Genomic DNA, 57,671 nt, shown 5'->3' on the forward strand with positions numbered 1-57,671 from the left:
GCCAGGACCGCCATTGAAAGAAATTACCAATGGGCGCGAAGCACGATCCTTCACATCTGAGCGTTCATAATAGGTGTAAAATAGTCCGGCAATTGCTTTTCCATCTTCATCCCAAACAGGCATGGTGCCCGTCGTAGCTTGATAGGAAAATTTCTGTCCTTTAATTGTAGTTGTGTGCTCTGTAACCACATTTTGATCGGGATTGAATACCAGATTAGCGGGAGAAGGTTTTTCGTCTTTGGCAACCGCTTTTGTGGCTGCAGTTTCGGAACTGCTTTGTTGGGCATACGAATGACTTATAAACCCAGTTAAGAGTAGTAAAAATAATGTTTTTTTCATGAGATGGTTTATCTGGTTTTAACGGCAATTTTGGAGGTACTAATGTATTGTTTTTTAAAGTAATAACAAATAGTGTTAAAAACAGGTCTGTAAGAAATAATGGCTATTTTAAATTTATCGTAAAATGACTTAAAGTTACACTGGGGATAGCAAATTAAGGCAACAAAAAAAATTTAATTTCATTAAAATAATGATTTTTTGCCAATCAGGAATGCAAACGAACTCAGTTTCAGTTTTCTCTCCGGTCATTGTGAGTTCCGATCGATATCGGAACGAAGTAATATGGATTTTTTGAGTAAAAAAAATTGTCATATAAAAAGCGTAATTTTAAACAAACAAATCCTACGATGAATCCGATATACGTTGACCAAAAAGAAATTTTAAAACGCTATAGACCTATTGATGCCCAAACGCACAAAGGCATCCAAGGGCATGCGCTAATCATTGCGGGAAGTTATGGCAAAATAGGGGCGGCGGTTTTGGCTTCAAAAGGCTGTTTAAAAACCGGCTGTGGCTTGGTAACTGCTTTTGTTCCTAAATGTGGATATCAAATTTTGCAAATGACGATCCCTGAAGTCATGGTTTTGACGGATATGGAGAAAAAACACCTCTCTACGATTGCATTCGACATCAAACCGCAGGCAGTAGGAATCGGTCCGGGAATCGGGCAGAAGGAAGTAACGCAAAAAGCACTGCAGGAGTTCTTGATAACCAATAGTATTCCACTAGTGATCGATGCCGATGCACTGAATATTTTATCGAAAAACAAATCCTGGCTTACGTTGTTGCCATCCAAAACGATTCTGACCCCGCATCCCAAAGAACTGGAACGACTGATAGGAGAATGGGATTCAGAGGAAGAAAAATTCGAAAAAACGATCGCCTTTTCGCTTCATTATGATGTGATTGTCGTTATGAAGGGAGCGCCAACGCATATCATTGATGCCGAAAAAGTGTACAGGAATACTACAGGAAATGCGGCTTTGGCCACAGCCGGAAGCGGGGATGTTTTAACTGGAATAATTACGAGTTTACTGGCACAGTCCTATGAACCTATTAATGCTGCTGTTCTTGGTGCGTACCTTCATGGACTTACGGCTGATATCGCTTTGCCAGAAACGGGCCATCAGTCTTTCATCGCTTCGGATATTATTAAGTATTTGGGAAAAGCGTTTTTGAGTATTACAGAGTCGAAACTATGAAAACAAAATTAGATTTTCAATTCGTTGAATAAATTAATAAGTACGGTTTCTGAAGGTCTCGTCGCTTGAGAATTCTATAATAAAATCAGTGTTTTTGCTCAAAATAATAAATGTTTTTTTGCTTTTTTCCTTTGTAATAAGTGTCAGAAAACTTTGTTTTAAAAGATAAAGTGGTCTTCGATTTTTTGATTTCAGGGCGTTTGTTTAGGAACTCCGTTTCATCTAATTTGTATGGTTTTAATCTGAGATTTGAGAAATTATAATTGCTGTGCGGGCAAGATATTGATTTTCGACACTATCTTTTATCGTGGAAACAAAGACTTCGTCATCAGCACTAAAGGATAGTTTTTTTTCTTTTGACAAATATATCGGCATGCTGTTGTTATCAGTTTCAAGACTATAAATCCCGTCGTAGGCAATTGTTATGTTTTCTGAAAAAGTCCCGTCAACATTTAGCTTGATTTCTTTCTTAAAAGATTCTCCTTTGATGGTGATTTTATCTGAAAGAGTTATTAGCTCGTTAGAAGTTGTAAAGGAAGCATAACTAAAATTAACAAGAGGAAGATACTTTTTTTGTCGGTTATTTTTTTTAAGGTTATACCAAACGAATTTACGTTTTAATCCAAAGTGCTCTAGTATAATACCGATATAATAGGAAAGTAGTACATTGCAATTGGACTAAATTAAATATAGAGTCGGCATTGCTCAAATATCGCTTATTTCTTATAATTAAATCGTTTTAATAGGGTGATAAATACTAACAAGTTTCTTTTTAGGGGTATCATTAAATTAGTTGTTCCAGTAAAATCGAAAGAACTAATTTGTAAGTTTGTACCCTAGTAAATTATGAATATGAAAAGCAACTTCAATCTTCGAACCGTAAATGTTACGCGCTACATTAGCCCTTTGCGAGAAGGCGGCTCACTGCCAGCTTTGGCGGAAGCCGACGATGATTTTAAATACGTCCTAAAATTCAAGGGAGCCGGTCATGGCGTAAAAGCCTTAATCGCCGAATTGATAGGAGGTGAGGTTGCGCGTGTTTTAAAGTTACAGATCCCGGAGTTGGTGTATGCAAATCTTGATGAAGCTTTTGGTCGTACCGAAGCAGATGAAGAAATCCAAGATTTATTGCAAGGGAGTCAAGGTCTCAATTTAGCCTTGCATTTCCTTTCCGGAGCTATTAATTTTGATCCTGTAGTCACCGTAGTGGACGCTAAAAAGGCCTCTCAAATCTTATGGCTGGACGCTTTTATCACGAATGTAGACCGAACGTTCAGAAACACTAATATGTTGATCTGGCACAAAGAGTTATGGCTTATAGATCATGGGGCAAGTCTTTACTTTCATCATTCTTGGACAAATTGGGAGAAGCACGCCCAAAGCCCGTTTGCACTTATTAAAGACCATGTATTGTTGCCGCAAGCTTCTATGTTGCAAGAAGCAGATGCTTTATTCAAGACGATTTTAACGCCAGAAACGTTGCGGTCTATAGTAAATCTTATTCCTGAGGAATGGCTGGACTGGCAAGATACGGACGAAAGTCCTGATACAATTCGTGAAGTCTATCTTCAGTTTTTATCGATGCGCCTGAACCATTCTCAAATTTTCATTAAAGAAGCCCAAAATGCAAGAGAAACACTTATATGAGTACTCGGTAATCCGTGTTGTGCCGAGGGTAGAGCGTGAAGAGTTCCTCAATGTGGGGATTATTGTTTTTTGCAAAAAAGCGAAGTTTATAAAGATGCTGTATACCATTGATGGGGCGAAGATGCAACTGTTTTCCGGTGATTTAGATTTGGAACAACTGCAGTTAAATCTGGAGTCTTTCCAGAAAATTGCACACGGAACGAACCAGGGCGGACCCATAGCACAATTTGATATTCCGTCTCGTTTCCGTTGGTTGACAGCTTTGCGCAGTTCTGCCATACAAACTTCTAGGCCACATCCGGGCTTGTGTGCCGATTTAGATAAAACTACTCAAAGGCTGTTTGAAGATATGGTATTGTAATGGTTGAACACAAACTATATAAGCACCTGAACAAATAGCACGTAGTACGCGGCTAAAAATTTAAATTAATTTTAATTACTTATCCGGTCAAGAACCGATAATTTTACTAGCTCTTTTGCCTCCTACAAGGATTATTTAGGATAAGGAAACTTATCCTATTTTTTTTTCTAAAACAATAAATTCCAAAGGTTCTTTTACGATGGAAATATGAATATCGCTTATTGGGAATGGTTCTCTTTCTCCGTTATCTACATACCCGTGGCGTTTGTACCAGGCAATTAGTTCTTCCCGGAGAGAGATAACCGTCATTACAATTTTGGGCAGGCCCAATGCCTGTGCATGAACTTCTGCCTGTTGCAATAATTTTTTTCCAAGGCCGCTATTTTGTAATTCAGGTGAAACTGTCAGCATTCCTAAATACAATTCCTGCTCCTTTTCTACCAGTAAAACACAGCCTATAATCTGATTGTTCTCTGTGAATTTTAGCATCGTGTTTTTGGTGTCTGCAATGATTTCTGTCAGTTCGGCTTCGTTGGTTCGGCTACCTTCTAATATGTTAGCTTCTGTGGTCCATCCCTTTTTAGAATACTCGCCACGATACCCCGAGTTGATTAATTTATTTAAGCCTGAAACGTCTTCTGCTGTTGCTTTTGTGATCATGGGTGGATATGCTGAATTATGATTTTACAGTTACAAATATAAAGAAAAAGGACACAGAAAAATAGTGCTTTTACAGTAGAGTCTAACTAGTAATTCACAATACTATTCCACGCAAGTCAGATCGTATATGGTAAGTTTTACTTTCAAAGTCCTTTTAGTTTAGCATACGTCTTAACGTGAGTGCTTTCTTTCTCCTTGATACTTTCTATTCTCTGGAAAATGGGTTGGCGAGCACAATTGGGACACTTCTCTGACGGCTATTTTTAATTTTTATTTAATAAAATATCAGCATGCGCAGCTACTTCAGTCCATGTTTTACTGATACTGCCTTTGCTGCTAAAGCGTCCCCGTTTTTTAAATTCATTACTCCATCAAAAGATAAACTTATATCACTATTCTTACTGAATTGTAAAAGAATAGTTGCTGTTTTTCCGTTTTAATAACACATTTATTAAACAGGTATTATTAACAGTAACTTTAAACTAACTAGAAATAAGTTCCGTGTCTTTAAGGACTCTAGAAAAGAATTTTAAAATCTTAGGGTCTCAACTTCTGGTAGCATCATTAGTACATAAACTATTTACTAGAATACTAAATTAGGTACTATTTAAAGTCTCTAAAGTTGTTTCTTCTTGTACAGTATTACGTAATGATATCTTTTTTAAATACATCTCTAACAGCTGATTTATCAGTTGTTTTATAAGTAGTAAAACTCACTTTTGCAGAATCATTCACTATAGTGTACGTTCCTTTTGTCGTCTGATAGTTAGTTTTTTTGTGGAGTATTTACATCCAATGGTAGTAAATAGAATCATTCCTAGTGCAATTAGTTTTAATTTTCCCACGGTACTATTATTTTTTGTATTGCAAAACTAGATTTAATTTGTAGACAGTATAATTATATTGATTTATAGTTTTTTAAAGATAAATTAAACGGAATAGAATGTTAAGAGGGGTTTAGCTTAATACTATTTTATGCACGAAATAGCCCCGTTATTGTAAACCAATAGCGGGGCTAAAATTGTATTAAAAACTTATTTTAGGATTAGCTGTAAATTTGTAAGTTTTTTTTTATGAAATAATATGCTGTATGCCGTATTTTATAGTTCCATATTTATAATAGTTCTTCCTTTTAACTTTCCATTGAGCATTAAATCAATTTTTTCAGACAATTCGTTTAAAGTTATTTCAGTAGCTATGTCGACTAAATTGTCTGGCTTCCAATCTTTAGATAATTTATTCCACACTTGCTCTCTGTAGAGCATAGGATAATTCTGAGAATCAATACCAATTAAACTTATACCTCTCAAGATAAAAGGAAATACTGTTAAATCAAGTTTTGGTGAGGCGACATTACCACAGCAAGTTATCACTCCCATTGGATTAGTTGATTTTATTATATTTTCAAGAATAACACCGCCTACAGTATCTATACCACCGGCAAAAGCGGGTTTTAAAAGTGGTTTATTATCCATAGATTCAAAATCTTCTCGCATGATAATAGTTTCAGCTCCAAGATTCATTAAATAAGCACGAGCTGTTTCTTTTCCTGTTATTGAAGCAACTCTGTATCCTAACTTCTTTAAAATGGAAACGCTTAAAGCGCCCACACCTCCGGTGGCCCCTGAAACCACTATTATACCGTCCTCTGGTTTTACCTTTTCAGTGAGCATTTGTACGGACATTCCTGCTGTTAGTCCCGCTGTTCCTAATGTCATAGCCTCTTTCATGCTAAGATTTTCGGGTAACTTAACAGCCCAATTCTCAGGGATGCTAATAAATTGCCCAAATCCTCCGTCTGTATTCATACCTAGATCATAACTGGTAACAATCACTTTATCATCAACTTTGAATTTATTAGTTTTCGATGATACAATTGTTCCAACGGCATCAATTCCTGGTGTATGTGGATATTTTCGAGTAACTCCTTTATTTCCAATTGATGAAAGGGCATCCTTATAATTAAGAGAGGAGTAATGAACTTTAATCAATAAATCACCTTCGGGTAAATCACTTACTAATTTTGATTTTACTTCTCTGATATAAGTCCCTTCTTTTTCTTCTACTACAAATGCTTTAAACGCTATTTGGTTCATAATTTATTTGTTATTTTTAATTTACAGTTTGTGTTTTTTTTTTCGGTAGGCCGTATAACCCTTGATATTCGAATTATAGCGGATTGTATCTTTAATGGATCCAAGTTACAAAAAAAAATGAACCGGTTACAAGCGTAAATAGAAGTATCGGTTTTCTATAAAAAATAAAACTTAACAATTTCACCTACAGTAAACTAACCTAATTTTAAAATAAAATGGAAAGTCAGGCCATATAAAAAAACCGACTGAAAATCACTTTTCAGTCGGTTTGTATGTTAATAGGAACTTTAAGCATTACCCCAAAAAAGATTTGAATTCCTCGTAGGTTTTTATTTTTGTGCTCACTTTCTTTTTCCTCATCACGCTTTCTATTTGAGAGTGGATAGGCCGTTTTACGTTTAAAACTATATGGCGCGGATTTGCAATCCGTGCCCACTTCAATTGTCCATTCCAACAGAAATTGAAATAATTTATGTTTTAATTAGTTTTTTCTCCTTTAATTTACTCTGCTGTTTGCGTGCACGTATTGCAAATCCATGCCACCGGGTTCAATCGAAAATGATAAAGCCGATATTATAAAGTAATACTTATGGTTTTATTGGCAATGTTATTGGCAAGAGCACAGCATCCACTACATGAATAATTCCGTTTGAAGCAGAGATGTTAGGGGATGTTATATTTGCTGTATTGCCTACCGCAGTAATCATTTTATTATTATCTACTGAGAAAGTAGAGCCTAGCAGGGTTGTTATTGTTCGTGAACGATTTTTAGGAACTACGCTATTGGCGGCTCGGCGTCCTTCGACAACATGATATTTTAATACATCCAATACCAATGTTGCAGGTAGATCGGTAATCTCAGTAACGTCAAAAGCATCATATAGGTCATAAAATGCATCATTTGTCGGAGCAAACACCGTATATTGGTCTTTTCCTTCTGAGAAAAGGGGTACCAGACCAACATAGTCCAGAGCGGCTACAAGCTCAGTGAATCCTGCATCCTTAGCAATTGTTGCAATCGAAGCGTCACCTTTTTTAGGGGCACTATTTTCCGATTTAGAGGTTAATCCAGCCGCAGTTGCAGTGGAATTAGCAGCATCCATTCCTTGAATTTCCTGATTATCACAAGAAATGATGACCATTGACATAGCAGCAATCAAAATGAATGCTTTTAAGGTTCCGAATAATTTAAAAGTGTTAGTTTTCATGGTTTTTTTTTAAAATTAATAAAATCGAATATTTTTTTAAACGTTTATAGCATAAAGTTAAACCAATGAAACTCACTATAAAATTGTTTAACTATAATTTAACAAACAGCTGATTGTTAGGTTGTTACAAAAAATTAGTAATGTTTTATTAAAAAAATTACTGATTTTTTGTAACTCTGTACAAGCTCATTTTATGAAAAATATGGTTTTACAGTCTAAGTAGTTATTCTTAAACTCTACAAATAAATCGATGTACCCATAGAGGCATTGAAGGTCATGCGCTTTTCAGGGAAACCGTTTGTTTCAGTACCGAGCGTGCATCTCCTAAAACGTGTCTATGCTACCATAAAGTAGCCGCTTCCTGGTCATTTAAATAATGGTAAACCTTTTGAGGCCAGTGATCCCTTTTGCGTATAGTTACGGGTGAACCAAGTATCAGGGTTTCCGTTGCTTGCAGATTCGGTATGTCCTCTATACAAGTGTGTCACTAGTGGTATTCCGATACAGGGTCAATTTTCTGGCATTGCCTGATGAACCGGCGCGTAAACGGGCAACAAGTGGGGAAGAGGGGCGTTGTCGCCCATTAATTTATTTTACATTTTACCGTGACGAGGATATTGCGTCTTGCTCTAAAGCAAGGGCCGGGATGACTGCCGTTATCTCCCCATACCCTTGTTAACATTGGATTGCCAAAATTATCTTTTAAACCCACATCCTGCGTAAACTGGGTCATGCTTATCTCGTAATGGGTTCCATTAGGAGTCGTGGGCTGAATTACCGATGGAATAGGCAAGGGATTAACGAACTTTTGTCGTGTGGAAGGATAGAGTAACGACTGACTTTGGGTGTCTGTGGTTGCAACCGCCAAAATTCCTATGATTAGCACAAGCAATGTTCCTTTTTTGTAATTTTTTGCGATGATGCTTCGTATTTTAAATTTATATTTTACAACTGGAAGTAGGTCTAAAAAGAAACTGGTAAGATCTTACGGGGGGGTGTCGGTTGTCTAAATAAAGTTAAATACAATTCAAAACTAAATCAAAGGTTTAAATATTTTATTTTTGACCTAATTTACTCTTTTACAGCGTTTTATGATTTTTATTATAATCGTCGGGAGTTACCCAGATAGCACGAATGATTAATTCCCATGTTATCAATCGATTGTCCATAAAAAAAACGACTGAGAATCGCTTCCCAGTCGTTTGTTTATTGGTGGGTATTTTAAGAATTATCCCAAAAACGCTTTGAATTGCTCGTAGGTTTTAATTTTTGTGCTCACTTTCTCTTTCCCAAGTACGCTTTCTATTTGCGCAGGGATAGGCAGTTTCACGTTTAAAGCCGGTTCCACCGTATCCAGAAACTTGATTGGATGGGCAGTTTCCAAGAAAACACCAATAGACTCGGGGTGGTTTTGCAGTTCTTTTTTCAGTCCCAGATAGCCGATTGCACCGTGTGGTTCGGCAATGTAACCGTTCTTGTTGTAAATGGTTTTCATGGCAGCTAAGGTCTCAACGTCAGAAAATGTAAAGGAGGAAAAATCCTTTTTGAATTTCTCTAAATCATTGTCATATATTTCCTGAATACGAATGAAATTGCTAGGGTTTCCCACATCCATGGCATTCGAAATCGTCTCTCTGGAAGGTTGTGCGTCATAAACTCCGTTCTCTAGGAAACGGGGAACTGTGTCATTCACATTAGTAGATGCTACGAAATGTTCCACTGGCAATCCCATTTTTTTGGCTATGATTCCCGCACACACATTTCCAAAGTTTCCACTTGGACAAGAGAAAACCAAATTTTTGTTTTGTTTTTTTAGAACTTTATAAGTAAAGAAAAAATAGAACATCTGTGGTAACCAGCGCGCAATATTGATAGAATTTGCGGAAGTTAGATTGTGATGTTTTAGACTTTCGTCTAGGAATGCTTTTTTGACCATGTCCTGACAATCATCAAAAAAACCATCTACTTCAAGCGCTCTAATGTTTTGTCCTAGAGTCGTCAATTGTCGCTCTTGAATATCACTCACTTTTCCTGACGGATAAAGTATAATCACTTCAACACCTTTTACACCAAGGAATCCGCTGGCAACTGCACCACCCGTGTCTCCGGAAGTTGCTACCAAAACTGTATTTTTACTGTCTTTTTTGTCTTTGTTAAAGTAGCCCAAACAACGGGACATAAAACGCGCTCCTACGTCCTTGAAAGCCATTGTGGGGCCATGGAATAATTCAAGGGAATAAATGCCTTTTTCTACTTCGACAACTGGGAAATCAAAGCACAGCGTATCGGCAATAATTTCCTTTAGTATGACAGCGGGAATTTCATCTCCAATAAATTGTTTGATAGCTTCAAAAGCGATTTCTTCATTGCTCAAACTTTCTATAGCATCAAAAAAATCAGAAGACAAAGGGGTTATAGTTTCTGGAAAATACAATCCTTTATCAGGTGCTAATCCTTGTATGAGCGCTTCCTTAAAGGAAACTTTTGGAGCGTTATGGTTTAAACTGTAGTATTTCATTGTAACTTTTATTTTCTTAAATCTTTTACCACTGATTTACTGATTTAAAATGATTTTAAAAATCTGTGAATTAGTGGCTATTGTTTCACTATTTTATTTTGGACTTTGACTAGGAACTATAAAATTCTCATGCCATTAGCATTTACTTTAGAAACGTGAATTTCATAAGGTAAGTTCATTTCCTCATAGACTACACTCATGGCTTTTGCGATTTTGTCGGCGGTGTCTTTTCCTTTACTTAAAGCAAAAATAGAAGGCCCTGATCCTGATATTCCCGAACCTAAGGCGCCGTTTTCCATAGCCGTTTTTTTGATTAGATCAAAACCGGGTATTAGCACAGAGCGCAAAGGCTCCACGATTTCATCATGAAGGGAACGCCCTATTAAGTCGTAATCTTGGGTATATAATCCCGCTATTAGACCGCCCACATTTCCCCATTGCATAATCGCGCTTTTGAGAGAAACCGTTTGCTTCAATACGGAACGCGCATCTGATGTTTTTAATTCAATCTGTGGATGAACGACCGTGGCGTATAATTCTGAAGGACTTTCTATTTTTATAATATCTAATGGGCTGTAGCTTCTCACCAAAGTAAATCCACCCAAAAGGGCAGGGGCTACATTGTCAGCATGGGCGTTGCCACAAGCCAGTTTTTCGCCTTGCATGGCAAACTGTACCAAATCTTTAGTTTCAAAAGGGCTTCCTAATAAGGCATTGATCCCATAAACAGCTCCTGCTGCACTGGCTGCACTACTCCCGATTCCGCTGCCTGCTTTTATTTTTTTGTAAATTTCGATATCAAAACCAAAATCGGTTTCAACCGCATTAAGCAAAGCTAGTCCGGCAACACCCGCAACGTTTCGTTCTGTTTCCAATGGTAAATCGGCACCCACAATTTTAGTGATGCGGATCCCTTTTTGATTGGATTTTCTTATGATCATTTCGTCCCCTACATTGTCCAAGCAAAGTCCGAGCACATCAAACCCACAGGATAGATTAGCAATGGTAGCAGGGCAAAATATTTTTATTTCATTCATTTTTGATAGTCTTAAAGTCTAAAATCGTTAAAGTTCAAAGTTAGCATGCCTTTGGATATTACGACTAATTTATACGTTTCCAATTCGAATCACATCGGCAAAAATTCCGGAGGCGGTAACCTCAGCTCCTGCACCAGCCCCTTTTATCAATAGTGGTTGATCGACATAACGGTCCGTAAAGAACAATACGATATTATCTTTTCCTTCCAGGTTGTAAAAAGGGTGGTCTTTTGCGATGAATTGTAAACCAACGCTTGCTTTCCCATTTTCAAATTGAGCAACAAATTTCAATCTGCTTTCTTTTTCATTGGCCGCAGCCAAAATTCCTTCAAAATGAGCAGCATGTTCTACAAGAGATTTGAAAAAATCGGTATTATTTGTTGTTTCCATGCATGCAGCAGGAAGAAAAGATTCGTTTTCAATGTCTTCAATTTCCATTTCATAACCACTTTCTCTAATCAAGATCAATATCTTTCTTGCAACATCGATTCCGCTCAAATCTATTTTCGGGTCCGGTTCAGTAAATCCTTGAACACCGGCTTCTTTTACGACTTTTTCAAAAGAATTATTTTTATCGAAATTATTAAAAATAAAGTTTAAACTACCGGATAAAACCGCTTGGATTTTGTTGACCTTATCTCCTGAAACCACTAAATTTTTAACGGTATCAATGATGGGTAATCCTGCTCCAACATTCGTTTCAAACAAGAAAGGAGCATTGTATCTTCGGGATAATCTTTTAAGATTTTTATAGTTTTCAAAAGCAGAGGAACAGGCAATTTTGTTACAAGTAACTACGGCAACACTTTGTCTTAAGAAATGCTCGTATGTTTTAGAAACACTTTCGTTTGCAGTGATATCCACAAAAATACTGTTACGTAAATTCAGGTCTTTTACTTTTTTAATAAATAATTCTTGATCAGCGGCTTCTCCTTTGTCTATAGCCGATTGCCATGCCTTTAAATCAATTCCGTCTTCGTCAAAAATCATTTTTCGGGAATTAGACAAAGCGATTACACGCAGGTTCATTTTTAGGTTTTCCTTTAGGAATTTCTTTTGTTGGTTAATCTGCGCGATGAATTTCTCTCCAACATTACCAACTCCCATTACAAACAAGTTCAATTGTTTAGTATTGTCTTCGAAGAAACGTTCGTGAAGTGTGTTCAATGCTTTTTTCACATCTTTTTGATTGATTACCGCTGATATGTTTCTTTCGGAAGCACCTTGGGCAATCGCTCGGATATTGACATTATTTTTTCCTAATGTGCTAAACATTTTACCGCTCAACCCTTGGTGATTTTTCATGTTTTCACCCACTAATGCAATAATGCATAGGTTTTTTTCCACGATACAAGGTTCTATTTTGTGCTGCAAAATCTCGATTTCAAAGGCTTTGTTAATTGCGGCTTCAGCGGCTTCGGCATCCTCATTCAGAATTCCAATACAGATGGAGTGCTCAGAGGAGGCTTGGGTAATAAAGATTACATTGATCTCTTCTAGAGACAATACTTCAAAAAGTCGTTTTGATGAACCAGTTACACCTATCATACCGGGGCCTTCAAGGGTAATCAAAGTGATATTCTCGATATGGCTGATTCCTTTTACGGGCTGACCGTTAGAAATGGAGGTATTTGAAATATAAGTGCCTTCCGCTTTCGGTTCGAAAGTATTCTTGATATGAATAGGAATGTTCTTTCTTAGGACAGGCTGAATAGTGGGTGGGAACAACACTTTGGCACCAAAATGAGATAACTCCATCGCTTCCTGATAGGATATGGAAGCGATAGGTTGCGCTTGTTTCACGATTTTCGGGTTAGCAGTATACATTCCGTTGACATCAGTCCAAATTTCTAAATCTGTGGCGTCTAATGCTCCTGCCATTATTGCAGCGGTAAAGTCTGATCCACCACGTCCTAGTGTTGTATTGATTCCGTCATTGGACGAGGAAATAAAACCGGGCATTACGACAACCTGACTTTCATTCGAAGCAAAAAAATCGGCAATTAATTGATTTGTCACTTTGAAATTTACGGCAGCTTTTCCGAAATTACTGTTGGTTTTAATTAACTCGCGGCTGTCTTTGTAACTACTGTTTTTAAAATCTTGTTTGAGCGCCTCAGCAATTATATAAGAAGAAAGCAATTCACCAAAGCTTAAAATAGTATCTGATGTTCTATTGGATAGTTCTCCCAGAAGGAAACAACCGTCCAGTAAGGTTTCCAGGTGATTAATGATTCGTTTGATATGACTTAATAAACTGCTTTGCTCGCTTACGGCAATCAATTCTTTTACAGCAGTCAAATGTTTTTTCTCGATATCGGCAACAATTTCCTTATAACTTTCATCATTTGAAGCGGCTCTTAATGAAGCCAACTGAAGTAAATCAGTTACCTTACTGAGCGCAGATACGACTACAATTAATTGGTTTTGTTTTGCTTGGTTTTGAACTATGTCAAGGACTAGTTTTATATTTTGTGCATTGGCTACCGAAGTTCCGCCAAATTTTAATACTTTCATCTTGTTTGTTTTATTTAGAAAAATGGCAATGCTATTTACCCACCTAAAATCTTTCCTTCTAAAAAAAAAGAAAAATATAAATTAGGATTATATGTAAAATTTATACCCCTAAGGGGTAGTAGTTGTTGTTGCTGTAAATGTAGAAGTAACAGGGAGTGCAACCCAAATTTGAGTTGTTATCGAAGATTGATATGTTGTTCTGTTATTTGTCATTATAGTTTTTCAAAAATACAGCTTTTTATAAAAAGCTAAAGCCTTTTATCTGTTTTTTGCGAATATTTTAATAATTAGAAGAGATTTTGCCTTCTATTGAATATTTCTTATTTTAAAACGATGTTATGAAGGGTATTGTCATTTAACGTATGAATAAAAAGACATAAATAGGGATTTTTGAGGTTTTTTTTTAATTGTAGTTGCTAATTTCTTCAATTTAACTGGTGCGGGTGCCGGTTTTGTTTAATGGTCGCAGGAGTGACTTTTTAAAATATTGCTGCTTGTTAAGCGTGTCAAAGCAATAAAAGTGCTTTTTATCAAAGCAGGATTATTCTGCAATAAACTGCATCAATTTTAGTAAAGTCGTGCTTTTTGTTATAAATTTTAAATTATATGTTGCTTTTTAATATTGATTTCTCGAATTTTGGCTTTTTAAATTAAAGCTTAAATGGACAATACACATTATATAAGTACTGCAGTACTTTCCTTGGAGACGTTAAACGAAATTATTTCACAACACATGTCATTGGAGTTATCTGATGAAGCTAAAATTAATATTCAGAAATGTAGGGATTTTTTGGACACAAAAATGGCAACTCATTCTGAACCGATCTACGGAATAAATACGGGTTTTGGATCACTTTGTAATGTTAAGATTTCTAATGAAAACTTATCAAAACTTCAGGAAAACCTCGTAAAGTCCCATGCTTGCGGTACAGGGGAAGAAGTGCCTAATGAAATCGTAAAACTGATGTTGTTGCTGAAGATACAGTCCTTGGGCTACGGACATTCAGGAATACAGTTACAGACAGTAGACCGTTTAGTTGCTTTTTATAACAATGATATTCTACCAATTATTTATACACAGGGTTCATTAGGTGCCTCTGGAGATTTAGCCCCTTTAGCGCATTTATCTTTGCCTTTATTAGGAGAAGGAGAAGTCTATTTTGAAGGTCAAAAAGTGCATTCAAGTGTAATAATGGAGCGCTTTAATTGGCAACCTATCGTATTGCAGTCTAAGGAAGGATTAGCTTTGCTAAATGGAACGCAATTCATGAGTGCTTACGGAGCGCATATATTAATGAAAGCGAATAAATTTTCTTATTTAGCGGATTTAATCGGTACGATATCTTTGGAAGGATTCGATGGTAGAATCGAATCTTTTAATGAGTTGATACACTTTATTCGTCCTCATAAAGGTCAAATTAAAACGGCTAGTCGTGTAAAAGAATTTCTAGAAGGAAGTGAAATTATCGAGCAGGAGAAAGTACATGTACAAGACCCGTATTCATTCCGTTGTATCCCGCAAGTTCATGGAGCTTCAAAAGATGCTATTGACTACGTTAAGAAAGTATTTAAAACTGAAATTAATTCGGTTACAGATAATCCAAATATATTTATCGAAAGTGACCAAATTATTTCTGGAGGTAATTTTCACGGACAACCATTGGCGTTAGCATTGGATTTTATGGCAATTGCATTAGCCGAATTGGGTAGTATATCAGAAAGAAGAACCTATCAATTGGTTTCAGGATTGCGAAACCTTCCTGCATTTTTAGTGGATAATCCCGGGTTGAATTCCGGTTTCATGATTCCGCAATATACTGCTGCTAGTATTGTCAGCCAGAACAAGCAATTAGCAACACCTTCAAGCGTAGATAGTATTGTTTCCAGTAATGGACAAGAAGATCATGTGAGTATGGGGGCCAACGGTGCTACAAAAGCGTTGCGAGTTATGGATAATCTGGAACGTATATTGGCAATCGAATTGATGAATGCTTCTCAAGCGATTCAATTTAGAAGACCGCTTCAGTCAAGTGAATTTATCGAAATGTTTTTGAGCTCGTACAGAGAAGAAGTTCCGTTTGTAAAAGAAGATCGTATTTTACATTATGACATAGAGAAAACTGTTTCTTTTTTAAACAGTTTTCAAATTGAAGATGATTTGTTAGACTAGTTTCTGGTGACTATTATAACGAGTTAAATTATTCGAAATAAATAAAAAAAAACCATCCTACTTATGAAGTTAGAATGGTTTTTTTATGCCAATTATTTTGACAAAAACTTAGCGAATTGAATAAACTAAGTTCTAAAAGTATTAAATTAATTATTTTATTTTAAAATTCTTTTCAATTGCTTTGATCATTTCGCCTGCGATATCTTTATTGGTAGCGCCTTCTATTCCTTCTAATCCAGGAGAGGAGTTTACTTCCAGCAATAAAGGACCTTTCGCTGAACGAATAATATCAACCCCGGCCACTTTTAAATCCATGGCTTTTGCTGCTTTTATCGCAATTCGTTTTTCTTCCATGGTTGCTTTTATGACAGTTGCTGTTCCACCAAGATGGATATTGGCTCTGAATTCGCCTGGCATCGCTTCTCTTTGAATGGAAGCCACAACCTTTCCGTCAATCACAAAACAACGAATGTCTTTACCGTTCGCTTCTTTTATGAATTCTTGAACTAATATGTTTGCATTAACACTCTTGAAGGCATTAATAACGCTTTCTGCCGCTTTTTTTGTTTCGGCGAGGACAACTCCTTTTCCTTGTGTTCCTTCGAGTAATTTCACGATTAGTGGCGAACCACCTACCATTTTGATCAAATCATTGGTATCTAAAGGGGAATTGGCAAATCCGGTTGTCGGGATCCCGATACCACTGTTTAAAAGCAGTTGTAACGAATATAATTTGTCACGGGATTGTGTGATTGCTGCCGCTGAGTTCAGACAATATACTTTTAACGCTTCAAACTGTCTTGTTAAGGCACAGCCATAAAAGGTGATGCTTGGTCTTATCCTTGGAATGATAGCGTCAAATTGATCTAAAATAATTCCGCCTCGATAATGTATTTCGGGGGTTTGTGCGTCCAAACGCATGTAGCACTCTTTTATATTCAAGAAATGCATTTCGTGACCGCGCATTTCGCCCGCTTCCATAATACGTTTGTTGCTGTACAATTCGGGATTAGAGGCTAAAACTCCAATTCGCAAACCGGTGCTTGCTTTTATTGAATTTTTATATAAATCTTTAAGGTTGTCAGTTGTTGGTTGACCCAAAAGGTACTGTTGCTCAGGGTCAACAAGAACTCTTCCGCTCATAGCTTCTCTTCCTAATAGCATTCTGAATCCCATGGAGTCTCTATTAGTCAATGTCATTTCAATAGGCCATCTAGAATTACCGATTTCTAAATTGGTTTGAATCACATATCTCTGTTCTCTAAATCCGCTAGAGCTTTTTACGATACGTTTGTCAATTAGAGGAGCCTCACAATGGATGACTGTTTTTAAATTATTCTGAATAGGATTGATGTCAAATCGGACCCAGTTTGTTTCGTTTTTAATAAAAGGAGCTATGTTAATAGCATGTAAAGCAGATGTTTTTGCACCAGAGTCTACGCGGGCTTTTATCGTGGGAATTCCCAGTTCAGGAAAGGAGCACCATTCTTCACTACCTAGAATAACTTTTTCTTGAGGCATATTATTTATTTTTGTTAAGGTCAAATTATAGAAGTCAAATATAAATATTTGTTTTTATAAAATATGTAGAATTTATATAAAGAATAAACCCGTTATGTTATAAAAACGTAACGGGTTTATTTTGTTATCAGAAATGGGCCTTCTATTGATTAGTTGGCTCTTCTGCTTTAGTAACTTTTACATTTAGTTCCTGAGCTCCCTCTTCAATATCCATGAAAATCTCATCTCCTGAAGAAATTTTAGAAGTGATAATTTCTTCGGCAAGTGAATCTTCAACGTATTTTTGGATGGCTCTTTTTAGTGGTCTTGCACCAAATTGCTTATCAAAACCTTTTTCCGCAATAAAAGCTTTTGCCTTGTCAGAAAGGGTTAATTTATATCCTAGTTCCGTAAGGCGAGCATATAATTTCTTCAATTCGATTTCGATAATTAAATCGATATCATGTTTCTCTAATGTGTTGAATACAATTACATCATCAATTCTGTTTAAGAATTCAGGTGCGAAAGTTTTTTTCAAAGCATTTTCAATAATGCTTTTAGAGTTATCATCTGCACTTGCAGTTCTCGCAGCTGTACCGAAACCAACACCTTGACCAAAATCTTTTAATTGTCTTGCTCCAACATTTGAAGTCATGATAATTATAGTATTTTTGAAATCAATTTTTCGACCTAAACTATCAGTTAAATAACCGTCATCCAAGACTTGTAATAACATGTTAAAAACGTCTGGATGCGCTTTTTCAATTTCGTCCAATAACACAACACAATACGGTTTTCTGCGTACTTTTTCTGTTAATTGTCCGCCTTCTTCGTAACCTACGTATCCTGGAGGCGCTCCCACTAAACGAGAGATTGCAAATTTCTCCATATATTCACTCATGTCTACTCGTACCAATGCGTCTTCAGAATCAAATAATTCGTTAGCAAGCACTTTGGCTAATTGCGTTTTTCCAACACCTGTTTGGCCCAGAAAAATAAAGGAACCAATTGGTCGGTTTGGATCTTTCAATCCTGCACGGTTTCTTTGAATAGATCTCGCTATTTTTAAAACGGCTTCTTTTTGTCCAATAACTTTACTTTCGATAAGTTCCGGTAATATAGCCAGTTTGTTACTTTCTGTTTGTGCAATACGGTTTACAGGGATTCCGGTCATCATTGAAACTACGTCGGCAACATTATCCTCTGTAACTTCAATTCTATTGTTTTTTGCATCCTCTTCCCATTGTTCCTGAGCGATTGCTAATTCTTTTTCAATGCGTTTCTCATCATCTCTAAGTTTTGCAGCCTCTTCGTATTTTTGCTTTTTAACAACTACATTTTTTAGCTCGCGAATTTCTTCCAATTGACGTTCCAAATCAAGTACCTTTTTAGGAACTTCAATGTTGGTGATGTGAACTCGTGAACCCGCTTCGTCTAAAGCATCAATAGCCTTGTCCGGTAAAAAGCGTTCTGACATGTATCTATCCGTTAGTTTGACACAAGCCTCAATGGCGTCTTGTGAATAAATAACATTATGATGGTCTTCGTATTTGTTCTTGATGTTGTTTAAAATGGTAATTGTTTCTTCTACAGATGTAGGTTCTACAATTATCTTTTGAAAACGTCTCTCTAAAGCACCATCTTTTTCAATGTATTGTCTGTACTCATCCAGTGTTGTTGCTCCGATACATTGGATTTCTCCTCTTGCTAAAGCAGGCTTAAACATGTTGGAGGCATCCAAAGATCCGGTTGCTCCACCTGCACCTACAATAGTATGAATTTCATCAATGAAAAGAATGATATCATCATTTTTTTCCAATTCATTCATTACGGCTTTCATACGTTCTTCAAATTGTCCTCTATATTTAGTTCCAGCAACAAGGCTTGCAAGGTCTAATGTAACAACGCGCTTATTGAATAGGATTCGAGAAACTTTCTTTTGTATGATTCGCAAAGCTAAACCTTCGGCAATAGCCGATTTTCCAACTCCGGGCTCACCGATAAGGAGTGGGTTGTTCTTTTTACGTCTGCTCAAAATTTGGCAAACACGTTCGATTTCTTTCTCACGTCCTACAACGGGGTCTAATTTTCCTTCTTCGGCCATTTCTGTTAAATCCCGTCCAAAATTGTCTAATACAGGTGTTTTGGATTTTTTATTGGATTTATTGGCCGGATTATTAAAATTACCTTCTTTAAGACTGTCATCTTGTCCTGAATCGTCATTATAAGAGTCTGCAGCCCTTGGTAAATTTTCCAAGAATTCTTCTTCGTTTGGTGTCATATTGATATATTGTTCTTTAGCTACATCGTAATCAATTTTAAGTTTATTCAGTAGCTTGGTTGTTGGATCGTTTTCGTTTCGTAGAATACAGAGCAATAAATGCGCTGTACTTACAGAAGAACTTTGGAACACTTTTGCTTCTAAAAAAGTCGTCTTCAAAGCACGTTCTGCCTGTCGTGTCAAATGAAGATTTTTCTTTTCTAAATTTGTTTCTACGCCAGGGGTTGCGGGGCTTAGTATCTCTACTTTTTTACGCAAATGTTCTAAGTCTACCGAAAGGTTGTTTAATATTTGAATTGCTTTACCATTACCATCTCGAAGGATACCTAGCATCAAGTGTTCAGTTCCTATGAAATCATGACCCAATCGCAAAGCTTCCTCTTTGCTGTAGGTAATAACGTCTTTTACTCTTGGTGAAAAATTATCATCCATATTGTATATTTTGTATATGTAAATTTAGTGAATTAGTATCTTAAAAACAAGAATCATACCTTAAGATGTCGTGTCAGCTAATTGACAAAAAAAATAGGGGAATATTGTAAAATAGCACTTAATTTATTAAACAAAAGAGAGATTTAATTTGTTAATAAATCTTTGAAATAAGAATGTTAAAATACTTTATAAAATTTCAAAAAGCCGTATATTGGCACGTTTTGAAACTAATATAATATTTTAATATAACAACTTATGTCTGAAGGAGAAAAGTTAATTCCTATTAACATAGAAGATGAAATGAAATCAGCTTACATTGATTATTCGATGTCAGTAATTGTATCAAGAGCGCTTCCAGATGTTAGAGATGGTTTGAAACCAGTACATCGAAGAGTTCTTTACGGAATGTATGATTTAGGAGTTTTTTCAAATAAAGCCCATAAAAAATCCGCTAGAATTGTCGGAGAAGTTTTAGGTAAGTATCACCCTCATGGAGATACGTCTGTTTACGATGCCATGGTTCGTATGGCTCAGGAATGGAGTATGCGTTATTTACTGGTTGACGGTCAAGGTAACTTTGGTTCGGTTGATGGCGATAGCCCCGCAGCAATGCGTTATACTGAGGCTAGAATGCGGAAGATTTCGGAAGAGATAATGGCAGATATAGAAAAAGAAACTGTTGATTTTCAATTGAATTTTGATGATACTTTATATGAGCCAAAAGTAATGCCAACGCGTGTTCCTACTTTATTAATAAATGGAGCAACAGGAATTGCTGTAGGTATGGCAACCAATATGCCACCGCACAATCTTACCGAAGTAATAGATGGTACTTTGGCTTACATGGATAATAACGATATTGAGATAGACGAATTAATAAACTATATCAAAGCGCCTGATTTTCCAACCGGAGGTATTATTTACGGTTATGAAGGAGTTCGTGAGGCATTCAAAACCGGGAGAGGTAGAGTAGTAATGCGAGCTAAAGTTGGCTTTGAAGAAGTAGACGGCAGAGAGTGTATTATTGTTTCCGAAATTCCTTACCAAGTCAATAAGGCAGATATGATTAAGCGTACCGCTGATCTGGTAAATGATAAAAAAATTGAAGGAATAGCAAATATTCGCGATGAATCGGATAGAAACGGTATGCGTATTGTTTATATTTTGAAACGTGATGCTACGCCAAATGTGGTTTTAAACACATTGTACAAGTACACCCAATTACAGTCTTCTTTCAGTGTCAATAATATTGCATTGGTAAAAGGCCGTCCACAGATGTTGAATCTTAAAGACATGATTCACTATTTTGTGGAACACCGTCATGATGTGGTGACCCGTAGAACGCAATTTGAGTTGCGTAAGGCAGAAGAAAGAGCGCATATTCTTGAAGGTATGATAATTGCATCAGATAATATTGATGAGGTTATCGCATTGATTAAGGCGTCAAAAAGTACGGAAGAAGCGAGAGGAAAATTGATTGAAAGATTTAAATTATCCGACATTCAGGCAAGAGCAATTGTTGAAATGCGTTTGCGTCAATTGACAGGACTTGAGCAAGATAAGTTAAGAACTGAGTATGAAGAAATCATGAAGGTAATTGAGCGTTTAAGAGCTTTGTTGGCAGATGTGAATTTAAGAATTGCTTTGATAAAAGAAGAACTTATTGAAATTCGTGAAAAATACGGAGATGAGCGTCGTTCATTAATTGAATATTCAGGTGGTGATGTAAGTATTGAGGATTTAATTGCTGATGAAAATGTGGTAATTACAATCTCTCATGCAGGATATATTAAACGTACAAACCTAACAGAATACAAAACACAGAATAGAGGAGGAGTTGGTCAAAAAAGCGCAGGTACTAGAGATCAAGATTTCTTAGAGCATATGTTCGTGGCGACAAACCATCAATATATGATGTTCTTTACCCAAAAAGGAAAATGTTTCTGGATGCGTGTTTATGAAATACCGGAAGGAAGTAAAACTGCCAAGGGTAGAGCGATTCAAAATCTTATCAGTATAGAAAGCGACGATAAGGTAAAAGCATTTATTTGTACACAAGATTTAAAAGACCAAGACTATATTAAGAGCCATAATTTGATTATGGTGACTAAAAAAGGTCAGGTTAAGAAAACGTCTTTAGAGAAATATTCTAAACCTAGGATAAATGGTGTTGCGGCAATTACCATCAAAGAAGGGGATGAGTTGTTAGAAGCGAAATTAACCAACGGTACAAGCCAGATCATACTTGCTGTTAAATCAGGTAAGTTAGTTCGTTTTGAAGAATCTAAAACCCGTCCAATGGGAAGAACGGCTTCTGGAGTTCGTGGAATTTCACTTAAAGATGAGTCGGATGAAGTAATTGGCATGGTTGCTGTAGATAGGGATGCTATAAACGATTCACAAGTTTTAGTGGTAACTGAAAATGGATACGGAAAACGTACCAAATTGGTTGATGAAGATGGAGAAGATGTTTACCGTATTACCAATCGTGGAGGTAAAGGAGTCAAAACGTTGAATATCACCGAAAAAACAGGTAGTCTTATATCGATAAACGCGGTTACTGATGCTGATGACTTAATGATAATCAATAAGTCAGGATTGACCATTAGAATGGCTGTTGAAGACTTAAGAGTGATGGGACGTGCTACTCAAGGCGTAAAATTAATTAACTTAAAAGGTAAAGATTCTATTGCTGCTGTTACCAAAGTTATGAAAGACGATCCTGAAGAAGTTATTGTTGATGAAGACGGTAATGTTGTTGAAGTTGAAGCAATCGAAAGAGTAAAACCGGTTTTGGAGGTGTTAGAAGATGAAGGCGCTACTGAAGACGAAGACGAAGACGATTTAGATGAGGAAGAGGAGACTGAAGATGAATCAGACGAAGACGATGCTGATGATGAATAAATAAATACAATATATAAAAACGAGAATAATTAATAATAAATAGAATTTTATGAAAAGTAAATATGTGGTGCTAGCATCAGCTTTATTGATATCAGTAGCGTCTTTTGCTCAAAAAGACGAAATTAAAGCTGCTGAAAAAGCATTAAGAAAAGGAAACTCCCAAGAGGCAGCTACTATTTTACAGGGTGCGGAATCTTTATTGTCTAACGCAGATGATGATGAAAAAGCCCAGTTTTTCTTTGTAAAGGGAAACGCTTACCTTGATTTAGCAAATAAAAAGGTAGATATAGATAAAAATTTAGCTGCAGCTGCAACTGCTTATTTAAGTTTAGTAGACGCGGAAAAAACGTCTGGGAAAAGTAAGTATACATCTGAAGCTGCTAAATCAATTATTGAAATAAAATATAAATTGATAAATAGTGCCATTGCGGACTCTAAAGTTGACAAACATTCTGATAGCGCAAAGAAGTTGTATGACGCTTACTTACTAGATAAAAAAGACACTTTAAATCTATATTATGCTGCTTCGACTTATGTTAACGCAAAAGAATATGATGTAGCGTTAAAACTTTATCAAGATTTAAAACAAATGAATTATTCCGGAAAAGGAGCTAATTATTTGGCGGTAAATAAATTAACAGGAGAGGAAGATCTTTTTGCAACAGTTGCAGAAAGAGATAGAATGGTAAAAATGGGTACTCATGAAAAGCCAAGTACAGAAGTTATTCCTTCAAAAAGAGGGGAGATATACAAAAATATGGCTTTGATCTTGGTTGATGCGGGAAAAACAGAAGAAGCTAAAAAAGCGATTGAAGAAGCTAGAGCTACAAACCCTGATGATACTTCCTTGATATTGACGCAAGCGAATTTATATTTGCAAACGAAGGATTATGAGACTTACAAAAAACTGATAAATGAAGTTTTAGAGAAAAGTCCTAACGACGCTGATTTGGTGTTTAATCTAGGGGTGCTTAGTGCTAACGCTAAAGACGTTGTTAATGCTGAAAAATATTATGCAAGAACGATGGAAATCAACCCTCAATACGTTAATGCTTATATTAATATGGCGGCATTAAAGTTAGAGGCTGAAAATGCTTTGATTGCTCAAATGAATAAATTAGGGAATTCAGACAAAGATATGAAGCGTTATGCAGTTTTGAAAATTGAAAGGCAAAACATATTTAAAAGTGTTATTCCTTATCTTGAAAAAGCAATGGAAGTAGATCCGAAAAATGCAGATGTAGCTAATACACTTTTAAACGTGTACAGCGCATTGGAGATGACTGCTCAGAAAAAAGCTTTAGAAGCGAAAATGAAATAATATATATTATTTTAAAACTAATAAAAAAACCTATCTGATTCAGATAGGTTTTTTTTTATATAATCTTTTTTATAACTCTGAGTTTGTGGGTATGTTTATTTATTTCGGCATTATAAATACCTAAATGATCTAATCTGTCAATTCGTACTTTGCCACTGGCATGGATAATATAATTGTTTTCCATGATGATGCCTACGTGAATGATGCGGCCTTCTTCATTATCAAAAAAAGCTAAATCACCGGGTTCGCTCTCTTCAATAAAACTCAAAGCTTCCCCTTGGGTAGCCTGTTGTGACGCATCTCTTAATAATTTGTAGCCATTAAGTTTGTAAACCATTTGGGTAAAACCAGAACAATCAATACCAAAAGGCGTTTTTCCACCCCAAAGATAAGGAGCGTTTAAATAGAGAAACGCAGTGTTTATAAGGTGTCTTTTGTCTTTGATACCATCGACTTTAGTTCCTTCAAAATCGAAACCATTTGTGTTTATGGTATCGTTAGTGATGAACGAAATAGTAGCCCCTAAAGGGATTGGCATTAACAAATTAGAAGGACCGGTAATGTATTCTATTAAATCAGAATTTAAAATGATTGGCTCGTCAGAAAGCTGATTGAAGTTTGCTTCAGAAATAACTTGATATTGTTTTGAATCTAACCAACCTTCGTATCCATCAAAATGCATTTTAATTCGAGACCATTGTTTCTGTTGTTCTAAAATTTCAAAATGTTCACCAAATAAAACTTGAGAAACGATTTCGCTCCTATCATTAGGTTCAAACCGAAGCGGGATTATAGCCAAATTACAAATTCCGAACATTTATGTAATATTATGAGTTAAGAGTTATGAGTCATAAGTATTAAAACTTATAACTCATAATCCAGAATTATTTATATTCTTTCTATAACAACTGCTGAAGCACCACCTCCGCCATTACATATGGCAGCGGCTCCAATTTTAGCATTGTTTTGTTCCAAAACATTTAATAATGTAATAATGATTCGGGCCCCAGAACAACCTAACGGATGCCCTAATGAAACGGCTCCACCATTTACATTTACTTTATCGTTGTCTAACCCTAAAATTTTAGAATTTGCCAGTCCTACCACTGCGAATGCCTCATTAAATTCAAAATAATCAACATCACTGAGAGAGATACCTGCTTTGTCTAAAGCTTTGGGAACTGCTTTTGATGGGCTTGTTGTGAACCATTTTGGTTCTTGTGCAGCATCAGCGTAACTTTTGATAAATGCAAGAGGTTTTAAACCTAAAGACATTGCTTTTTCTTCACTCATTAGTATCATAGCTGCTGCCCCATCATTTATTGTTGATGCATTTGCCGCAGTCACGGTTCCCTCTTTTGAAAAAACAGCGTTTAAAGTAGGGATTCTGTCCATTTTGACATTTGTGAATTCTTCATCTTTGGATACTATAATTGGATCTCCTTTTCGCTGCGGAACGGCAACGGGAACTACTTCATTATTAAATTTACCATCTTCCCAAGCTTTTGCTGAACGCTGATACGATTGAATTGCGTACTTATCTTGGTCTTCTCTAGAGAATTTATATTCAGAAGCACATAAGTCCGCACACACGCCCATAGCATTGTTGTCGTAGGCGTCAACGAGTCCATCCTTTTGCATTCCATCAACCATGGTAGCGGGACCAAATTTGGTTGCATTTCTCAAATTCATATAATGAGGAATTAAACTCATGTTTTCCATACCACCGGCAACAACGATTTCGGCATCACCACATTGGATGGCCTGTGCTGCAAGCATTACTGATTTCATGCCTGACGCGCATACTTTATTTATAGTTGTGCATGTAACAGTATTGGGTAAACCTGCAAAAAGCGCAGCTTGACGGGCAGGCGCTTGTCCTGTTCCGGCCTGAACTACATTACCCATATAAACTTCATCAATTAAATTTGGATCTAATTTAATTCTATCTAATGCTCCTTTAATTGCTATTGCACCTAATCTTGGAGCGGGTACTGTAGATAATCCCCCCATAAAACTTCCGATAGGTGTTCTAACTGCAGAAACGATAACAACTCTTTTGCTCATGATATTGATTATGTTGGTTTATCTAGCAAATTTAATCATTTTAAAACAAATTTTGATTTTGATTTGAGTATTATATTTTTTTCAAAATAAATATGGTTTTTATTTTAAGCTATATGTTTGATTGTGAACTGTTTTTATAAAAATGTGTAAAAACATTTAAAAAAAGCCCTGAAATAGTTGTGAGTAATGCAATGAAGTGTTACATTTGCAACCGCAAAAAGAACATGTTTTCTTTGAGCTTGGAGGGGTGCCAGAGTGGTAATGGAGCAGTTTGCTAAACTGTCACCGAGCAATCGGTGCCAGGGTTCGAGTCCCTGTCCCTCCGCTTAATATTTTTTGTTTCGAGATGTTACAGTTTTGACTTGATATGCTTGTTTTTTTAGGCAAATTTGACAAAGAATTTTATATTGATATTATGTTTTTTCGGGGTGTAGCGTAGCTCGGTTATCGCGCCTGCTTTGGGAGCAGGAGGCCGCAGGTTCGAATCCTGCCACCCCGACTAGATTTTTTTTACATGAGCAATGGAGGCATAGCTCAGCTGGATAGAGCACCTGCCTTCTAAGCAGGCGGTCGAAGGTTCGAATCCTTCTGCCTTCACAAAAACCCCTATAGACTTTGTGTTTATAGGGGTTTTTAAATTTAGTTGATAATCTAGTTGACAGCATCCAAAAAAAACTTTTCTTTATCCTAATTTACTTTATGTGAATCAAGCGTTTTTTATTTTGCGCATCCTTTTACTTATTTCTCAACATTTGAATTGTTATAACTACTACTGATAAAAGTAAAATATCTTCTTTAGTTAATTCTGAGAACGTACAAGAGTTTATACCTGTAAGTCTGCCAGTAAGTATTCTAAAATAAGCTAAAGTTATATTGAGCTATTGTTGTCAATAAGTCAGACTTGACAACGAAGGAAAAGCAAAACAATGGTTTATCTTATACTAGCAGTAAAAACAGTTACTCACGATATACTATTAACTCTATTTATAGAATAGTTATTTCTTTAGTAAATCAAAATCTATAAAAAGTTGTAGTTGGTTATTTTATAAAATAACCATGTATTAGGCTGTCTAAGGTGAGGAACAAGAACTGTGAAAAGATTTGAAATCAAATTCTTAAAATCATACCCATCATCATAAATAAAAGTAATTCGCTTTGGGATAATAAGGCCGCGTAATGTATATGCAACCAAGTGGGGTTAATTAAATCTAGCTAAGAATTTATTGCTGTAAGACTTGTTTGTTTTCTCTTGCTGCTTATTTAGCTCGGTAATCAAGCCTGTGTCTTTTCAGATAGTTCTAGTTTGTTTAATTTCTATGGTTTAACATTTGCAGGAATAACAATTGAAGAATTCTGGATACAGAAAAATATTTTTAAAAATGTTACACAATTAATACTACAGGTTGTACTTGTAAATCCACTAAAGGCAATTACTTATTCTCATTTTTACTTTATTAAAATCGTAACAGTAACAATTGAAAGCTTAGGTAAAAGAACAGTAACATTGAACAAAACAACTGTATTATGAATATTGTAGAAACTGCCGTAAATTACGGCTCATTTAAAACTTTAGTAGCAGCCGTAACAGCTGCCGATCTTGTTGGTACTTTAAGTTCTGAAGGTCCTTTCACTGTGTTTGCACCATTAGACGATACATTCGGTGAATTGCCTGAAGGAACTGTAGACATACTTGTAAAGCCAGAGAACAAGGAACAATTGTCCTCTATTTTGACTTACCATGTTCTTGCGGGTAAAGTTTTGTCAACTGACCTATCCGATGGTATGAAAGTCACAACGGTAAACGGACAAGAAGTAACGGTTCATTTAAAAGAAGGAAAGGTCTTTATTAATGACGCGGAAGTAGTTCTTACTGATGTATTAACCGATAATGGAGTTATACATGCCGAAAACAAGGTTATAATGGCAGCCTAATATATTGGTAAAGAATTTGAACGAAAAACTTGTTTTTTGCAGGTTTTTTTTTCCAAATATTAGCCTCTGTGCAAATTAAGTTGACCTTTGTCGACCTGTACTTAAACGAAATTCATAACGGTATAGGTACTCCAATCTTTACCATTACAAGCTAATTTTTCAGCGCGCATTCACAATTTGAAAATTGATTAGGAAATTTTTAATGAAACAGTTTGTGATAAAGGAATAAATTTTCAAAATAAACTTGAATCAATTTAATTGACTTTTAGAAATCAACTGACTATAAATTAAATCAATACTTGTTCAAATGAAAGTCACAGGTCATAAGGTTCTAGAAGTAACTTTAACGAGGTAAATGCTTTCCGTACTTACAACTAACTCTACGTCTTTGCTTAATGCAGATATCAGTCACGCCGTAATAGAAAAAGTATTGCTCAATTTTAATTTTGAACAACTAAATTTATTATTTCAAGTATTACAAATAAAAACAATTCGCTATAGCAATAAGCTTAAATTTGCCACACATCAAAGCGCTAAATGGCAAAAAATAGAAACACAAACTCAACTCAAGATATTTCTTTTAAAGAACGCCTCTCTGCGTTAAAAAATCTACCTAATTTCTTTAAGTTGGTGTGGCGAAGTAGCCCAAGTAAAACACTCATCAGTTTTTCATTAAGAATTTTGCGCTCGGCAATGCCAGTCGCGCTGCTGTATGTTGGTAAATTAATTATTGATCAAGTTGTTGCATTAAATACTAATTCGCCAGCTGGTAATTTGCAAGAATTATGGCAATTGGTTGCCTTAGAATTTGCATTAGCATTGCTAACAGATGGATTAAATAGGATGATTAACCTTACAGATAGTTTATTGGGCGATTTGTTTTCTAATTATACTTCTATACGAATTATGAAACATGCTGCAACGCTTGATTTAGATCAGTTTGAAGATTCTGTTTTTTACGATAAGTTAGAGCGCGCCAGACAACAAACAGTTGGACGTACAATTTTGCTTTCTCAGGTAATGAGTCAAGTACAGGATTTTATCTCTATGGCTTTTTTACTTACTGCATTAATTGCTTTTAATCCTTGGTTGATTCTACTTTTAGCGCTGGCTATTATTCCCTCATTTTTAGGCGAATCTTATTTCAACAGTAAGAATTACGCACTTTCAAGAAGTCAAACTCCAGAAAGAAGAGAACTGGATTACCTGCGTTATTTGGGAGCTAGTGACGAAACTGCAAAGGAAGTGAAGATCTTTGGGTTATCGGATTTTATCACTGGTCGTTTTAAAACACTTTCTGATAAATTTTATAGCGACAATAGCAAATTGGCAGTACGCCGGTCAATTTGGGGAACTTTCTTTTCTGTATTAGGCACTTTGGGCTATTATGCCGCTTACGCATTTATCATTTATGAAACTATTACAGGAAAATCGTCTGTAGGTAGTCTTACTTTTTTAGCAGGCTCATTTAGGCAGTTGAGTGGTTTGATGGAAACTATGCTTTCGCGATTTACTGTCGTTTCGCAAGGTGCCATCTATCTTAACGATTTTATCGATTTTTTTGAGATTAAACCCAATATAACCCAAAACGAAAACGCTTTAACTTTTCCAAATCCCATAAAAACAGGTTTTGTGTTCGAGAATGTAGGCTTCCAATATCGCAATACCGATAGATGGGCAAATAGAAATTTGAGCTTTACCTTTAACCCGGGAGAAAAACTGGCTTTGGTAGGCGAAAACGGAGCAGGAAAAACAACATTGGTAAAATTGTTAGCCAGATTATACGATCCAACTGAAGGAAGAATTTTATTGGATGGCAAAGATTTAAAAGAATATGAATTAGAAGGCCTAAGATATAATCTCGGAATCATTTTTCAGGATTATATCCGCTACCAAATGACATTTTACCAAAACATTGCGGTTGGGAATATCAAAGAGTTAGACAATGAGGCTCTTGTTAAAAGAGCAGCAACGGAAAGTTTAGCTGATAAATTAGCTCTAAAATTTTCAGAAGGGTACCAACAATGGCTGGGTAGAAGATTTAATGATGGAGTTGAGCTTTCTGGCGGAGAATGGCAAAAAGTTGCTTTAGCCAGAGCATATATGAAAGATGCGCAAGTTTTAATTTTGGATGAGCCAACAGCTGCGTTAGATGCAAGAGCAGAATATGAAGTTTTCCAACGTTTTGCAGAACTTACTAAAGGAAAATCTGCAGTTTTGATTTCACATCGTTTTTCTACCGCCCGTCTCGCAGATCGAATTTTAGTATTAGAAAATGGAACGCTTTTAGAATCTGGTACGCACCAAGAGTTATTAAAAGCCGATGGTAGATATGCCGAACTTTTTAATCTACAAGCAAGAGGTTATCAATAATAAAATGATTATTTTTTTAAAAAATCTTTCTTTGATAAAGCTTATCAATAAACATAAATTGGTGGAGAAAAACAGGAAACAGAATATTTCTTATTATTCTTGTACTGTCTCTCGATCTTTTTTGCCTCTGGTTATTAAACGATTACCAGTTTTACTATCTTGTATTGCATTTTGAAGTATAACAACTATTTTTGATTGGTAATTTTTTATCGCGAAGTGTGAGGTAATCTCTCATGAATTCTGAAACTAATGAGTTTTACTTTATACTGTCTTTTGCGTTTTCTTCAATTGGATTCCAAATGATTTCAAAAATCCTGTTTTGGTCTTTTGGAGGTAAGTCCATTAAAATAAAATTACGAATCAAATTGGATTGCGATACATCTAAGCCTGTTGAATGCAAGCTTTCAGAAATACGCTGTGGGTCGTCTTTTTCTTATTACAAGGAGATTTCTATAAATAGTAAACGATTTAAACTTCATGAGTATCAAATCAAAATTATTTTCGTTAATACAGCTTCTAAAATAGTTGTAGTTCTAAATCATATTTGAAAATTGGACATCAATCTGAAGCAGTACTAGAAAACAACTTAATCAAGCAATTGCGGGATTTAAGCTATGCGTCCGTTAAAATACAAGATTGCGAGGCTTTGGTCGCTAACCTACAAAGCCAATTTTCCCTTTTCAACGAAACCACTATTACTGCCAAAGAGTTTGATGCGATACTCAATCATTTAGCCAAAGGCAATGTGTTCGAAAAAGACAAGACGCTGCGAGACCGTTTTCAATTAACTAAGGAGGATGGCACTTCGTTTTATGTTTGCTTTTTCAATACAGAAGACAACAGTAAAAACCTACTTCAAGTTACTAATCAAATCAGTCTGGAAGGAAGCTACAAGAATCGTTATGACGTGACACTTTTGGTCAATGGATTACCTTTGGTACAAATAGAACTCAAACGTTCGGACATCGAAATCAAAGAAGCCTTCAACCAAATCAATAGCTGCCAGAACCATTCTTTCAGGAGCAATCACGGCCTGTTTCAATACGTACAATTGTATGTGATCATCAATGGCGTAAATACTAAATATTTGGCCAACAATAAACTGCAATCGGTAAAACAAACCTTCTTTTGGGCAGATGCTAATAATAAAAACACCACTTAGTTAACCGAGTTTGCCGCTGCATTTTTGAACCCAGTACAGTTTGAAGAAACGACACTAAAAAAACTTAAGACCTTGCAGCTGCTCGATGTTGCTATAAAAAAGCAAGAAGACACCCGCAAGTACTATAACGAACTAAAAATTGCCATAGCAAACGAACCTTTAAAAACATTTTATCATGACAAGCAAAACACATATTTTTAAAGAAAAATTGTTGTTTTCTACCAAGCAGGGAAACGCGTGGAGACTTCGCAGAGCAACAGAAACCGGCTTTCTAAGAAGGGAAACCTTAAATGCTATAATTTGTATGATTGATTATGATAAAACAGTTTTAAGGCAACAATTAGATAAAATGAAAAACACCCACAATTAGGGTGTTTTTTTTGCTCAAAAAAAACCGCCCTAGCGGGCGGAGGAATACTTGAATTTTTCTTTTTGTTGAAAACTAGCGTTTTTATAATCCTAAATATAATTCTTTTAAATCAACAACTATAGAGTCTTCTCCATCTGGATAAAGCACTTTAAATTCTACTTCAATGTTTTTCAAAATATCCTCTAAGTCAGCTTCTTTTATTTCAAACCTAAATCTTATTAAATCAATCTTTTCATTAGGATAAATATGTGTAGTACCAAAATTTGATACTTTAAGCCTTTTGTCATTGATCTGCGTATAGCCGTAAGTTTTAGTGTCAGGTCTTTGGTCCCAATTGAAGTTTATTTTTTTTAAGTTGATATTGGAGAAAGATACATTTATTTTATAATTAGCAACTTCTAATTCTCCCACGTTGATAACTCCAGAGATACAGTTAAAGACATATACATCAAATCCTTTTTTTTCAAGAAATGAAATATTGTAGCCAGACAACATTAATTTTGATTTTATTTTTCGCCCATATAAGTTTCTAACCTCATATTCTTCCATTGCAACAGATTCAAAATTATACCGTTTATAAAATTTTTTATCCTTGCATATATGTGGCGCTTCATAACTTTCAGGTATTTGAACAACATAAATAGTTTCATTTATATTTCCATTATTTCTAATAGGAAATATTTTCAAATCGGCAATGTTTCTTTGAATAGTGGAACTAATAACCTGCTCTAACCATTCTTTTGTGAATTCATTTCCATTAATAAATGAAAAGCTATGTGCCTTATGATTTTCTTCATTCAAACCATATATTATTATGCCTCCGCCGGAATTAGCAAAAGCGGAAACATCTTTTGATAGTTCCGCTTTTTTTTTGTCTATTTTTGATAATGCTGCTCCAGCTTTAAAATCAATATTAATTGATTCTTCAACTTCATTAGTTATTAATGATTGGATAAAATCCATATCATAATCTTCTCTTTTATGTATTTCCATTTAAATAATTTTAGTTAGTTGATTTTAAGTGATAAAAAAACCTCCCTAGCGGGCGGAGGAGTACTTAATTTTTTCTTTTTGTTTAAAACTAGCGTTAATATATTTTTTTTCTTTTTTTCGAACTTTTATAATATTCTAAAAACAATATTCCTAATTTGGTTTTCTTATCAAACCCACTTACACTGATTAACACACCTATTTTATCTAATTCTGCTTTTAAACCAACAAAGTTTTTATATTCGTTTACGTTTATGTTCTCAGAATGTTCAATATATGTGATAAGTTCATTTACCATCTCTTCACTTAAACCATTAATTATTTCATCAAAATGTCCAATTACTTTATTTGCAAGTATTGATTTATTTTGTAATAATTTAAAGTCATCATTTGCTTGTATACTTAGCTCTGATAAATCTGAAAGTTCTTTGTTGTGATATTTTTCGCTTTGCTCTGCTCTAGAAACTAAAGATATATTATGATTTTCTATTTTTGAGTTTGCATCTCTTAAACGATCTATATTACTGTTTAATTCATTAATTTTAGAGTCTAGTATTTTCTTTTCTAAATGTGTAAATATGGTTTTTTTGTCAAGTAAATTTATTATAAATGGCTCCACAATTTTGTAATAACCATCTGTTAATAATCTTGAAAGAGCAAGTAAAATAAAAGTGATAAAAATTGCTGCAAAAGCAATCAAAATTATTGTGAAAAATTCAGTGAAAAATTCTTTTTTTGAAAAGTAATTTTGAATAAAATTAATTTTTTCCTGCATTGTACAGTCTTTATCGAAATTGAATAAAGCATAAACTATTCGCCAATTATGAAAAATCCATACACTAAGGATTGTTCCCATTAATGGGTTTCTAATTTTGCTTTTATAATTATTAAGAAAAGAGGTTACTGCTTCAAACATATTTTAAAATTTATTTTTTAAACTTACAAACTTTCTAAAAAAACCGCCCTAGGGGGCGGTGGAGTACTTAAATCTTTCTTTTTGTTAAAAACTAGCGTTTTTCTAATGCGAAACGGTAATTTTACTAAAGCGTTGTGTATTGTGTAACTGGTGTTATGGGCTGGGCTTATTTTTTAGAATCTCGGTTTTTTATACCTTCCAGTTTATTTTTGGGCAAAGAATTAAAAATATTATCTATTTCATTAGGCTGTGTAATCATTACATCTACTATAAAGTTGATTAGATGAAATAATTTGGTTGCCGTTTCAATATCATCTTTTAAGTCAATTTGTCCGGGATGAACAGCGTCATTTCCAATAACTCTAACAATATCTAAAGATTGCTGAATACGTGTAGGTAGTCCTTTTGTTACTAAACTTCCAATATCTCTATTTATATCTTTTCCACTTTCTCCGAGAAATCCGCAAAGTTTTTGAATACATAAGCGAAGTAATGCAGCTGCGCCTCTTGGAGACTGATTTAATATTATTCTGGCTTCATTGAAATCAACTTTCATTTCATCCGGTAAATCACCGCTAGGTAGTGGAGCAGTACTGATATGTGGGTAAATTAATTTTTCGTCTTTCCAAAAGCTATAATCACGACAATGTGAGCAACGAGATAAACTTGATGAGTTAACTTGGGTTATTCCCCCACCAATTTTAAAATATTTTACTCCAAGATTGATCTGCATATGCGTTGCAAATGGGGCAATTAAATGCTGATTCATTAAATATCGGTGATTTGTATGGTGTCATTTTACAAAGTGTTTTAAAGCTTGATTATAACTACTAGATATCATTAATTTTATATACGTTTTTGTGATTAAAACTAATAATAGGTAGTACTCTGCTGACAAATGTAATATTTTAATTCAATAATTATTTTAAAAAAACAGCTATACCACACTTGGATCCATTCCTGTAAACTGACTGTGTGTATTGACTTGACTCACAAAATTGCTGCGATAAATCAAATACTTAAAGGCGTCGCTGTAGTTGGTAGAATAGATAGGTCGTAAAAGAATGGGCAAACTTTCAGAGGATTTATCTTTATGTAAGGATTTTGAGCCTTTGGCATCTGTTTTAATCTTGATTTTAGTGAGTTCTAAGGAGTTTTTAAGGCATTTACACTGGAACTTATCAATCTTTAATTTCATTAGTCCAGGAGTCGTCTCTCCCATCATAGCTTTGGCAAAAGCAAACGCTTCTTCTTGGTAAATAGTAGCTTGATTTAAGGACATTAAATTTACCGTCCAGCCGGTAGAAACTCCATTTTCAAAGGCAATAGCATTCTTCAAAGCATTGGCCCAATCTCGTTTGGTTTTACTATTCTGGTTCCCGGAGCGGTCATAGTACCTATCCAGCACCTTATTTTTATGATGCGTGTAAAAATCCCGAAACTTTTTTCCCAGTTGGATTTCATTCTCAGGGGCCAAGGTGTGGAATTCTTTAAGGTAATATAAGTAGTTTCCTCTTGGCTGCGCCGTTACGACACTACACATATCACTAAAATCCACACCCGCTTCCAGCTTCGCATTGTGGTCGATGTACCGCAATGCCATACTGCTTTCCTCTATTTCTTTATGATACCGGAAATTCAAAAAAGTTTTTCTGGTTACATCAAGATACAAAGCAATTTTATCAGAGGAATAATGGCAAGCTGCTGCCTTTACTTCAACGGCACTTGCAATAGTGTCGTTTTTTTATTTAAAATAGTTTCAAATGTTTTATTTTTATAAAAAATAAAGGATCATGGCTTTTCTAAATAAACTACTATTCTCACTTACTTTATTAGTTGGCATCACTGCTGTTAACGCACAGGTGCAACCCGCTGTAAAGAAACAAGCAAACGCTATTGCATTGAATGATACTGCCTTTGTCAATTTGAAGGAGTACAGCAACGATTTCGTATATGATATGAAATACGCCACCGAAGATAATTTTTTGAAGGCTAAGGTATACGATTGTGCGGAGTGCTATTTGCGCCTGAAAACAGTTGCTGCCTTAGTGGAAGCCAATAAGGAATTTATCAAAAAAGGCTATCGTATTAAACTTTTTGATTGTTATCGCCCTTTAGACATTCAAAAAAGAATGTGGGAAATCGTTTCGAACCCTAAGTATGTTGCTGACCCAGCTAAAGGTTCCATACACAATAGAGGAGGAGCGGTAGACATCACTTTAGTTGATGCTAACAACAGGGAATTAGATATGGGAACACCATTTGATTTTTTTGGGGAAGAGGCCAGCCATGGTTATGATAAATTATCAGATGAAGTACTAAACAACCGGATCGTATTAAAAAGTATAATGACCGCCACGCATTTTGACTCCTTTGATTCAGAATGGTGGCATTATAATCTAAAAACTGGCCTAAAAGATAAAGTATCTAATGTGAAATGGGATTGCGAGTAACTTATTCGATACAGCCTAAATTATTGATGAAATAATTTTCGGGTTTGTAGACCTCATTATTTAATTCGGATTGAAATTCTTTTTTAATTACATAATCTTCATTTTCTGTTAAATACTTGATTCTCATCATAGAAACTGGAGAGCTCTTTAGCTCTTCAATACTCCCTTTCAAAAACATAAAAGATCCTGTCATCACTCTGTTATCAAAACCGTTGTCATCCCTAATCATGGTACCACAGTTTTCTTGATCAATATGTATTAAGGTTACTATTGTCCCATTAAGCAGTTGTAAAAATAATTTGGAATCTTTATCAAAACAATTTGCCTTCAAAAATCCTTTACTTTTTTGGATAAGTTGGATGTTTAAGGTAGGCAGACCATCTGTTAACGCTAATGAATAGAAAATATAACTTGAATTTCCTGCAAAGTTTTTCTCTGAAATCATGTATTCCCTCGTGGATTTGTACGTTCCTATAGAATCACTAATGTTCTCGCTATAGTCACAAGGTGTTTGAGCAAAAAGAGTGCTCGCCGTAGATAAGAATAGTATTATAATTAACTGCTTCATTTTTATTGGATTTTGTTGCAAATTAAAACAATTTTATTGTTATTCTCATCAGTAGTGAAAAAACAATAACGAGTTCCCCCGTCTTTTATTTTCCATTTTTTACGGATATTTTCAACGGTATCCGGAAAATTTCTTGTCGTGACATTTGCTTTTTTATCCTGTAAAAATTTTTTCATTTCAAGTTTACTGTATGAAATGCAGTTTTCAATCTCAAAAATTCTTCCGGGGAATGAAATTAAATTTGTTGAGGTATATAAATGAGAATGTTTTTGCAGCTTGTTTAAGGTAAAGAAATTACCTACTTCATAAAATCCTCCTGATTTCATTATGGCACTGTTGGGCTCATATAGATACTTTTGAGGCTTGCTATAGTTTGATGTCTGAGGGTCATTGTTCCATATAAAAGCAAAAGTTTCCGTTTTGTCTTTTAATATGTTGATTGTTTTAATTTCTATTTTCCCTCCGTAGTCTTTATGTAGTTCCCATAGCAGTTCTTTTACATCGTTTTCCAAAGCCACGATATGAATGGTTTTTACATTTTGCAACTCTAATACGCCTGCTGAAATATCAAGTAAAGGAGCCGTTTTTATTAAAATAGCTTCAGAATTTTTAAAATAGTTGTCAAGGTTATCAGGAACGTTCGGCAAACAATCTTTGAGCATAAATACTTTGCCTTTGGCATCATTACGTCTAGAAGGATCGATATAGATCCAATCCCATTTTTGGTTTAAGGACTGTAAAGTATTTAAGCTGTCCCCAGAGTGGCAAGTTATGTTAGTTACATATAACTGCATGTAATTGTGTGCTACAATTTCAGATAATTCTGGATTAATTTCGCAATGGGCAACCGAATTAACACTTTTTGAAAAATAATAGTCATCTACACCAAACCCTCCGGTCAGATCAATTAAAGCAGCACCGGAAACAATAGTGGATTTGTATAGCGCCGTTTTTTCGGATGAAGTTTGTTCGATAGAAATTTTAACTGGATAAATGATTTTTTTGGCACTGAACCAATTGGGTAGTTTATCTTTTGCTTTTGTTTTCGCTTCAATTTGATTCAAAATAGCAATCCATTCTACTTCTAGAAACGGATTTTTTTGCAATGCCAATTTGGCAATACTGACTCCAATATTACGATCTATAAATTCCTGAATTTCAGAATTTAGTATGTTTAAATCCAAATTAAATGTTTTTAGTTAATAGCAGGATTATTTTATTCTCCGGGAAAAATTCTTTACCTATCACCTTAAGTATTGTATAGAGAGGAACGGCAGCTATCATTCCTAAAATACCAAAAAGGAAGCCGGCGATAAGGATTATAAGAAATATTTCTAGTGGATGAGAACTAACACTTTTAGAAAAAATAATAGGTTGGGATAGGTTATTATCAATAATTTGAACAATCCAAAAACCAATCAAAACATATATTGTTGTAGGTAAAATTTCTGTTTGAAAATCACTTCCTAAATTACTAAGCATCGTTAAAACTGCTGCTAAAACAGAGGCAATTAGCGGGCCAATGTAGGGGATGATATTTAAAACAGCACATAAGAAACCGATGATAAACGCATTGGGTACACCAAAAATTAGTAGCACGGTAAGATATAAAATAAATACAATAAATAATTGCAGTAATAAGCCAAGGAAATAACGTGATAATAATGAATTAATTTTTTCTAATGAATTCAGAGCTTGGTCTTCGCGGCCGTCAGGAATTAATTTTTTTGCTCCTGCAATAAATGATTTCCGTTCTTTCAGAAAGAAAAAGGTTATAAACAAGACAGATGCTAATCCCATGCCGAAACTACTGATGGTGGCCAGGATTGTGTTTAAAAAATTAGGGATAATATTAAAATTTATTTTAGAGCTGATATCTGAGGCTTTCAGTATTTTTGATGAATCAATATGATGATTCTCTAAAAACACGGATATTTGGTTTACTAATTGGAGGGTCTGTTTTTCAATAGTACCAGTATTTAAAAGAGATAAATTTTGACCTTGAGATAAAATTAAAGGAATAAACATCATGATAAAGCCAGCAATGACAACCGCGAAAATGAATAGCGTGGCGATAGTTGCAAAAACATGATTAAATTTTAATCTTCTTCTGAAGAAATCTAAAACTGGGTTTCCAATTAGCGTAAGGATTAAGGCAACAATCAGATATATTAATATGGATTGGATTTGGTAGAGAAAATATAGAAGTAGAGCAGTTAAGACGATAACGGTAATTGCCCTTAAAATTCCGTTAGCTATAGTTTTTGACGTAATCATTTAACTTTTTTAGAATATAAAGATAAAAAAACTCGCTAACAAGTAGCGAGTTTTAGTATTCTTATTTTTATTAAAAATTATATTCCGAAAGCAGCTCTTGCGCCACCAGAAAGAAATATAGCATCCATTCTTGATTTTTGTCCATTTGTAAACATATACATACCTGGATCGTCAGTATAATCCATGTAGTTCATCGTCATTTCTACTGGATTTCCGGCACAAGTACTGTAATGAGGATAAGCAGGAATACCATAGTTTGCAGTATTGTGAGTAGGAGTATCAGAAACGAAATCGTTTCCACAGGTTGCATCTCCCCATATGTGACGCAAGTTCATCCAATGTCCCACTTCATGAGTAGCAGTTCTTCCTAAATTGTAGGGTGCATTAGTAGATCCTGAAAGTCCGAAATACTTCGAATCGACTGCAATACCATCAGTACCGCTATTTCCTCCAGGAAATTGCGCGTATCCAAGGATGCCTCCTCCAATTGTACAAACCCACATATTCAATTTAGTGTCTGGAGAAGTTGCATCAATACCTCCTCTTTTTCCATTTTTCATTACATCTCTTGTTCCCCAAGATCTCTTTTTAGTTGACTTTCTATTAATCGTTTCTAAAACGAAGCTAATTCCAACATTTGATTTATCTCCATCGAATAATGCGGGGACTGAATTGTATTCAGAATTCGCTCCATTGAAATCATCATTTAGGATATCGATTTGAGACTGAATCTGTGCAGTTGAAATGTTTTCATCAGCAGTGTTGTACAAAACGTTTACTACAACAGGAATTTCAACTTTGCCGTTCACTATACGACCTGTTAACATTGCGTTTTGTGTAAAAGCTTCAATTTGGTTCATTCGAACTGCTAATGTAGGGTCAGCTGCTAATTGAGCAGCTAGTACTTCCTGAGTTGCACAACCACGTTTGGTAATTGCATTTGTTGTTAATTCAGCAGATTCTGTTTGGTCATTTTGACACGAAAAGAGCATCATAAATGCGGCGGCGGATAAAATAATTTTCTTCATAATAAAGTTGTTATAAATAATTGGTTTTGGTTAATACTGTCACAATTTTATAACAATTTATTTAAAAATAAAAATTTTCATCAATAAAAATATAATTTTTTGCTCAAATAATTTTTTTTTAGAGTCTATTTTTTAATAGTATTTTTCTATAGTTAAATCGGTTTTTTAAAAGCTTATTTTTTTAATTTATGAACGTTTTTGTAGTCTTTTTAAGCATATTAATTGGTTTGCTTCGCGTCTTTAAAAGTTTGTAAATCAAGTTTTTGTAGTTTTTTGTTAAACAATTTTTGTTTTAGTTGTTGTTGTATATTTTATTTTTGAGATACGTTAACATTTTCTTGTTTTAAAGATGCCTGAGTCGACCTTATTCCACCTTAATTAATCATAATAAAATTTTTAATGGTTTTATTTAAATAAATATGTTTGGTGGGCTGGTTTCTTGTAGCTTGCTTTTGAATTAATAGGGTTTGATAGTGTTGGAAAAATTGATAAAAGACATTTTCCGTGGTATTCATTACGTACCAATTGAATAATAAATAGAGAGGTCTATTTTCAGTAAAGAAGATTTGGTAATAGGGACTTTTGTAACCGGGATATGAGGTACTATACTCAGCCTGTTTAGCTGTATTTATAATTTTTTTGATGTTAACAAAAAAAACCCGCTAACAAGTAGCGGGTTTACTATTCTAATTTTATGATAATTTAGATTCCAAAAGCTGCTCTTGCACCACCAGAAACAAATATAGCATCCATTCTTGCTTTTTGTCCGTCAGTAAACATATACATACCTCTATCGTCTGTGTAGTCCATATAGTTCATTGTCATCTCTACTGGAGTACCAGCACAAGTGCTATAATGCGGGTAAGCTGGAACACCGTAATTAGCAGTGTTGTGTGAAGGTGTATCAGAAACTAAATCACTTCCGCAAGTAGCATCTCCCCAAATATGACGTAAGTTCATCCAGTGTCCCACTTCATGAGAGGCAGTTCTACCTAAGTTATAAGGATAACTTGCTGCGCTCGAAAGTCCAAAATAGTTGGAGTCGATTACAACACCGTCAGTTGCTAAAGAGCCACCAGGAAATTGAGCATAACCTAAAATCCCACCACCAATGGTACATGCCCATATATTAAGTGTAGTAGTTGGCGAAGTAGGATCTAATCCTCCACGTTTAGTTTGTTTCATCACATCTCTAGTCCCCCAAGAAGTCTTAGTTGTAGCTTTTCTATTAATTCCTTCCAAAATGAAAGTGATACCAACGTTAGTAGCAACTCCAGAAAATAAAGTAGGTACCGAGGTAAAATCAGAGTTTGCTGCATTAAAATCTTCATTCAACACGTCAATTTGAGATTGAATTTGCGCATCAGAGATGTTCTCAGCTGCAGTTCTGTACAATACGTTTACAACAACAGGAATTTCAATTTTTCCGTTTACTAAACGACCTGTTAACATTGCTTTTTGAGTAAAAGCTTCAATTTGATTCATCCTTACCGCTAAAGTTGGGTCAGCCGCTAATTGGGCAGTAAGTACTTCTTGAGATGCACAACCACGGCGAGCAATTGCGTTAGTTGTTGGGTTAATCGATTCTGTCTGATCATTTTGACAGGAAAAAAGCATCATAAATGCCATTGCGGATAAAATAATTTTTTTCATAATAACTGTAGGTTTTGTTAAGTAAAAATGGTTTACGTTAATTATGTAGCAATTTTATGACAAAATAGTTAAATAAAAAAATATATGTTAAAAATAAATTAATAAAAAATCAAGATCCCTTATTTGGTGCGGTTTATCGTATGTTAATTAAATTATAATTTTGATGTTTTAATAAGTATATTCTGATATATTAATATTTTAAGGACGATTAATTGTAGTTCATCGATAGAATCGTTCAGTTTAACGGTAAAAATAAAATTGGATTATAGTAGACCGAAACTTGTATTTCGATTGGTTTGTTACCAAACATCGAGGAATTTGTATTGTGACAAATTGACTAGGTTGTAATCGTTCGGCGGGAAGGTAATTTGCAGGCGCATTTGTCTAATGCAAAATATATAATTAATAATGCATTTGCTTTTTGATGCTACGGATACAACACAAAAAGACTCGCTAACAAGTAGCGAGTTTTTCTAATATATTTGATGAAGAAAATTATATTCCGAATGATGCTCTCGCTCCACCAGAAACAAAAATTGCTGCAACTCTAGATTTTTGTCCTGCAGAAAACATATACATTCCGCGGCCGTCAGTATAATTCATATAGTTCATTGTCATTTCTACTGGAGTACCAGTACAAGTACTATAGTGAGGATACGCTTGAACACCATAATTAGCGTCATTGTGTGTAGGTGTATCAAAAACTAAATCGTTTCCACAAGTAGCATCTCCCCAAATATGACGCAAGTTCATGCAATGTCCTACTTCATGAGTAGCTGTTCTTCCTAAGTTATATGGGTAGCTTGCAGAACCAGATAAGCCAAAATAATCCGAATCAATAGCAACTCCATCAGTACTTGATGCTCCGCCTGGGAATTGTGCATATCCTAAAATACCATCACCTATTTTACATACCCACATGTTCAATTTTGTTGTTGGAGAAGTAGGAGCTAAACCTCCTGAACTTGTTTTTTTATATAGAGGTAAGAACCGCCGTTCAGAGGTTGAAAAACTTAAGATATTATTTTTCAATGTAATTATTTCCCCTTCATTTTTCAATACTTAAAAATAGAAATATGTAGTGTTAATATAGATATTATTTAGGAAACGCTGTGGTAGATTTTAATACCGTGTGCTTATTTTTTGATCTTTAAGTAATTTTTATAAAAAGGAAAGGTTTTTATTGACGAGAAAAATAGGATAACAGTCAATTGCGCAAAAGCAATAGTTGCTTATGAAATTGAATTATTGGTTCTTAAAGACCTGACAATTTTATTAATTGTTAAATATGTAACTTATTATGTTTGCTCCCATTTTTAATGCTTTTTCTCGGACAACTACCGAATCGTTATGTACCTCCGGATCTTCCCAACCATCGCCTAGATCACATTCGAAAGTATAAAGCAGTACAAGCCTGTTCTCGATGAAAATACCGTAGGCCTGCGGGCGTTTACCTTCGTGTTCATGGATTTTGGGTAATCCACTGGAAAAGAGATATGGTTTTTGAAATATAATGTGATTAGCGGGTATTTCAACAAGTGAGTTATTGGGAAATATTTTTTTTATTTCTTTTCTAATATATTGATCCATTCCATAATTATCATCAATATGAAGAAAACCTCCAGAAATCATATAATTATTTAGATTATTGACTTCAGCATCACTAAAAGCTACATTTCCATGTCCCGTCATGTGGATGAAGGGATAAGAAAATAAATCAGGGCTACCTGGCGCTACGGTTGCGGGTTTTATATTTATTGTAGTGTTAATATTCGCATTGCAGTATTTAATTAGATTGGGTAACGAAGTGGGATTGGCATACCAATCACCACCACCACTATATTTCACTAAAGCAATTTCCTGAGAAAATGATGAGGCTGAGATTAATAGTAAAACAAAAAATATTTTTTTCATATGGTAATACGTATTGTTTTTATAGCTCCTATTTAATTTGTGTTTTCCCCTAATGTTTGAAGAGGAACCCAGTTATACCAGTTCCGTAATTCTTTATGAAGAGTGCTAATCCTCATTGATAAATGCAACACTATGACAGGCTACTATTGCTGCGGTCTCCGTTCTTAATCTGGTATTACCTAAAGATACGGGAATGTAGGTGTTGTCAATTGCCATCGCGATTTCTTTTTCGGAAAAATCACCTTCAGGACCTATCAGCAAAGTGATATTTTCATTGGGTTGCAAAACTGATTTTAATGTCTTTTTATCCGTTTCCTCACAGTGCGCTATTAATTGCAGACCGTCATTTTTACGCTTTAAAAAATCTTTTAAAGAAATAGCCTCATTTAATTTAGGAAGATATAATTCGTTAGACTGTTTCATGGCAGACAAAATGATTTTGTCAAAGCGCTCGTTATTGATGACTTTTCGTTCAGAGCGGTCACATATAATGGGTGTAATTTCATGGATTCCTATTTCGGTTGCTTTCTCAAGAAACCATTCATAGCGGTCATTCATTTTTGTGGGAGCAACGGCCAGGTGCAAATGGTATTTTGATTTTGGCTTTTTTTCGAAAGAAATAATTTTCACGGTGCATTTGCTGTCAGAAGCCAAAGTAATTTCAGTTTCGAACAGATAACCTCCGCCGTTAGTCACATATAGGATATCGGTATCTTTTTTACGTAAGACTTTTATAATGTGTTTGCTTTCTACTTTGTCGAAAGAAAAGGTTTCGGTCGTTTCGTCTATATTTGGGGTATAAAATAATTGCATAATTTAGAATTGTATTCGTGCTTTAGAAACTACGGCAGCAGTTTCAAATTGTTTTGATAAAAATTTTTGATAACCCACAATTCCAATCATTGCGGCATTATCGGTAGTATATTCAAATTTTGGAACAAATGTTTTCCAACCGTATTTTTGTTCTGCTTCTTTGATGGCTTTTCTAATTCCAGAATTAGCAGATACACCACCGCCTATGGCGACTTGATTAATTCCGGTTTCTTTTAAGGCTAATTTTAATTTGTCCATTAAGATTTCAACAATTGTATATTGTATTGAGGCACAAATATCATTGATGTTTTCTTCTATAAAATTGGGATTCTCTAACTTTTTCTTTTGTACAAAATATAATATGGCTGTTTTTAACCCCGAAAAACTAAAGTTCAAACCCGGAACTTTAGGTTTGGTGAATGCAAATGCCTTTGGATTTCCCAATTGGGCATGCTTGTCGACTAGAGGGCCACCCGGATAGGGAAGACCAAGTATTTTTGCACTCTTATCAAATGCTTCGCCTACAGCATCGTCCGTGGTTTCTCCGATAATAGTCATATCAAAAAAGTCTTTTACTTTTACAATCTGAGTATGTCCGCCACTTATGGTCAAAGCCAGAAAAGGAAAACTAGGTTTTTCAAATCCTTCTTCATTTATAAAATGAGCTAAAATATGGGCGTGCATATGATTTACTGAAACAAGAGGGATAGCTAAGGCTAAAGCCATTGATTTTGCAAAAGAACTGCCCACAAGAAGCGATCCCATTAATCCGGGACCTTGAGTAAATGCTATTGCTGACAATTGTTCTTTACTAATGTTTGCTTTGCGAAGCGCAGCATCTATAACAGGAACAATATTTTGCTGATGTGCACGGGAAGCTAATTCTGGAACAACGCCGCCATATTGAGAGTGAATGAGTTGATTTGCCACAACATTTGACAGTACTTTGTCGTTCTGTAGAACGGCCGCTGCCGTGTCATCACATGAGCTTTCGATAGCAAGAATAAAAACCTCGGAATTTTGCATAAAAAGGCACAAATTTTGAATTATATTTAAAAACCGATTTTATTTTTTATAATTTTACGGCGCAGCCAAAATTAAAGAATTTTTATTAAAGGTGCCGCTCTTTCCTAGGGCAAAATAATATTTTAGAAGAAAAATAAAACAATAATAGGTATCAAAAAAATCATTAAAATAACTTTTCGTTTCATTCTGGGGCTAATAGTGCTTTTACTAGTGCTCGGTATTGCTCTTTCCATACCTTATGTTCAGACAAAAATAGCGAAGCATTTTACAAATAGTATCAATAAAGATTTTGGAACAAATATTTCTATTGATGCTGTGCGATTATCTGTATTTGGAGGGGTGAAATTCAAAAATGTTTTAATATTGGATCATCATAAAGATACTTTAATTTTTTCTAAAATTGTAAACACTAATATCCTTGAAGGTAAAAAGATTCTTGATGGGGATTTAATTTTTGGATATGTTAGACTTGACGGCGTGCTGTTTAAAATTAAATTGTATAAAAATGAAAAGCAAACTAATTTAGATCAGTTTGTGAATGCTTTTGATAGTGATAAACCCTCAACAAGAAAATTTTTATTAAAAGTTGATAACGCCTCTATCACTGATGCTCATTTTAGCGTCATAGATGAAAATAAAGAAACTCCAGTTGACATTAATTTCACAAAATTAAATACGACTCTTAGCAACTTTTTACTCTATGGCCCTGATTTAAAGACAAAAATAGTTGAAATGTCTTTTCTGGATCATCGTGGTGTGTATGTTAAAAATATGAGTTCTGATTTTACGTACAGTAAAAAGAAAATTCAATTTAGCAACCTTGATTTATCCACTAAAGAATCAAATTTTAAGGCTAATGTGATTTTAAATTACAAGTCTGGTGATTTTTCACATTTCACTGACAAGGTGAGCTTTGATGTTAAAATCAAACCTTCTAAAATTGCTACCAACGACATAAGACATTTTTATGATGAATTAGGTAAAAATCAATTTTTTAAAATAAATGCTGATTTAAAAGGGCCATTAAATAATCTAAATATTAGGAACTTAAATTTAGCGGATTCAAATAATACTCGGATCAATGGTAGAATAGTTTTCAAAAATCTATTTGGTGACGCTAATCAGAAATTTTATATGAATGGGGATTTTAATAGGATGTCAAGTAGTTATGATAATTTAGTAACAATACTTCCAAATATTTTAGGGAAGAAATTGCCCAAAGAACTAAAAAAATTAGGAAGGTTTACTTTAGTTGGTAATTCTCAGCTAAGTACTAGTGCAATTGATGCTGATTTTTCAATGGTCACGGAATTAGGTATCGTAAAATCGTTCTTCAAGATGAAAAGTATTGACTTTATAGACGAAGCTTCTTATATGGGTAATATTGTTTTAGAAGATTTTGATTTGGGGTCTTTGTTAGAGCGTAAAGATCTGGGGAAAATCACAATGAATATTGACGTAGATGGTAAAGGGTTTACTGAAAAATATTTAAATACAGCGTTAAAAGGGGATGTTACTAAAATAGATTTCAATAGCTACACCTATACTAATATAGTGGTAAACGGTAATTTTAAAAATCCTAATTACAAAGGTCAGATCTCGATAAACGATCCCAATCTTAGTATGAACTTTGACGGTTTATTGGATTTAACCAATAAAGAAAATAAATATGATTTTCATATTGATGTTGAAAATGCCAATTTAAACAAGTTAAAATTAGTTAAAGATTCTGTTTCTGTATTTAAGGGAGATGTGGTGGTTCAGGTTACAGGGAATTCAATTGAAAATTTACAAGGAAACGTTTATATAAAAAAAACCTCCTATCAAAATGGGAAAGATACTTATAATTTTGATGATTTTAAGATCATTTCCAGTTTCGATGTGGACAGGGTTCGAACGATTAGCGTGAACTCCCCTGATATCATCGAAGGTAAAATTGTAGGGAAATTTCAGTTTAGCGAACTTGGGAATTTAGTTAAGAATTCTTTGGGAAGCTTGTACACAAATTTTAAACCAAACAAAGTTAGTAAAGGACAGTTTTTGAAGTTTAATTTTACGATTTATAGTAAAATTATTGAATTGTTTTATCCTGAAATTGCCATTGGATCAAATACCGTACTAAAAGGAAATATAAAGTCAGATACCCAAGAGTTTAAACTTAAATTTAATTCGCCACAAATTATAGCTTCCCAAAACACATTCGATAATATTAGAGTGTCAATTGATAATCAAAATCCCCTGTATAACGCGTATGTTGAACTGGATAGTATAAAAACTAAATATTATAAAGTCCGCGATTTTAGTCTTATTAATATAACGATGAAAGACACTTTATTCTTCAGATCAGAATTTAAAGGCGGAATAAAAGGAGAAGATTATTTTAATTTAAATTTATACCACACTATTAATAAGGACAACGATAATGTTGTGGGACTGAGTAAATCTGAAATGAAAGTTAAGGACTACCTGTGGTTTTTAAATGAAGAAGAGACACCTAATAACCAAATTGTTTTTGACAAGTCATTTAAAAACTTCAAGATAGACGATATAATATTATCTCACGAAGATCAGGCGATATCACTAAAAGGAACTATAAAAGACAGAACTAACAAGGATTTAAAACTAAGTTTTAAAGATGTTGATATATACAAAATAACACCCGAAGACGATAAGTTTGTATTTAATGGAAATATAAATGGAGATATTATTTTTAAACAAAATAACGCTGTTTATAAGCCCACAGCTTCATTGGTTATTGACCATATAAATATAAATAAGACAGATTTAGGTGATTTAAAATTTGATATTGAGGGAGACCAAAATCTGGAAAAATTCACAATAAATTCTTATTTAGAAAATGAAAATTTTGAATCGTTTAATGCTTTTGGGAATTTCCAAATTATAGAGAATGAAACAATGCTTGACATGAAATTGAAATTTGCTAAATTTGATTTAGGAATTTTAAGTTCACTAGGGGGTGATGTAATTTCAAATATAAGAGGACTAGTTAGCGGAAATGCGACGATTCAAGGTAATCTAAAAAAACCTGCAATTAATGGGCGTTTGTATGCTGAAAAAACCGGTTTGACAATTCCTTATTTACATGTAGACTATGAATTGAGCGACAGATCGATAGTCGATCTAGTTGATCAAAAATTCTTGTTTAGGAATAATGGATTGACTGATTCTAAATTTGGAACAAAGGGAACTTTAAACGGGATTATTGAGCACAATAATTTTGGAGACTGGAGACTAGATTTGGCGGTAAATACTAAAAGATTGGTTGTTCTAAATACTGTAGACAAAGAGGATGCAGCTTATTATGGTACTGCATTTATTGATGGTAATGCCACCATAAAAGGGCCGACGAATGGTTTATTCATTAAAGTAGAAGCAAAATCAGAGAAGGGTACTGAGATAAAAATTCCGATCAATTATGCAGAAAGCGTCAGTGATAATTCTTTTGTCCATTTTTTAACTGCTAAGGAGAAGTACAACATCCAAATGGGAATCGTTGAAGATACGAGGAGATATAAGGGGCTAGAATTGGAGTTTGATCTTGACATTACAGATGATGCAGAAGTGGAAGTGATTTTAGATCGGAATTCTGGACATGGAATGAAAGGAAGAGGTTTTGGTTCCTTACTATTTAAAATCAATACTTTAGGGAAATTCAATATGTGGGGTGATTTCCAGGCCTATGAAGGATCTTATAATTTTAAATATGGCGGTTTAATAGACAAGAAATTTGATGTCAAGAAAGGCGGGTCTATTTCTTGGGAAGGAAATCCAATGAAAGCACAACTGAATTTAGAAGCGGTCTATAAAACGATTGCAAACCCTGCAGTATTATTGGATAACTCATCATTTAACCGAAAAGTGCCAGTAGAAGTAGTTATAGGAATTCGTGGAGATTTAGCCAGTCCGGAACCGGATTTCAATATTGAGTTTCCAACAGTGAGCAGTGTGTTAAAATCAGAGATTCAATATAAGCTGAATGATAAAGATGTCAGACAAACGCAAGCACTTTATTTATTATCAACAGGTGGGTTTTTAAGTCCTGAGGGAGTCAGTCAATCTGATTTTTCTGGAAGTTTGTTTGAGACAGCCTCCAGTTTATTGGGGGGTATCATAAAATCAGATAATGAAAAATTCAAAGTTGGCCTTAATTATATTTCTGCAGACCGAAGAATAGGAAAGGAAACCGATGGAAGGTTTGTCGCGACGATTTCATCAAAAGTGAATGAAAGAATTACAATTAACGGAAAAGTGGGTGTTCCATTCGGCGGAATTAATGAGTCGGCAATAGTTGGGGATCTCGAGATTCAGTACAGAGTAAATCAAGATGGAACCCTTAATTTACGTTTGTTCAATCGTGAGAACGATATTAATTATATTGGACAGGGTATTGGTTATACTCAAGGAGTAGGTGTTACTTATGAAGTGGATTTTGATACATTTAAAGAATTAGTTAACAAGATATTTAAAAACCATAAATTAGGTGTAGAACCCAGGTATACTCAGGAATATCAGGATTCAAGCCTGGCTCCTGAATATATAAATTTCTCTAAGTCTAAGACTCCCAAAACTGAAACTCCCAAGAAAAATTATGAAGCAGTAATTCCAGAGGAGAATTAAAGCGATGCTACTGTAAAAATAACGTTAAACGACGTCGTTCCTTTACTTTGTTAAAAACGTAATGATAGCGATAAATCGCAGGACTAACACTACCCGTCTTGATCTCGAGTTGATAGTGGTTCGTTTTAGGTATTAAAAGGGTTTTTATTCATTACGATTATTTATTAGTTGTTTTACAGGAATATATACTGTTATAATAAGATTGTTTTTCTGTATTGCCCAAAAGTGGTTTTTCAAAAAAAGAATGAGTCAGAATCTCGTTGAAGTTATTTTGCTTTTAATGCTGTAAAGCTATCGTTTGTCCTAAATAATACCTAATCATCAAATAATATTTAAAAAAAATAACGTATGTATAAAAAAAACATCGTTTTTTGATTTTTTGAAAACTTATCAACGAAAACGTTTGAATTTAATTTACTTAACTAAATTAATAAAAACATAACGCTAAAAGTACATTATGTTTGTTAATTTTACGCTTTAATACTTAAATAATGCCAAAAACAATAAAAAAAGTAGGTGTTCTTACTTCTGGTGGAGATTCACCTGGAATGAATGCAGCCATTCGAGCTGTTGTTCGAACTTGTGCTTATCATAATATAGAATGTATAGGGATTTATAGAGGATATCAGGGAATGATTGAAGGAGACTTCAAAGAAATGGGACCTCGAAGTGTGAATAACATTGTAAATAAAGGAGGGACAGTTTTAAAATCTGCTCGTTCTCTTGAATTTAGAACTCCGGAAGGAAGAAAAAAAGCACATGACCATCTTGTAAAAGCTGGAATAGATGCTTTGGTCGTAATAGGGGGAGACGGAACTTTTACAGGAGGTATGATATTCAATACCGAATTTGATTTTCCAGTAATGGGTATTCCCGGAACTATTGATAATGACATATTCGGGACAAGCCATACTTTAGGGTATGATACAGCTTTAAATACAGTGGTTGAAGTAATTGATAAAATCAGAGATACTGCAAGTTCACATAACAGACTGTTTTTTGTCGAGGTTATGGGGAGAGATGCAGGACATATTGCTTTGAATGCTGGTATCGGTGCAGGAGCTGAGGAAATACTTATTCCAGAAGAAGATTTGGGTTTAGACCGATTATTAGAATCTTTACAAAAAAGTAAAGCTTCCGGGAAATCATCAAGCATCGTCGTAATTGCAGAAGGGGATAAAATTGGTAAGAATGTATTTGAATTAAAGGATTACGTTGAAGCTAATTTACCTGAATATGATGTTAGAGTTTCTGTTTTGGGTCATATGCAACGCGGTGGTTCTCCATCTTGTTTTGATAGGGTTTTAGCCAGTAGATTAGGAGTGAAAGCTGTTGAGTCATTATTAGAAGGTAAATCAAACTATATGGTTGGGTTACAAAATGATGCTATCTCACTAACACCATTGGAACAAGCTATAAAAGGGAAGACAGAAATAGATAGAGAGTTGCTTAGAGTCTCTGATATCATGTCGACCTAAATATAAAAACGAAGTTTATTGCGAGGAAATTAGACTTTAAAATGAAGGTTGGAAAAAATAAACAAAAAATTAATTAAGATGTCAAAAGTAAAATTAGGAATAAACGGTTTTGGAAGAATTGGAAGAATTGTTTTTAGAGAATCTTTTAATAGAGATAATGTAGAAGTTGTAGCAATCAATGATTTATTGGACGTAGAGCATTTAGCTTACTTATTAAAATACGATTCAGTTCACGGACGTTTTGCAGGAAAGGTAGAAGTTATAGACGGAAAACTTTTTGTAAATGATAAAAATATTAGAATTACAGCTGAAAGAGAGCCGGCAAAATTGAAATGGAATGAAGTTGATGTAGATGTTGTTGCTGAATGTACAGGATTCTTTACCACTAAAGACACTGCAAACGCACACATCATTGGAGGAGCTAAGAAAGTAATTATTTCTGCGCCATCTTCTGATGCACCAATGTTTGTTATGGGTGTAAATCATGAAAGTGCTAAAGCGTCTGATTTAGTAGTTTCTAATGCTTCTTGTACTACAAATTGTTTAGCTCCTTTAGCTAAAGTTATTAATGATAACTTCGGAATTGTTGAAGCTTTAATGACTACTGTTCATGCCACTACTTCAACTCAGATGACTACTGACGGACCATCTAAAAAAGACTGGAGAGGTGGACGTGCTGCTTCTGTTAATATTATTCCATCTTCTACTGGTGCTGCAAAAGCAGTTGGAAAAGTTATTCCTGAATTGAACGGAAAACTTACTGGTATGGCTTTTCGTGTTCCTACTACTGATGTTTCTGCAGTTGATTTAACAGTAAAGGTGGCAAAAGAAACGTCATACGAAGAGATTATGGCAGTTTTAAAATTAGCTTCGGAAACTACGATGAAAGGAGTAATGGGCTACACAGAAGATTTAGTAGTATCTCAAGACTTTGTTTCTGATAAAAGAACTTCTATTATTGATGCGAATGCTGGAATTGGTTTGAATTCTACTTTCTTTAAAATCATATCTTGGTATGATAATGAATATGGGTATTCAAGTAAATTGATTGACTTATCAGTGCATATTGCTGGATTGAAATAATCATAATTTAACAAAAATCCCGTTTTTAATTTTTAAACGGGATTTTTTATTTTTATCGGTGATTTAAAATAGACCAAATCTTTATTAGATTTATAAAAACGAGGAGATAACCAAAAACCAAAAAAATGAGATTAATAGTTGATAGCGGTTCCACAAAAGCCGATTGGATTGCAATAGACGATGATGGTAAAGTATTGTTTACTACACAAACATTGGGCTTAAATCCCGAAATTCTTGATGGCGAACAGATTATTGAGCGTTTAAACGATCGTTTCGATATTGTTCAAAGCAAAAAAAAGGCTACTCATTTATTTTTTTATGGCGCAGGTTGTGGAACAGATAGAATGAAATTAGGTCTGTCACAAGCTTTTCAAAGTTACTTTAGCAATGCAATTGTTTCAGTTGAAGAAGATACTTATGCAGCAGTTTATGCGACTACTCCACAAGGTCAAAAAGCAATTGTTTCTATTTTAGGAACCGGTTCTAACTGTAGTTATTTTGATGGTAAAGAATTACATCAAAAAGTACAATCATTAGGGTATATTATAATGGATGATTGTAGCGGTAATGTTTTTGGGAAAGAGTTGCTAAGAAAGTATTATTTTAATAAGATGCCAAAAGAATTGGCAGTTGAATTTGCAAAAGAATACAATGTAGATCCTGATTTTATTAAAAGTAAGTTATATAAAGAAGACAATCCGAATGCTTATTTAGCCACTTTTGCTAAGTTTTTAATTCAACATAAAGAAACAGAATTCTGCAGGAAGATTATCTTTAAAGGAATGAAGTCTTTTGTAAAAAACTACATTAAACAATATGATAATTGCAAAGAAGTACCAGTTCATTTTGTAGGTTCTATTGCTTTCTATTTAAAAGAGGAGTTACAAGAGACATTTGACAAATATGAATTGCAATTAGGTAATGTGCTTAGAAGACCTATTGATGGACTCATAGCCTATCATATTGCTAATAAATAAGGGAGTTCCAAAAATAAAATTCCAAATTCCAAGATCTAAAATTGGAATTTGGAATTTTATTTTGGAGTTTTTATATTACAGTATTGCGATCATAGAAATCTCTACATTTACATTTTTTGGCAAGCAGGCCACTTGAACCGTTTCACGAGCTGGAGCGGTTTTTTCGTTGAAATAAGAACCATAAATGGTGTTTATTTTCCCAAAATCGTTCATATCCATTATGAATATGGTCGTTTTAACGATATTTTCAAAAGTCATTCCTGCCGCTTGCAGTACCGCTTTCATGTTTTGCATTACTTGTTCTGTTTCTGCTTCAATCGTGTCTAGTACCAACTCTCCTGTTGCAGGGTTTATGGCAATTTGGCCAGAAGCATAGAGGGTATCTCCTCTAAGCACTGCTTGACTATACGGTCCTATCGGTGCTGGAGCTTTATCTGTAAAAATTATCTTTTTCATAAAAATTGTTTTTTGTTTTGCACTGAATTATTTTAATTGAAATCAATAGCGAAGGGTTGTGTTAACGCGTTGTATTTGTACTTCGTTTATCCCATTTGATATCACTTAGCACCCCTGATTTTATTCCGATAAAGAATCCCCAATTAGCATTTGTTCCAAAAGGGGTCCAATTGAAATCCATTCTCCAACTCAATAAGTCGCGTTCGAAACGCAGTTGAGTGAAGGTAACGCCATTTTGTACAAAATCATAACCGGTAGATATTCCTGCTTTCCACTTCGGGGTCAAGTCAGTGTTAGCTGAAATCATTATGGAATTCCCAATAATTTTTTTCTCTCTGTTGTTGTTTCCGTACGTTAGAGAGTAGGCAAAAGTCATGTCCCAAGGTAATTTGGAATTAAAAAACTCTGAAATTTTATCATCGCCCTCTTTTTCAGTACCATCAAATTGACTTTTACGAGTATCGTTTAAAACGGTGTTTGCGCCAAAAAGATCATCCTCACGACCACCATTTCTTTGACTTTGCTCGTTTGTATCTTTTTTGTTTTTGTCTCTTTCTGTGCTTGATATGGAATAGTTTAACGTCATATTGGCGCTTGTCATTCTAAATAAACTACCGCCGTTATCAATATTATAAATAGCGATTCTATTCCCGGAATTGTCAATTGCATAGGGGTCTAAGGTGGCTCCAAAGTTAACATTCATTTTATTTTGCAACAATTGTGTTCCCCCACTGACCCGGACCGGTGACCAGGCAAGTGTATTTAACCCGTCTGCGTCTAAATTGTAACTCGTGGACAGGTTTAAATTATTAAGCAGCATTATTTTTTTAGGTTCTACTTTAGTACTGTCTTTGTCCGTTATTTTTGCCTCAAAAGTATTGCTTAAATCGAATCCAAGGTTGTTAGAGTTACTTAATCCGGGTGCTCCAAAGATTCCGCCTTCAAACCTAGAATATTGTTTTATAAGCGTCCCGCTAGCGTCAGAAGCATAAGTATCATAATACTTCTCGAAACTTGGTGTGTAACCATAAGAAACAGACGGTCTCATGACGTGACGGATCGATTTTATTTTTTTGTCTTCACCAAAATTAAAGGTACCATAAATAGTGGTACCAACACTGGACGAAAAAGAATACGTTCTAAAAGCATCAAAGCCGCTTACAATTTTATCTACAACTTTACTCTGATCGGCATCATAATTTTTCTCAATCGTTTTGGCGTACCAAACTTCTTCGTAATTTAATGAGGTAGTAGCGCTAAAATATTTAAACAATTTGAAATTAGTACTTAAAGGAATGCTGTGTTGAACTCCCAACTTGGCATCTCTAAACATTTGTGGTTTGAAAAAAAGCGAATCAGTGGTGGTAATAGTATTTCGGCCATTTAAATTATATTGTAAATTGATATTCTTGAAAAAACCTTTTTTAATACCATCTTTCCCCACAAAGGGGTAAATTCGATCTACACTAAGCTGAAGGGTGGGTAAGGTCATATTAATAACTTCAGTTTGGGTATTTTGTGAATGGGTTGCAGACAAAGACATCCTTACCTGTGGTACTGTTTCGAATGTTTTAGAATAGGAAATCGATGAGTTCAACGTGTTATTGAGGTTAGAGCCAATATTAGCTTGATTTATCGATTGCCTAAAATACTTACTGCTTCCAAGATTTACAGATGCCGAAAAACTGGAATTTGGGTTTGCTTTCGAATCGCGAGAATGCGACCATTGCAAATTATAAATTTTTTGCTTCAAGTAGTCTGGATAGCCTCTTTCACTGGTGATTAAATTCTCAAATCTGAAGTTTAGATTACCTCGATAACTGTATCTTTTAGCATAGGACGATTCAAAACGCATTCCATAACTACCGTTTGTGTAATAGTCACCTAAAACAGTTAGATCATAATGATCGTTTAAAGCAAAATAATAACCTCCATTTTGCAACGAGAAGCCTCTATTATTCGAATCATTATAACTTGGCAAAATTATTCCAGAGATATTAGTTTCTTGGGTCATTGGGAAATAAGCAAACGGCAAAGCTATCGGAGTAGGGACGTCAGCGATTACCATATTGGTCAAACCGGTGATGACTTTTTTTCCCGGAATGAATTTGACTTTGTTAGTTTGAAAATAATATTCGGGATTATCTATATTTTTAGAGGTGGTAAAGCGAGCGCCCTTTAAAAAGTATACAGAATCATTTTCCTTTTTTGTAATTGCCGCTTTTATTTTAAATTCGCCTTGATCGGATCTTGAATTCCATATTAAAGCCTTTTGTGTCTTAAAATTGAATCGAATAGAATCGGGTTCTACTACATTTTCACCTTGCTTAAAATTAGGATACTGCGTGTATTTGCCTGTGGAGTCTTTAATTCTACCGGCATATACTTCATTCTTTTCGTAATCCATAACAATTATCCCTGCCTTTAACTCAACATCTTGATAATAAAGTTCCGCTTTATCGTATAAAGTAATCGTTTTTTTCTTTTGATCAATCGTTGCATACTGTGCGGCTTTATATTTAACTTTACCGTCAAGAAAAGCTTTTTTGGGCCTAATGGTATCTTTTTTGGGAAGGGTGTCCGTTTCGTTTCTAAGATCTGAAATTAATGCATTGTTTTTATCGATGACTAAAGACGAACTATCTGCATTTTTTTTAGAAGTTATAGCGGTCGTTTTTTTTGCTATATCTTGAGAATATAAATTACCATATCCCATTGCCAGGAAAAATGATGCTAAAACGATATTAAATAAGTTTGTCTGCAAAGGTTTAAATGCTATTTTTGTAAAATTATGGCTTGTTTTTTGAAGTGTCAAACTTACATATTATTTTTTGTCAAAAATAATCAAATAAGAAAATTAATAGCCGTAGTATTTTAATTAAATTAACCTTAGAACGATGCACACAATAAACAAAATTAAAGTAGTTTTTACTTTTTTTCTAAGTACGATCTCTTTTGTAACTTATAGCCAGTCTAGTAACTTTAAAGTAACCTTAGATGCAGGTCACGGTGGGCATGATTTTGGTGCAGTGTATAATGGACATGTCGAAAAAAATATTGCTTTGGCAGTTGTGCTTAAAGTCGGTAAGTTGTTGGAGGCAAATTCCAAAGTTGATGTTATCTATACAAAAAAGACAGATATTTTTGTTGATTTAGTTGAAAGAGCTAATATTGCTAATAGAGCCAATGCCAATATTTTTGTTTCTATTCATTGTAACGCCAACAGAAATACTGCTGCGGACGGTACGGAAACCTACGTGATGGGTATGAATAAGATTGCTTCAAATTTAGAGGCGGCTAAGAA

At 34.6% G+C, this 57,671-nt stretch carries 41 protein-coding genes, 3 tRNA genes and 1 pseudogene (2 of these 45 running past the window's edge); 19 read left to right on the forward strand and 26 right to left on the reverse strand.

The window, feature by feature from the left end:
* Positions 1-339, reverse strand: the 5' portion of a protein-coding gene (locus CXF59_RS01805) for a S10 family peptidase (protein ID WP_101136000.1). 1,200 nt of this gene lie to the left of the window's left edge; the window shows 339 of its 1,539 coding nt (coding positions 1-339); its start codon is at positions 337-339; the stop codon falls past the left edge of the window.
* A gap of 347 nt (positions 340-686) precedes the next feature.
* Here CXF59_RS01805 and CXF59_RS01810 point away from each other — a divergent pair, with 347 nt between their 5' ends.
* From CXF59_RS01810 to CXF59_RS01820, 3 genes are all read left to right on the forward strand, one after another.
* Positions 687-1,541 carry an NAD(P)H-hydrate dehydratase gene (locus CXF59_RS01810; RefSeq protein ID WP_101136001.1) on the forward strand — a complete coding sequence of 285 codons (855 nt, stop codon included), beginning with the start codon at positions 687-689 and terminating at the stop codon, positions 1,539-1,541.
* Positions 1,542-2,393: 852 nt separating this feature from the next.
* Positions 2,394-3,188, forward strand: a complete 795-nt coding sequence (locus CXF59_RS01815) for a HipA family kinase (protein WP_101136128.1) — start codon at positions 2,394-2,396, stop codon at positions 3,186-3,188.
* Entirely contained in the window at positions 3,166-3,549 is a 384-nt protein-coding gene (locus tag CXF59_RS01820) for a DUF3037 domain-containing protein (RefSeq protein ID WP_101136002.1), read from the forward strand. The genes CXF59_RS01815 and CXF59_RS01820 overlap by 23 nt, the downstream gene beginning before the upstream one ends.
* Before the next feature lie 150 nt (positions 3,550-3,699).
* Here CXF59_RS01820 and CXF59_RS01825 read toward each other — a convergent pair whose 3' ends face one another.
* From CXF59_RS01825 to thrA, 6 genes are all read right to left on the reverse strand, one after another.
* Positions 3,700-4,209 carry a GNAT family N-acetyltransferase gene (locus CXF59_RS01825; protein ID WP_101136003.1) on the reverse strand — a complete coding sequence of 170 codons (510 nt, stop codon included), beginning with the start codon at positions 4,207-4,209 and terminating at the stop codon, positions 3,700-3,702.
* Positions 4,210-5,309: 1,100 nt separating this feature from the next.
* Positions 5,310-6,305 carry a YhdH/YhfP family quinone oxidoreductase gene (locus CXF59_RS01830; protein ID WP_101136004.1) on the reverse strand — a complete coding sequence of 332 codons (996 nt, stop codon included), beginning with the start codon at positions 6,303-6,305 and terminating at the stop codon, positions 5,310-5,312.
* Between the two features lie 587 nt (positions 6,306-6,892).
* On the reverse strand, positions 6,893-7,513 hold the full coding sequence (locus CXF59_RS01840; RefSeq protein ID WP_101136006.1) for a fasciclin domain-containing protein: 621 nt from the start codon (positions 7,511-7,513) through the stop codon (positions 6,893-6,895).
* Positions 7,514-8,741: 1,228 nt separating this feature from the next.
* The gene (thrC, locus tag CXF59_RS01845; RefSeq protein WP_101136007.1) at positions 8,742-10,031 is read right to left on the reverse strand and encodes a threonine synthase; all 1,290 of its coding nucleotides are present in this window, start codon (positions 10,029-10,031) and stop codon (positions 8,742-8,744) included.
* Positions 10,032-10,147: 116 nt separating this feature from the next.
* Positions 10,148-11,068: a homoserine kinase gene (locus CXF59_RS01850; RefSeq protein WP_101136008.1), complete on the reverse strand. Its 921-nt coding sequence runs from the start codon at positions 11,066-11,068 to the stop codon at positions 10,148-10,150.
* Positions 11,069-11,137: 69 nt separating this feature from the next.
* Entirely contained in the window at positions 11,138-13,585 is a 2,448-nt protein-coding gene (gene thrA, locus CXF59_RS01855) for a bifunctional aspartate kinase/homoserine dehydrogenase I (RefSeq protein ID WP_101136009.1), read from the reverse strand.
* Between the two features lie 661 nt (positions 13,586-14,246).
* Between thrA and hutH the strand changes: the two genes are divergently transcribed.
* Complete coding sequence (gene hutH, locus CXF59_RS01860; protein WP_101136010.1) at positions 14,247-15,755, forward strand: histidine ammonia-lyase; 1,509 nt, start codon at positions 14,247-14,249, stop codon at positions 15,753-15,755.
* 150 nt (positions 15,756-15,905) lie between these two features.
* On the opposite strand, the gene rimK is transcribed toward hutH, so the two are convergent.
* Together rimK and CXF59_RS01870 are read right to left on the reverse strand one after the other, a co-directional pair.
* A complete protein-coding gene (gene rimK, locus CXF59_RS01865) occupies positions 15,906-17,276 on the reverse strand; it encodes a 30S ribosomal protein S6--L-glutamate ligase (RefSeq protein WP_101136011.1) in 1,371 nt (456 codons plus the stop codon).
* Between the two features lie 142 nt (positions 17,277-17,418).
* On the reverse strand, positions 17,419-19,968 hold the full coding sequence (locus tag CXF59_RS01870) for an ATP-dependent Clp protease ATP-binding subunit (protein ID WP_101136012.1): 2,550 nt from the start codon (positions 19,966-19,968) through the stop codon (positions 17,419-17,421).
* Positions 19,969-20,223: 255 nt separating this feature from the next.
* Between CXF59_RS01870 and gyrA the strand changes: the two genes are divergently transcribed.
* Together gyrA and CXF59_RS01880 are read left to right on the forward strand one after the other, a co-directional pair.
* Positions 20,224-22,872: a DNA gyrase subunit A gene (gene gyrA, locus CXF59_RS01875; RefSeq protein ID WP_101136013.1), complete on the forward strand. Its 2,649-nt coding sequence runs from the start codon at positions 20,224-20,226 to the stop codon at positions 22,870-22,872.
* A 49-nt stretch (positions 22,873-22,921) separates the two neighbouring features.
* Complete coding sequence (locus CXF59_RS01880) at positions 22,922-24,193, forward strand: lipopolysaccharide assembly protein LapB (protein ID WP_101136014.1); 1,272 nt, start codon at positions 22,922-22,924, stop codon at positions 24,191-24,193.
* Positions 24,194-24,248: 55 nt separating this feature from the next.
* Here CXF59_RS01880 and CXF59_RS01885 read toward each other — a convergent pair whose 3' ends face one another.
* A complete protein-coding gene (locus CXF59_RS01885; RefSeq protein WP_101136015.1) occupies positions 24,249-25,010 on the reverse strand; it encodes a C40 family peptidase in 762 nt (253 codons plus the stop codon).
* Positions 25,011-25,081: 71 nt separating this feature from the next.
* Positions 25,082-26,260 carry an acetyl-CoA C-acyltransferase gene (locus CXF59_RS01890; RefSeq protein ID WP_101136016.1) on the reverse strand — a complete coding sequence of 393 codons (1,179 nt, stop codon included), beginning with the start codon at positions 26,258-26,260 and terminating at the stop codon, positions 25,082-25,084.
* A gap of 241 nt (positions 26,261-26,501) precedes the next feature.
* Here CXF59_RS01890 and CXF59_RS01895 point away from each other — a divergent pair.
* The 7 genes from CXF59_RS01895 to CXF59_RS01935 all read left to right on the forward strand — a co-directional run bounded on the left by CXF59_RS01895 (position 26,502) and on the right by CXF59_RS01935 (position 32,097).
* Positions 26,502-26,585: transfer RNA gene (locus CXF59_RS01895), tRNA-Ser, on the forward strand.
* 99 nt (positions 26,586-26,684) lie between these two features.
* Positions 26,685-26,759: transfer RNA gene (locus CXF59_RS01900), tRNA-Pro, on the forward strand.
* 24 nt (positions 26,760-26,783) lie between these two features.
* Positions 26,784-26,857, forward strand: a tRNA-Arg gene (locus tag CXF59_RS01905).
* A gap of 927 nt (positions 26,858-27,784) precedes the next feature.
* On the forward strand, positions 27,785-28,192 hold the full coding sequence (locus CXF59_RS01915) for a fasciclin domain-containing protein (RefSeq protein WP_101136018.1): 408 nt from the start codon (positions 27,785-27,787) through the stop codon (positions 28,190-28,192).
* Positions 28,193-28,729: 537 nt separating this feature from the next.
* Positions 28,730-30,565 carry an ABC transporter ATP-binding protein gene (locus CXF59_RS01920; RefSeq protein WP_101136019.1) on the forward strand — a complete coding sequence of 612 codons (1,836 nt, stop codon included), beginning with the start codon at positions 28,730-28,732 and terminating at the stop codon, positions 30,563-30,565.
* A 544-nt stretch (positions 30,566-31,109) separates the two neighbouring features.
* Positions 31,110-31,727, forward strand: a complete 618-nt coding sequence (locus CXF59_RS01930; protein WP_232758577.1) for a type I restriction endonuclease — start codon at positions 31,110-31,112, stop codon at positions 31,725-31,727.
* Positions 31,728-31,902: 175 nt separating this feature from the next.
* On the forward strand, positions 31,903-32,097 hold the full coding sequence (locus tag CXF59_RS01935) for a hypothetical protein (RefSeq protein ID WP_101136020.1): 195 nt from the start codon (positions 31,903-31,905) through the stop codon (positions 32,095-32,097).
* Between the two features lie 81 nt (positions 32,098-32,178).
* On the opposite strand, the gene CXF59_RS01940 is transcribed toward CXF59_RS01935, so the two are convergent.
* The 4 genes from CXF59_RS01940 to CXF59_RS01955 all read right to left on the reverse strand — a co-directional run bounded on the left by CXF59_RS01940 (position 32,179) and on the right by CXF59_RS01955 (position 35,645).
* On the reverse strand, positions 32,179-33,090 hold the full coding sequence (locus tag CXF59_RS01940; protein WP_101136021.1) for a helix-turn-helix domain-containing protein: 912 nt from the start codon (positions 33,088-33,090) through the stop codon (positions 32,179-32,181).
* Positions 33,091-33,184: 94 nt separating this feature from the next.
* On the reverse strand, positions 33,185-34,003 hold the full coding sequence (locus CXF59_RS01945; RefSeq protein WP_101136022.1) for a hypothetical protein: 819 nt from the start codon (positions 34,001-34,003) through the stop codon (positions 33,185-33,187).
* A 166-nt stretch (positions 34,004-34,169) separates the two neighbouring features.
* Positions 34,170-34,772: a DUF4145 domain-containing protein gene (locus CXF59_RS01950; RefSeq protein WP_198554616.1), complete on the reverse strand. Its 603-nt coding sequence runs from the start codon at positions 34,770-34,772 to the stop codon at positions 34,170-34,172.
* A gap of 168 nt (positions 34,773-34,940) precedes the next feature.
* A complete protein-coding gene (locus CXF59_RS01955) occupies positions 34,941-35,645 on the reverse strand; it encodes a hypothetical protein (RefSeq protein ID WP_157824499.1) in 705 nt (234 codons plus the stop codon).
* Between the two features lie 151 nt (positions 35,646-35,796).
* On the opposite strand from CXF59_RS01955, the gene CXF59_RS01960 reads away from it, so the two are divergent.
* Positions 35,797-36,456 (forward strand): M15 family metallopeptidase, encoded by a 660-nt coding sequence (locus tag CXF59_RS01960; RefSeq protein ID WP_101136024.1) that lies wholly within the window; start codon positions 35,797-35,799, stop codon positions 36,454-36,456.
* Between the two features lies 1 nt (position 36,457).
* Here the strand turns inward: CXF59_RS01960 and CXF59_RS01965 are convergent, their stop codons facing one another.
* The 9 genes and pseudogenes from CXF59_RS01965 to tsaD all read right to left on the reverse strand — a co-directional run bounded on the left by CXF59_RS01965 (position 36,458) and on the right by tsaD (position 45,735).
* Complete coding sequence (locus CXF59_RS01965; protein ID WP_101136025.1) at positions 36,458-37,024, reverse strand: hypothetical protein; 567 nt, start codon at positions 37,022-37,024, stop codon at positions 36,458-36,460.
* A gap of 2 nt (positions 37,025-37,026) precedes the next feature.
* Complete coding sequence (locus tag CXF59_RS01970; RefSeq protein WP_101136026.1) at positions 37,027-38,208, reverse strand: SAM-dependent methyltransferase; 1,182 nt, start codon at positions 38,206-38,208, stop codon at positions 37,027-37,029.
* Between the two features lies 1 nt (position 38,209).
* Positions 38,210-39,301, reverse strand: a complete 1,092-nt coding sequence (locus CXF59_RS01975) for an AI-2E family transporter (protein ID WP_101136027.1) — start codon at positions 39,299-39,301, stop codon at positions 38,210-38,212.
* Between the two features lie 77 nt (positions 39,302-39,378).
* Positions 39,379-40,329 carry a zinc metalloprotease gene (locus CXF59_RS01980; protein ID WP_101136028.1) on the reverse strand — a complete coding sequence of 317 codons (951 nt, stop codon included), beginning with the start codon at positions 40,327-40,329 and terminating at the stop codon, positions 39,379-39,381.
* 702 nt (positions 40,330-41,031) lie between these two features.
* Positions 41,032-41,982: a zinc metalloprotease gene (locus tag CXF59_RS01985; RefSeq protein ID WP_101136029.1), complete on the reverse strand. Its 951-nt coding sequence runs from the start codon at positions 41,980-41,982 to the stop codon at positions 41,032-41,034.
* A gap of 495 nt (positions 41,983-42,477) precedes the next feature.
* Positions 42,478-42,957 (reverse strand): annotated as a pseudogene (locus tag CXF59_RS01990) (M43 family zinc metalloprotease); the annotation flags it as partial.
* A gap of 300 nt (positions 42,958-43,257) precedes the next feature.
* Positions 43,258-43,896: a DUF4159 domain-containing protein gene (locus tag CXF59_RS01995; protein WP_101136030.1), complete on the reverse strand. Its 639-nt coding sequence runs from the start codon at positions 43,894-43,896 to the stop codon at positions 43,258-43,260.
* Positions 43,897-44,001: 105 nt separating this feature from the next.
* The gene (locus CXF59_RS02000; RefSeq protein WP_101136031.1) at positions 44,002-44,709 is read right to left on the reverse strand and encodes a 16S rRNA (uracil(1498)-N(3))-methyltransferase; all 708 of its coding nucleotides are present in this window, start codon (positions 44,707-44,709) and stop codon (positions 44,002-44,004) included.
* A 3-nt stretch (positions 44,710-44,712) separates the two neighbouring features.
* Positions 44,713-45,735, reverse strand: coding sequence for a tRNA (adenosine(37)-N6)-threonylcarbamoyltransferase complex transferase subunit TsaD (gene tsaD / locus CXF59_RS02005; protein WP_101136032.1), 1,023 nt, complete (start codon positions 45,733-45,735; stop codon positions 44,713-44,715).
* 198 nt (positions 45,736-45,933) lie between these two features.
* On the opposite strand from tsaD, the gene CXF59_RS02010 reads away from it, so the two are divergent.
* The 4 genes from CXF59_RS02010 to CXF59_RS02025 all read left to right on the forward strand — a co-directional run bounded on the left by CXF59_RS02010 (position 45,934) and on the right by CXF59_RS02025 (position 53,911).
* Positions 45,934-50,373: a translocation/assembly module TamB domain-containing protein gene (locus CXF59_RS02010; RefSeq protein ID WP_232758579.1), complete on the forward strand. Its 4,440-nt coding sequence runs from the start codon at positions 45,934-45,936 to the stop codon at positions 50,371-50,373.
* A 491-nt stretch (positions 50,374-50,864) separates the two neighbouring features.
* A complete protein-coding gene (gene pfkA / locus CXF59_RS02015) occupies positions 50,865-51,851 on the forward strand; it encodes a 6-phosphofructokinase (RefSeq protein ID WP_101136033.1) in 987 nt (328 codons plus the stop codon).
* 78 nt (positions 51,852-51,929) lie between these two features.
* Positions 51,930-52,934: a type I glyceraldehyde-3-phosphate dehydrogenase gene (gene gap / locus CXF59_RS02020; RefSeq protein WP_101136130.1), complete on the forward strand. Its 1,005-nt coding sequence runs from the start codon at positions 51,930-51,932 to the stop codon at positions 52,932-52,934.
* Positions 52,935-53,059: 125 nt separating this feature from the next.
* Positions 53,060-53,911 carry an N-acetylglucosamine kinase gene (locus CXF59_RS02025; RefSeq protein ID WP_101136034.1) on the forward strand — a complete coding sequence of 284 codons (852 nt, stop codon included), beginning with the start codon at positions 53,060-53,062 and terminating at the stop codon, positions 53,909-53,911.
* A gap of 75 nt (positions 53,912-53,986) precedes the next feature.
* Here the strand turns inward: CXF59_RS02025 and CXF59_RS02030 are convergent, their stop codons facing one another.
* Positions 53,987-54,367, reverse strand: coding sequence for a RidA family protein (locus tag CXF59_RS02030; protein WP_101136035.1), 381 nt, complete (start codon positions 54,365-54,367; stop codon positions 53,987-53,989).
* A gap of 61 nt (positions 54,368-54,428) precedes the next feature.
* Positions 54,429-57,182, reverse strand: coding sequence for a putative LPS assembly protein LptD (locus CXF59_RS02035; protein ID WP_101136036.1), 2,754 nt, complete (start codon positions 57,180-57,182; stop codon positions 54,429-54,431).
* A gap of 82 nt (positions 57,183-57,264) precedes the next feature.
* Between CXF59_RS02035 and CXF59_RS02040 the strand changes: the two genes are divergently transcribed.
* Positions 57,265-57,671, forward strand: partial view of an N-acetylmuramoyl-L-alanine amidase gene (locus tag CXF59_RS02040; RefSeq protein WP_101136037.1) — the 5' end (the start) only. The gene runs 760 nt beyond the window's last position; only the first 407 of its 1,167 coding nucleotides appear in the window; it begins with the start codon at positions 57,265-57,267; the stop codon falls past the right edge of the window.

The sequence above is a fragment of the Flavobacterium sp. ALD4 genome (genome assembly GCF_002836475.1).
Lineage (GTDB): Bacteria > Bacteroidota > Bacteroidia > Flavobacteriales > Flavobacteriaceae > Flavobacterium.

What these genes read in the sequence shown, in the direction of transcription:
- CXF59_RS01995 (WP_101136030.1), bottom strand. Translation starts at nt 43,896, where the DNA reads ATGAAAAAAATATTTTTTGTTTTACTATTAATCTCAGCCTCATCATTT.
- CXF59_RS02030 (WP_101136035.1), bottom strand. Translation starts at nt 54,367, where the DNA reads ATGAAAAAGATAATTTTTACAGATAAAGCTCCAGCACCGATAGGACCG.
- CXF59_RS01890 (WP_101136016.1), bottom strand. Translation starts at nt 26,260, where the DNA reads ATGAGCAAAAGAGTTGTTATCGTTTCTGCAGTTAGAACACCTATCGGA.
- tsaD (WP_101136032.1), bottom strand. Translation starts at nt 45,735, where the DNA reads ATGCAAAATTCCGAGGTTTTTATTCTTGCTATCGAAAGCTCATGTGAT.
- gap (WP_101136130.1), top strand. Translation starts at nt 51,930, where the DNA reads ATGTCAAAAGTAAAATTAGGAATAAACGGTTTTGGAAGAATTGGAAGA.
- CXF59_RS01935 (WP_101136020.1), top strand. Translation starts at nt 31,903, where the DNA reads ATGACAAGCAAAACACATATTTTTAAAGAAAAATTGTTGTTTTCTACC.
- CXF59_RS01830 (WP_101136004.1), bottom strand. Translation starts at nt 6,305, where the DNA reads ATGAACCAAATAGCGTTTAAAGCATTTGTAGTAGAAGAAAAAGAAGGG.
- CXF59_RS01840 (WP_101136006.1), bottom strand. Translation starts at nt 7,513, where the DNA reads ATGAAAACTAACACTTTTAAATTATTCGGAACCTTAAAAGCATTCATT.
- CXF59_RS01975 (WP_101136027.1), bottom strand. Translation starts at nt 39,301, where the DNA reads ATGATTACGTCAAAAACTATAGCTAACGGAATTTTAAGGGCAATTACC.
- CXF59_RS01950 (WP_198554616.1), bottom strand. Translation starts at nt 34,772, where the DNA reads ATGAATCAGCATTTAATTGCCCCATTTGCAACGCATATGCAGATCAAT.
- thrA (WP_101136009.1), bottom strand. Translation starts at nt 13,585, where the DNA reads ATGAAAGTATTAAAATTTGGCGGAACTTCGGTAGCCAATGCACAAAAT.
- thrC (WP_101136007.1), bottom strand. Translation starts at nt 10,031, where the DNA reads ATGAAATACTACAGTTTAAACCATAACGCTCCAAAAGTTTCCTTTAAG.
- CXF59_RS01850 (WP_101136008.1), bottom strand. Translation starts at nt 11,068, where the DNA reads ATGAATGAAATAAAAATATTTTGCCCTGCTACCATTGCTAATCTATCC.
- CXF59_RS02025 (WP_101136034.1), top strand. Translation starts at nt 53,060, where the DNA reads ATGAGATTAATAGTTGATAGCGGTTCCACAAAAGCCGATTGGATTGCA.
- CXF59_RS01870 (WP_101136012.1), bottom strand. Translation starts at nt 19,968, where the DNA reads ATGGATGATAATTTTTCACCAAGAGTAAAAGACGTTATTACCTACAGC.
- hutH (WP_101136010.1), top strand. Translation starts at nt 14,247, where the DNA reads ATGGACAATACACATTATATAAGTACTGCAGTACTTTCCTTGGAGACG.
- CXF59_RS01985 (WP_101136029.1), bottom strand. Translation starts at nt 41,982, where the DNA reads ATGAAAAAAATTATTTTATCCGCAATGGCATTTATGATGCTTTTTTCC.
- CXF59_RS02000 (WP_101136031.1), bottom strand. Translation starts at nt 44,709, where the DNA reads ATGCAATTATTTTATACCCCAAATATAGACGAAACGACCGAAACCTTT.
- rimK (WP_101136011.1), bottom strand. Translation starts at nt 17,276, where the DNA reads ATGCCTCAAGAAAAAGTTATTCTAGGTAGTGAAGAATGGTGCTCCTTT.
- CXF59_RS01945 (WP_101136022.1), bottom strand. Translation starts at nt 34,003, where the DNA reads ATGTTTGAAGCAGTAACCTCTTTTCTTAATAATTATAAAAGCAAAATT.
- CXF59_RS01880 (WP_101136014.1), top strand. Translation starts at nt 22,922, where the DNA reads ATGAAAAGTAAATATGTGGTGCTAGCATCAGCTTTATTGATATCAGTA.
- CXF59_RS01885 (WP_101136015.1), bottom strand. Translation starts at nt 25,010, where the DNA reads ATGTTCGGAATTTGTAATTTGGCTATAATCCCGCTTCGGTTTGAACCT.
- CXF59_RS01825 (WP_101136003.1), bottom strand. Translation starts at nt 4,209, where the DNA reads ATGATCACAAAAGCAACAGCAGAAGACGTTTCAGGCTTAAATAAATTA.
- CXF59_RS01940 (WP_101136021.1), bottom strand. Translation starts at nt 33,090, where the DNA reads ATGGAAATACATAAAAGAGAAGATTATGATATGGATTTTATCCAATCA.
- CXF59_RS01815 (WP_101136128.1), top strand. Translation starts at nt 2,394, where the DNA reads ATGAAAAGCAACTTCAATCTTCGAACCGTAAATGTTACGCGCTACATT.
- CXF59_RS01810 (WP_101136001.1), top strand. Translation starts at nt 687, where the DNA reads ATGAATCCGATATACGTTGACCAAAAAGAAATTTTAAAACGCTATAGA.
- pfkA (WP_101136033.1), top strand. Translation starts at nt 50,865, where the DNA reads ATGCCAAAAACAATAAAAAAAGTAGGTGTTCTTACTTCTGGTGGAGAT.
- gyrA (WP_101136013.1), top strand. Translation starts at nt 20,224, where the DNA reads ATGTCTGAAGGAGAAAAGTTAATTCCTATTAACATAGAAGATGAAATG.
- CXF59_RS01960 (WP_101136024.1), top strand. Translation starts at nt 35,797, where the DNA reads ATGGCTTTTCTAAATAAACTACTATTCTCACTTACTTTATTAGTTGGC.
- CXF59_RS01920 (WP_101136019.1), top strand. Translation starts at nt 28,730, where the DNA reads ATGGCAAAAAATAGAAACACAAACTCAACTCAAGATATTTCTTTTAAA.
- CXF59_RS01980 (WP_101136028.1), bottom strand. Translation starts at nt 40,329, where the DNA reads ATGAAGAAAATTATTTTATCCGCCGCCGCATTTATGATGCTCTTTTCG.
- CXF59_RS01965 (WP_101136025.1), bottom strand. Translation starts at nt 37,024, where the DNA reads ATGAAGCAGTTAATTATAATACTATTCTTATCTACGGCGAGCACTCTT.
- CXF59_RS01915 (WP_101136018.1), top strand. Translation starts at nt 27,785, where the DNA reads ATGAATATTGTAGAAACTGCCGTAAATTACGGCTCATTTAAAACTTTA.
- CXF59_RS01820 (WP_101136002.1), top strand. Translation starts at nt 3,166, where the DNA reads ATGCAAGAGAAACACTTATATGAGTACTCGGTAATCCGTGTTGTGCCG.